This window comes from Streptomyces sp. NPDC059785, from assembly GCF_042732375.1.
Classification (GTDB): Bacteria; Actinomycetota; Actinomycetes; order Streptomycetales; family Streptomycetaceae; genus Streptomyces.
In genome coordinates, this window is the sequence record NZ_JBHWHV010000006.1 from 54,307 (window position 1) to 111,086 (window position 56,780).

Genomic DNA, 56,780 nt, shown 5'->3' on the forward strand with positions numbered 1-56,780 from the left:
TACGGGGCCGCTCAGCGCGGCGGCCTCGCCCGCCGCCGGTAGTGGTCGGCGACCACCCGGGCCATCGCGCCGATCCGGTCCTCGCCCACCTCCTTCGCCGAGAAGAAGACGTGCCCGCGCACCTGCGGCCAGTCCTTGGCGAAGGTGAGGTGCCGGGACAGCTCCGCGGGGTCCTGCCAGGCCGCGGGCTGCGCCGGGTCGCCGGCCTTGTACAGCGCCTCGCCGATGTAGAGGCGCACACCCGTCCCCCGGGCGGCCTCCGCCCACCACGGCACCAGCTTCGCGTAGTCGGCCGCCTCGAACCCGATGTTCCAGTACACCTGCGGGCAGATGTAGTCGACGGTCCGCTCCCGCACCCATTTCCGGGTGTCCGCGTACAGGTCGTCATAGGTCTGCACGCCGGCTCTGGTGTCCGAGCCGAGCGGGTCGGTCGCCTCGTTGCGCCACACGCCGAAGGGGCTTATCCCGAACTGGACGGAGGGGCGGATCCGCTTGACCCGGGCGGCCGTCTCCCGCACCAGCCGGTCGATGTTGTCGCGCCGCCAGGCCGCCCGGTCGGGGAAGCCGCCGCCGTGCGCCGCGTAGGCCGCGTCGTCGTCGAAGACCTGCCCCGCGACCGGATACGGATAGAAGTAGTCGTCCCAGTGCACGGCGTCGATCGGATACTTCCGTACGGCGTCGAGCATCGCGTCCTCGACGAAGGCGCGGACCTCGGGCAGGCCCGGGTTGTAGTAGAGCTTCCCGCCGTACGGCACGACCCACTCAGGATGCAGCCGCGCCGGATGGGAGGCGACGAGCCTGGTCGGGTCGGTGTGGTTGGCGATCCGGTACGGGTTGAACCAGGCGTGCAGTTCGAGCCCGCGGGCGTGCGCCTCGGCGACGGCCGTACCCAGCGGATCCCAGCCGGGGTCCTGGCCCTGGACACCGGTCAGGTACTGCGACCAGGGCTCGTACGGCGAGGGCCACAGCGCGTCCGCCGTGGGGCGCACCTGGAAGATCACCGTGTTGAGACGGCGGCGCACCGCCGTGTCCAGATGGGCGAGGAGTTCGGCCCGCTGCTCGGCGGCGGTCAGGCCCGGCCGTGACGGCCAGTCGCGGTTGGCGACCGTCGCCAGCCACATGCCGCGCAGCTCGCCGCTTCTTCGCCCCCGCCCCCCGGCGCTGCCGCCCGTACCCGGGGACGCCGCCGCGTCCCCCGCCATGGTGAGCCCCGACAGTGCCGCCGCGGCGGCCACCGCGAACGCCCGCCGTGTCATCCGTGTCATGCGTACACACCCCCACACCCTGCGGATCCGCCCGGTCACGGATCGTCCCTGCGCCACAGCATGCCCGACCCGGACGATCGATCGGGCGGACTTCCGGAGTAACGTGCTCGGTCGGAGCGGGCGCCGCGGGGCGGTCGCCCGCCGGGTCCGTGAACAGCGAAAGGGACGATGTGACCGACATCGAACGCGTCGGAGTGGTGGGCTGCGGCCAGATGGGAGCGGGCATCGCCGAGGTGTGCGCCCGCGCCGGTCTCGACGTCAGGGTCGCGGAGACCACCGGCGAGGCGCTGGAGATCGGCCGTACCCGCCTGTTCAACTCCCTCTCCAAGGCGGCCGAGCGCGGGAAGATCACCGCGGACGAGCTGACGGAGACCCAGGACCGGCTGAGCTTCACCACGGACCTCGGCGAGTTCGCCGACCGCGACCTGGTGATCGAGGCCGTGGTCGAGAACGAGCAGGTCAAGACCGAGATCTTCCAGGTCCTCGACCAGGTGATGGTCCGCCCGGACGCGATCCTCGCCTCCAACACCTCCTCGATCCCGCTGGTGAAGCTCGCCGTCGCCACGTCGCGCCCCGACCAGGTCATCGGCATCCACTTCTTCAACCCGGCGCCGGTGCAGCGGCTGGTCGAGCTGATCCCCGCGCTGACCACCTCCGAGGGCACCCTCAGCCGGGCCCAGGCGCTGGTCGAGAAGATCCTCGGCAAGCACGCGATCCGCGCCCAGGACCGCTCGGGCTTCGTGGTCAACGCGCTGCTGATCCCCTATCTCCTGTCGGCGATCCGGATGTTCGAGTCGGGCATCGCGGGCCGCGAGGACATCGACAACGGCATGGAGCTGGGCTGCGCCCACCCGATGGGCCCGCTCAAGCTGACCGACCTGATCGGCCTCGACACGGTCGCCTCGATCGCGCACTCGATGTACGAGGAGTACAAGGAGCCGCTGTACGCCGCTCCCCCGCTGCTCCAGCGCATGGTCGACGCGGGACGCCTCGGCCGCAAGACCGGGTCGGGCTTCTACACGTATGCCTGAGAACGGCTCCTCTCGTCACACTCCGTGAGATTCGGGCCCCGTGCGGGCTCCGTCGGCGTTGGCGTGCCGGGTTCGCGGTATTCACACACCGTGTGCGCGGCGGGCACGCATATGCCTTTCGCACACGCTCCCCACACGCCTACCAGGCCGGTTGACTTTCCGTGCGCATGCGAAGCATGCGACGACTACGGAAAGGAGCGGATACGTGACCGCCGACCCCGAGCATCGCGTGGTCCAAGGGGAACTCGCAGAGTTACGTCGCCGCCTCGACGTGGCGCATGCCCGCGTCGAGGGAGGACTGGCTCTGCTCAATCACCGGGCAGAAGAAACCGCGAAGGAAGTCGATGACCTCAGCTCACGCGTCATCGCGATGGAACACTCCCGCTGGCCCTTGCCGGCCGTCGCGGCCCTGACGGCCGTGGGCGCACTCGTCGTGGCGTTCTGGCAGGCCTTCGGCAACTAGGCCCGGGCCGCCGGACCGGCACCGGCCCGAGGGGCGACGACGCCGGTACGACGACACAGGGCCCGGGCCCGAGGACGCCGTGGGGGGAGATTCAGGGCTAGGCGTCCTGCCCGAGCCGCAGATGGTGCAGCAGGAGCAGTGCGGCCGCCATGTTGGCGGCCGGGACCTCACCGCGGGCGACCATGTCGGGAACAAGCTTCAAGGGAACCCATTCCCGGCGGTCGGACTCGAAGTCGTCCACGGGGTGTCCGATGTACGTGCCTTCGTCGGCCCAGTAGATGTGGTGCCGCGCGTCGGTGAGCCCGTTCGAGGGCTCAACGCTCATCAGATGGCGCAGAGGTCCCGGCCGCCAGCCGGTCTCCTCCTCCAGTTCGCGGGCCGCCGCGACGGCGATGTCCTCGCCGTCCTCGACGACGCCCGCCGGGAGCTCCCACCCCCAGCTGTCGGTGATGAAACGGTGCCGCCAGAGCAGCAGCACCTCGTTGGCCTCGTTCACCACGGTGGCCACGGCCACGGGCCGCAGCCGGATTAAGAAGTGATCGAGGTGCCGCCCGTCCGGCAGCTCCACATCCGCGAGATTGACGCTGAACCAGCGGTTTGCATACACAGTCTGTTCGTTCTGTTTCGTCCACTGCACGGTTCTGCCACCTTCCGCCGAGTAGATGGCAATATCGCAGTAGGAGCGACCTCACAGCAGGCTCACAGTGGTGCGCTCACGGCGCGGCGGCAGGCGCGAACGCGCGCGGGGACGGGCCCGGGGACCGGCACGGCCGGCCTGGTCACGGGGCGGATGACGAGCGCCTCTGGCTAGCGCGGACGACGGCCCGGGCGGGGCGTGCCCACGGATCCGTGCGTGGGGGGTGTCACAGCGGTACGCGCAGTGCCCCGTCGATGAGTTCGGCGGCCTCCGCGGTGCCGGCGCACCCGCTGGCCACCAGGTGCTCGCGCACCGCGCGCAATCTGTCGCGCAGCCGCTGGGACTCCATCCCGCGCGCCTGCTCGGCCATCTGCACGGCGGTCGCGACCGCCTTCTCCGCGTTGCCCTGGCGCAGCTCGATCTGGCTGAGCATGGCGAGCCGGTGCACCCGCCCCCGGTCGTGCGCCGGGGTGTCCACCGCGGCCACCGCGTGCTCCGCCGCGGCCCCCAGGTCACCGAGGCTCAACAGCGCCTCCGCCACCTGGACGTTGACCAGGCCTGGCTGGACATAGCCGGTCTCGTCCGGCTCGTAACCGCGCCGGATGCGCTCCGCGGCCTGCTCGGCCCGCCGGATGCAGGACAGCGCGCTGCTGCCGTCGCCGAGATGCGCGTACGCCTTGGCCTGCATCGCGTAGAGGTCGGAGGCGAGCGCGGGGGTGATGTGCCGGCCCGCGGCGCGCAGCGCTGCCTCGGCGAACGCGACGGCCTGCCGGTACTCCCGCATGAACAGCGACTGGTTGACCAGCAGGGCTATGACGTAGGCCCCGAGGCCCCGGTCCCCGCTGGCCTTGGCGAGCCGCAGCGCCTGGTGGAAGTAGCGCTGGGCGAGTCCGTGCGCGTCGGAGTCGTAGGCGCAGATACCGGCGACGGCGACCAGGCCGCCGGTGGCGCGGTGCAGTTGGCGCCCGGTGGCGTCGGTGTAGCCGCCGCGCAGCAGCGGCGCCGTCTCGGAGTTGAGGAAGCCGACGATCCGGGTGCGGGTCGCGATGCCGCCGGTCTTGCGGTACATCTGCTCGTAGTGGGCGCGGGCGGCGCGCAGCATCTCGATGTCGGCCTCGCTGACGTGGTGCCGGCCGCCGCGCGAGACGTCCACGTCCTCGGGCGGGTTCTCCCATTCCCAGACCGGCATCACGGCCGGCGTGCCCGTGACGGCCGGGGCGCCGAGGATGTGCGGGCGCTGCTGCTCGTCGGAGCGCCACAGGGCGGTGGCGCGCTCGACGAAGCCGGAGAGCGAGGTCCCGTGCGGCGCGGACGGTTCGCCCGGGACGCCGAGGCCGATGTCGTCGAGCGTGACGGGCCGGTGCAACCGGATGGCGAGCACCTCGCAGATCAGGTCGGGCACCTGGCCCCGGGGCCGCTGGCCTTTCAACCACCGCGCGACGGCGGTGTGTTCGTACCTCAGGGCGATGCCGCGTGCCCGGCCCGCCTGGTTGACGTGCGCCGCGAGTCCCGCGTGGGAGATCCCGGCCTCGTCGAGGATCGCGTCGAGCAGGGTGTTGGGCTGCATGACTGCCCTCCGGTGGCTCGGTGTAGCCAGCGTAATACGGACGGCTTCACACGGGGTGTGATCGGAATGCCCGAATCCCAGCAGTTCGCGCGCTGTTGCGCGGGGGTGCCGGTCGATTGACTGAAATGCCTCGCAAGAGGCCGGCCGGGCCGCCGGCTCCCCCTCGTACAGTGCGGCGGCCCGCCCCCGCGCCGTCCGCCCGGCCGCCTGCACTCCCTGGCGGGGCGGACGGCGCCGCCCGGCCCCGGACGCTCAGCGCGGCCGGACCTGATGTCCCACGGGTTCGCCGTGTCTGCGGCACGGGCGGTCGTTGCGCAGGATCAGCAGGGCCACGTCGTCGGTGGGGCGGCCGCGGGTGTGCCGCAGCAGTCCGGCGAAGACGGTGCTCAGCACGGCCTCGGCCGGGACCGGCGCGGCGCGCACGGCCTCACCGAGGGCGGCGGGCAGCGGGAAGAACCGGCCGTGCGCGTCGCGCGCGTCCTCGACGCCGTCGGTGTGCAGCACCAGCGCGTCGCCGGGCAGCAGCGGCCCGTACGCGGTGTCGGACAGCTCCGCCGGCAGCGGGAAAGGACCGAGCGGCGGCATCGGTTCGCCGGTGGACAGCGGCACCACCTCGCCGCGCTCCCCCACCGGTCCGATACCGCCGCGCAGCAGATAGGGCCAGGGGTGCGCACAGTTGAGGGCGCGCATCTCGCCGTCGGCACGGATCTCCAGGAGCAGCACGGTGACGAACTCCTCGGCGAACGGGCCCTCCGGGTCCGCGCCCTCCGCCGGATGCTCGGCCCTGGCGCGCTCGCGCAGGTGCCGGGCCAGCGCCCGCTCCAGGCGCAGCAGCACCCGGCCGAGGTCCGGTTCGTCGTGCACGGCCTCGCGGAAGCTGCCGAGCACGGCGGCGACCGTGCCGATGGCGCCGAGGCCGTGCCCGCGCACATCACCCATGATCACGCGGACGCCGTACTCGGTCGCGATCGCCTCGTACAGGTCGCCGCCGAGGATGGCGCCGCGGTCCGCGGAGAGCTGGGTCGCGGCGACGCTCAGCCCGTCGATCCACGGCGGCAGCGGGCGCAGTACGACGTCCTGCGCGGCGCCCGCGATCTTCCGGATCTGCCGCAGCTCCCGCAGCAGCGCGTGCCTGACCTGGAGGATCAGACCGGTGCCGACCACGAAGAACACGGCGCTGGTGACGACCCTGGCCTCGATCCCGTTCCGCTGCGCCAGCGGACAGGCCAGTTTGTACGTGATCGCGATCGCGCCCCACACGATCGGGAGTCCCGCCGCCACCACGCGCCGCAGGCTCTGCCGGTCGGCCCTGCGGACCGCCCGGACCAGACGGGCCCGCAGCTCCGCCGCGCTCGACCGGGCCGGGAACGCCGTCCGCCGCGTCCCTCGCCGTCGCGCCCGTGGCTCCGGCCCGTCGGTGCCCCTGGTCTTGGTAAGGATCATGCCGCCGGCCCCCCATCAGGCCCCGCCCGCGCAGAACGGCCCACGGGCGTCCGACGGACCCGGGACCGGTCCGATTCTGTCGGGGCCCGCCCCGGTCCCGGCCCGATCATCCGCAAGTGCCACCCGAACGAGTGAGGGGCCCCTCCGGTCACCCGGAGAAGCCCCTCACCGCGTCGAACACGTCAGGACGCTCAGGCCCCGCGCAGCACCGCCCCGGTGCGCTCGGCCGCCAGCGCGACGGCCGCGTCACGGGCCGCGGTGGCCTCGTCGACGGTCAGGGTGCGGTCGGACGCGCGGAACCGCAGCGCGTACGCCAGGGACTTCTTGCCCTCGCCGAGCTGCTCGCTGGCGTAGACGTCGAAGAGCCGGACGGACTCCAGGAGTTCACCGGCGCCCTCGCGCAGCGCCGCCTCGACGTCCGCGTGCGGGACGAACTTCTCGACGACCAGCGCGACGTCCTGCGTGGCCACCGGGAAGGCGGAGATCCGCGGGGCGACGGGCACTCCGGCGCTCGCCGCCTGGAGCGCGTCCAGGTCCAGCTCCATCGCGCAGGTGCGCGCAGGCAGGCCCAGGGTCTTCACGGCACCGGGGTGCAGCTCACCGGCGTACCCGATGACCCGCTCGGCGCCGTCGATCACCACGGACAGCTCGGCGCAGCGGCCCGGGTGCCAGGGCGCCTGCTGGCCGGTGCGCACGCGCAGTTCGGCGCCCGCCTCGCGGGCCAGGGTCCGCGCGGCCTCGATCGCGTCGGCCCAGTCCGCCGGGCGGCCCTTGCCCCACCAGCCGGCCTGCTCGCGGGCGCCCGCGAGGACGACGGCGGCGTGCCGGGGCTGGGCGGGGAGCGCGGCGGTCAGCGACGCGATCTCCTCCTCGGTGGGGCGGCGGTCGACGGGCAGCCGCCCGGCGACGCTCGACTCCTCACGCGGCTGGAAGACCAGGCCCGTCTCGAAGAGCGCGAGGTCGTGGCTGCCCCGGCCGTCGTTGCGGCGCAGCGCGCCGAGCAGGCCCGGCAGCAGCGTCGTACGGAGCGCGGGCTCCTCGTCGGAGAGCGGGTTGACCAGCTTGACCACGCGGCGCTGCGGGTCGTCGGCGGCAAGGCCGAACTGGTCGAAGACCTGCTCGCCGAGGAACGGGTAGTTCGGCGCCTCGACGTAGCCGGCGCCGGCCAGCACGCGGCCGGCGCGGCGGTGCAGCACCTGCCGGCCGGTCAGGCCCCGGCCGGCGGGCGGCCTGGGCAGCGTGGAGGGCAGGTTCTCGTAGCCCTCGAGCCGGATGACCTCCTCCGCGAGGTCGTTCGGGTCGCGCAGGTCCGGGCGCCAGGACGGGACGGTGACGATCAGCTCGTCCTGTCCGTACACGTCGCAGCCGACCTGCTGGAGACGGCGTACGACCGTCTCGCGGCCGTAGGCGACGCCCGCGACCTTGTCAGGGTGGTCGGCCGGGATGGTGAGGGTGTGCGGCGCGGACGGCGCGATGACCTCGGTGACCCCGGCGTCGGCGGTGCCGCCGGCGAGCAGGACCAGCAGGTCGACCGTGCGCTGCGCCGCGGCGGACGCGGCCTGCGGGTCGACGCCGCGCTCGAAGCGCCGGGACGCCTCGGAGGACAGCTTGTGCCGGCGGGCGGTGCGGGCGATCGAGATCTGGTCGAAGTGCGCGGCCTCGACGACGACCGAGGTGGTGGCCCCGTCCTCGGCGCCGTGGTCGGCGATCTCGGTGTCGGCGCCGCCCATGACGCCCGCGAGGCCGATGGGCCCGCGGTCGTCGGTGATCACCAGGTCCTCGGCGTCGAGCGTGCGCTCGGCACCGTCGAGGGTGGTCAGCTTCTCGCCCGGCTCGGCCCGGCGGACGCCGATCGGGCCCTGGATGCGGGCGCGGTCGTAGGCGTGCAGGGGCTGGCCCAGCTCGAGCATCACGTAGTTGGTGATGTCGACGGCGAGCGAGATCGGGCGCATGCCGGCCTTCTGGAGGCGGCGCTTGAGCCAGATCGGGGAGCGCGCGTCGGGGTCCAGCCCGGTGACGGTGCGCGCGGTGAACCGGTCGCAGCCCCGCGGCTCGGCGATCTTCACCGGGTAGCCGAAGGCGTTCGGCGCGGGGACGTCGAGCAGCGCCGGGTCGCGCAGCGGCAGGCCGTACGCGGTGGCGGTCTCGCGGGCGACACCGCGCAGCGACAGGGCGTAGCCCCGGTCGGGGGTGACGGCGATGTCGAGGACCTCGTCGACGAGCTGGAGCAGCTCGATGGCGTCGGTGCCCACCTCGTGCTCGGGCGGCAGCACGATGATGCCCTTGGTGCCGTCGTCGCCCATGCCCAGCTCGTCGGACGAGCAGATCATGCCGTGCGAGGTCTTGCCGTAGGTCTTGCGCGCGGCGATCGCGAAGTTGCCGGGCAGGACGGCGCCGGGCAGCACCACGACGACCTTGTCGCCGACGGCGAAGTTACGGGCGCCGCAGACGATCTCCTGCGGCTCGCCGGTGCCGTTGGCGGTGCCGACGTCGACGGTGCAGAAGCGGATCGGCTTCTTGAAGCCCTCCAGCTCCTCGATGGTCAGCACCTGGCCGACGACGAGCGGACCCTTGAGGTCGGCACCGAGCTGTTCGACGGTCTCGACCTCCAGGCCGGCCGAAATCAGCTTGGCCTGCACGTCACGGCCGGTCTCGGTGGCGGGGAGGTCGACGTACTCCCGCAGCCAGGAAAGCGGGACCCGCATCAGATCTCCATCCCGAACGGCCGGGTGAACCGGATGTCACCCTCGACCATGTCTCTCATGTCTTCGACGTTGTGGCGGAACATCAGCATCCGCTCGATGCCGAACCCGAAGGCGAATCCGCTGTACTTCTCCGGGTCCACGCCGCAGGCGACGAGGACGCGCGGGTTGACCATGCCGCAGCCGCCGAGCTCGATCCAGCCCTCGCTGGAGCAGGTGCGGCAGGGGCGGTCGGGGTTGCCGACGGACTCGCCCTTGCACACGTAGCAGAGCATGTCCATCTCGGCGGACGGCTCGGTGAAGGGGAAGTAGTTCGGCCTCAGCCGGGTCTTCATGTCCGCGCCGAAGAGAGCCTGGACCATGTGGTCGAGGGTGCCCTTCAGATCGGCCATGGTCAGGCCCTCGTCGATGGCCAGCAGCTCGATCTGGTGGAAGACCGGGGTGTGCGTGGCGTCCAGCTCGTCCGTGCGGTAGACGCGGCCGGGGGCCACGACGTAGACGGGCGGCTCGCGGTCGAGCATGGCGCGGGCCTGCACGGGCGAGGTGTGCGTACGCAGCACGACGCCGGACTCGCCGTCGCCCTCGGCGCCCCCCGGGCCCTGGACGAAGAAGGTGTCCTGCATCTGCCGGGCCGGGTGGTCGGGCGTGAAGTTCAGGGCGTCGAAGTTGAACCACTCCGCCTCGACCTCGGGACCCTCGGCGATCTCGTACCCCATGGACACGAAGACGTCGGCGACCCGCTCCATCATGGTGGTCAGCGGGTGCCGGGCGCCGGACGGCACCCGGTCGTACGGCAGGGTGACGTCCACCGCCTCCTCGACCAGCACCCGGGCGTCGCGCTCGGCCTCCAGCTCGGCCTGGCGGCCGGCGAACGCCTTGTTGACCGCGCCGCGGGCCTGGCCCACGCGCTTGCCGGCCTCGGCCTTGGCGTGCGGGGGCAGGGCGCCGATCTCGCGGTTGGCGAGCGCCAGCGGCGAGGTGCCGCCGGTGTGGGCGACCTTGGCCTCCTGGAGCGCGTCGAGGTCGCCGGCGGCCGCGAAGGCGGCGAGCGCCTCGTCCCGCATGCGCTCGATCTCTTCCGGTTTCAAGGCCTCGACCTCTACAGGGTCGTACGACTTATTCGGTGCCGACATCTCTTCCCGTGCTTCCGGTTGGCTGGCTGAGGGTCCCCGCGTTCGACTCGGGCCGACCCGGGGGCCGCGTCGTCCCTGAACGGGGACGCAAAGGTGCCAAAGACCGAGTCTAACGGGGGTGGGGGTGCGTCCCGGACGGGGCCGTCCGGGGGTGGTGTCCCGAGCAGGTGCGCCCGTGGGTCCTCTTCGGCGTTACTGGAGATACGCCGGGGTGCCCACGGGCAACGTAAATCGGAATTCGGCGCCGCCGCCGGGGGCGCGGCCGACCGTGATGGTGCCGCCGTGGGCCTCGACGATGCCCTTGACGATGTACAGCCCGAGGCCGGTGCCGCCGCGCTTGCTGCCCCGCCAGAAGCGGGTGAAGACGCGGTTCATGGACTCCTCCGGGATGCCGGGGCCCTCGTCGCTCACGGTGACCGACGTGGCGGGGTGCGCAGCGTTCGCGGCGCTCTCTGCTGGTTCGCGCTCGCGCGCGGACGGCGCGGGCGTGACGTCAATGGTGACGGTTCCCTCGCCGTGACGCACGGCGTTTTCCAGCAGGTTGCTGAGGACCTGGTCGACCTTGTCGGGGTCCGCCCACAGCGCGGGCAGCGGCTGCTGCATGCGCAGCAGGAAGCGGTCGGCGGGCTGGCCCGCGGCGACATAGGCCTGAATGTGCCGGCCGACGGCGGCGCCGATGTCGACCGGCTGGCGGCGCACCTCCAGGCGCCCCGAGTCGATGCGGGAGATGTCGAGCAGCTCGGCGATCAGCCGGGTGACCCGGTTGGCGTCGGCGTCCACCGTCTCCAGCATCAGCTTCTTCTGGTCGTCGGTGAACCGCTCCCACTTGGCCAGGAGGGTGGCGGTGAAGCCCTTGACGGAGGTGAGCGGGGAGCGCAGCTCGTGCGCGACCGTGGCGATCAGCTCGGCGTGGCTGCGCTCGGTGCGGCGGCGGGCCTCGGTGTCGCGCAGCGAGACGATCACGCGGCGGACCGGTCCCGTGGGGTGGCTGCGGAGGTAGCGCGCGGAGACCAGGACTTCGCGTCCGCCGGGGAGCAGCAGGTTCCGCTCCGGTTGTCCGACGCGGATGGCGAGGCCGCCGTAAGGGTCGGTGAGCTGCCACCAGCGCCGGCCTTCGAGATCCTCCAGGGGCAGGGCCGTCTCCAGGCGGCGCCCGAGCGCGTCGGCGGCGGGCACGGCGGTGATGCGGGCCGCGGCAGCGTTGAAGCAGATGACGCGGCCGCTCTCGTCGGCGACCACGAGGCCGTCGGGCAGGTCGTCGGGGTCGATGCCGAGCCCGGTCAGATCACCGCGCCGGGGCGCCGGCGCACCGCGCGCGTCCCGTGTCCCGAGTGTTCTGCTGGTGCCGACACCCATCCCCGCTCCCCACCTCTCCTTCGGCGCAGTGGGCCCCCGAGCCCGTCACCCTACTAGCTCTCGGTGACGGAACGGCACCCTCCGGAGGCGCGCTGTGCACGGGCCGACGCATACAGGCATACGGCCGCGGCGGTCGCGAGGTTCAGACTTTCGGCCCTCCCGTGGATCGGCACGCGCACGACGGCATCCGCCAGCGCGCGCGTCTCCTCCGGCAGCCCCCACGCCTCGTTGCCGAAGACCCAGGCGGTGGGCCCGCCCATGGTGCCCTTGTCTAGCTCGGCGTCGAGGTCGTCCGTGCCCGCGCCATCCGCCGCGAGGATCCGCACCCCGGCGTCCTTCAGCCCCCGTACGGCCGCTTCCACGGGTACGCCGACGGCGACCGGCAGATGGAACAGCGATCCCACGGACGCCCGTACCGCCTTGGGGTTGTACAGGTCGACGGACGCGTCGGTGAGCACCACGGCCTCGGCCCCCGCGGCGTCCGCGCAGCGCAGCACGGTTCCGGCGTTCCCCGGGTCCCGCACGTGCGCGAGGACGGCGACCAGCGCGGGCCGCGCCCGGACGATGTCGTCGAAGGGGGTGTCGAGGAACCGGCAGACGCCGACGAGGCCCTGGGGGGTGACGGTCGTGGAGATGTCGGCGATCACGGTGTCCGCGGCGAGGTGCACCCGGGCTCCGGCCGCGCGGGCGTCCTCGATGATGCCGGCGTACCGCTCGGCGGCGTCGGCGGTGGCGAAGAGCTCGACGAGGGTGGCGCCGTGCGCCCCGCGGTGCGCGGCCGCCTCGCGGACCGCCTGGGGCCCCTCGGCCAGGAACAGCCGGTCCTTCCCCCGGAAGTTCCGCTTCGCCAACCGCCGCGCGGCGGACACACGGGGCGAACGCGGAGAGATCAACTCAGGATCAGGAACGGCAACCATGGCAACGTACTTTCAGCCGGGGGCGCCCCTTGGGGGCGCGAGGAACTGCGCGACCAGCCACAACCGGCCCGCACACGCGATCCAACAGAAGAGGGCAGACGCGAGCGAGACGCAAACGGACCCGCAGGCTTTGCAACCTGCGGGTCCGGCAGTCACGTCGGCCAAAGCCAGCGCAGCGTCACGCGGCCTTCGGCGCGTTGACGTCCGACGGCAGCGCCTTCTGCGCGACCTCGACGAGGGCGGCGAACGCGCCCGCGTCGTTGACCGCCAGGTCGGCGAGGATCTTGCGGTCCACCTCGATGTTGGCGGCCTTCAGACCCTGGATGAAGCGGTTGTAGGTGATGCCGTTGGCGCGGGCAGCGGCGTTGATGCGCTGGATCCACAGCTGACGGAAGTCGCCCTTGCGCTTCTTGCGGTCGTTGTAGTTGTAGACCAGCGAGTGGGTGACCTGCTCCTTGGCCTTGCGGTACAGGCGCGAGCGCTGACCGCGGTAGCCGGAGGCCTGCTCGAGGATCGCCCGGCGCTTCTTGTGGGCGTTGACTGCCCGCTTGACGCGTGCCACTTGTTAACTCCTTGTAGCGGGGCCGTGGATGTCGTCACACGGCCCGAAATCGATTGGGTCCCGGTCCTGACGTACGGCGCTCGCGCGCCGTCGCGTCACTTGCCGAGAAGCTTCTTGATCTTCTTGGCGTCGCCCGGGGCCATCTCGGCGTTGCCGGTGAGGCGACGCGTCAGTCGGGACGACTTGTGCTCGAGCAGGTGGCGCTTGCCGGCGCGCTCACGGAGCACCTTGCCGGAGCCGGTGACCTTGAAGCGCTTGCTGGCACCGCTGTGCGACTTGTTCTTCGGCATAGCGCCGTTCTCTCCTCGTCAGTGGCGCTCCGGTGCCCGGTCGCGAAACCGGGCACGTCGGAACGTCATATGTATCGATTGACATCCCCGGACCGCCGTCCCGGGGTGTCCCCCCGAACGTCCGTCCTGGGTGATCCCGGGGCTCACGCCCTGGGATCAGGCCTCGGCGGAAGCCTCGGCGTCGGCCTCGACAGGGGCGTCGGCGTCCGCGGCGTTCTGCGAGCGGCCGGGGTTGGCCTTCGCATCCGCCTTACGGGCCGCCTGGGCCTCGCGGGCCTCGGCCATCGCCTCGGTCTTCTTCTTGTGCGGCCCGAGGACCATGATCATGTTCCGGCCGTCCTGCTTCGGGTTCGACTCCACGAAACCGAGGTCCTCGACGTCCGTCGCGAGACGCTGCAACAGCCGGTAGCCGAGCTCCGGCCGGGACTGCTCGCGACCACGGAACATGATCGTGATCTTGACCTTGTCGCCCTGCTTGAGGAACCGGACGACGTGACCCTTCTTCGTGTCATAGTCGTGCGGGTCGATCTTCGGCCGGAGCTTCATCTCCTTGATGACCGTGTGCGCCTGGTTCTTGCGCGCCTCACGGGCCTTCATGGCCGACTCGTACTTGAACTTGCCGTAGTCCATGAGCTTGCAGACGGGCGGGCGAGCGTTCGCCGCCACCTCGACCAGGTCGAGGTCGTACTCCTGAGCAAGCTCAAGGGCCTTGGCAAGCGGAACAATCCCGACCTGCTCGCCGCTGGGACCGACAAGTCGCACTTCGGGGACGCGAATCCGGTCGTTGATGCGGGGCTCGGTGCTGATGGATCCTCCTCGGTAGCACCACACGGCGGTCTGGCGGACAGCCGTGTACGTCTGGATGACACTTGGACCAACCACCGCGGGGCACGAAAAATGCCCCGGACGGGACACAGGCGGGGCTCCAAGGACTACCGGAGCACCGCCGCGTCGACCGCGGGGCGCGCTTCGGGCGACTCCATCGTCCGTACGGAACGATGGCGGCCGCCTGACCGGGTGACCCGCCTTCCCGGAGGATGGTCGGGTGGGAGATCGGAGCCTCCACTTGCGGGCCGGACAGGGATGTCCGACCGGTCGTTACACAAGGTTAGCAGGATCCGCAGGGAAACGGCCAATCGAGCGCCCCATCGAGCGGTCCCGCACCTGGCCGGGGCTGGGTCCTGAGCACGTCCGCGGTGGACCTATCGTGAGGGACATGAGTGACACCCCTCCCCAGAATGCCGACTTCACCGCCATGGCCCGCGACATCGCCGAGGTCCCCGCGGTCGAGGTGATCGTGACGGTCGCCGTCAATCTGATGAGCGCCGCCGCCGTGAAGCTCGGGCTCACGGAGGAGGGCGACGAGCACAAGGACCTCGACGAGGCGCGCAAGCTGGTGCACGCGCTCGCCGGGCTGCTCGACGCGAGCGCGACCGAGATCAGCTCCTTCCACGCGGCGCCGCTGCGCGACGGCCTGAAGTCGCTCCAGCTCGCGTTCCGCGAGGCGTCGATCGTCCCGGACGAGCCGGGTCAGGGCCCGGGCGAGAAGTACACGGGTCCGGTGTACGCCTGAGCCCGTACGCCCGAACCCGTACACCTCGTCCCGTACGTCTCACCCCGTACGCCCGAACCCGTAAACCTCGTCCGTACGGCTGAATCCGTACGGTCAGATCTCCCGCACGTACAAGGGCTCGCCCGGTGGCGTCGCCCCGGCCGGCAGCAGTGCCAGGTCGAGGCCGCGCACCAGGCGGGCCCGCAGTGTGTCGTCGGCGGCCAGCCGCGCGGCGACCGCGCGGGCGGCCTCGGCCGGGACCGCGGTCGGGTCGAGGACCAGGGCGAGGGTGCCGTCCGCCTGTCCGGGGCCGAGGTGGGCGGAGAGCACGCCGGGCTCGGCGGCGACCGCCGCGCGTATCGCCTCGGTGACGGCCGGGTCGGCCAGCGGATCGGTGCTGGTGCGGCCCTCGGCGAGGGCGAGCAGCGCCGGGCCGGTCAGCTCGTAGGTCACCGGGCCCGCCATGTCGAGCAGCAGCGTGTCCGCCTTCTCGTGCGCGGCGGCCTGGAGCGCCTGGTGCAGCGGTACGGCGACGGGGCGCGCCGCCGGGTCCCAGCGGGCCAGCGACTCGGTGGAGGTGAAGGCGGGCAGGGCCGTGCGGTGACCGGCCTTCAGGGTCGGTACCGCCATGTCGCTGGTCTTCTCGTGGCGCAGTCCCCGCTCGTCCGTCTCCACCTCGCCGAGGACGGCCACCACCGGGACGAGCAGCCGGGCCCCTTTGAGCGCTTCCAGGACCGGGGTCTCGGCGGTGCGGTCCGCGGCCCAGGCCTCGAGCGCCGCGCTGAGCCGGGGATCGGCGGAGCCGTCGTCGTCGGAGAAGCCGGGGTCGGGGATGTTCTTGTTCGCCACGGTCGTCGACCCTATCGGGGGCGGGCCGGCGACTCCGCCGGGGGCGGGCGCACGGGTCGTCGGGGGCGGGCGCACAGCTCGTCGGGGGCGAGCGCACGGATCGTCGGGGGCGAGCGCACGGATCGTCGGGTGCGGGTGCACGACTACGGCCGTCTCGCTCTCACGTGTTTCTCAGCTTTCCCTGACACGCCTCTAACTTTTGTCTAACGGCGTGCACAGGGGCGGCCCGCAGCATCGCCGTCATGGAGTCTCACAGAGGTCGTCGCAGGCGCGCCCGCAGGCCCGGGCGCCGGCCGTTCGTCTGGACGGCCCTGGCGGGTGCCGTACTCGTGGGCGGTACGGCGGCGGGCACCGCGTACGTGAAAACGCAGGCGCACGCCGACTCGGGCGCCGTATCGTCGTCGGCGTCGTCGGCGGCCGGTGAGGAGGCGTCCGTGGAGCCTGTGGCGGAGCCGTCGGTGGACCGGGACGCGGTGCTGGCCGAGGCCATGGAGTCGGTGACCCTGGAGGACGGTGCCGCGACGTCGGTGGCCGTGCTCGACCTGGCGTCCGGCGAGAGCGCGACGTCCGGGGACGAGTCCTTCGACACGGCGAGCATCGTCAAGGTCGACATCCTCGCGGCGCTGCTGCTCCAGGCGCAGGACGCGGACCGGGAGCTCACCGCGCAGGAGAAGACGTACGCCACCGCGATGATCGAGGACAGTGACAACGACTCGGCAACGGCGCTCTGGGACGCGATCGGCGGCACGACCGGGCTCGACGCGGCGAACAAGCGCTTCGGGCTGACCGCGACGGCGGGTGGGGCGGGGCCGTTGTGGGGGCTGACCCAGACGACGGCCGCCGACCAGCTCGTGCTGCTCCAGCAGGTGTTCGGCGACGACTCCGAGCTCAGCACGGACTCGCAGACGTACCTGCAGGGCCTGATGGGTGCCATAGCCGACGATCAGCACTGGGGGGTGTCGGCCGCCGCCACCGGGAGCGGCGACGGGGAAGGTTCGGCCTGGGCGCTGAAGAACGGCTGGCTGGCGCGCAGCACGACCGGGCTGTGGGACATCAACAGCATCGGCCGGATCACCGTCGACGGGGACGACTACCTCGTGGTGGCGCTGTCGAACGGCAACACCACGAAGGCGAAGGGCATCTCGCTGGTGGAGACGGTGGCGAAGACGGCGGTCACGGCGTTCCGCGACGCGGAGAGCTAGTGCCCCGGCAGGCAACGTTTGCCCGGCACGGAGCGGCGTTCGGTGCGTGCTCTCGGCGTGCCGGGCGCAAGCCCTCGTACTGGACGTACCTGGGTTTGTGCCCGGTGCGGCGAGAGTGCGTGCCGGGCGTCGCGACGGGGCGAACGTTGCCTGTTGGGCACTAGCGAGCCGGCCGGCCTCGCGCCGCTCGATGCGACCGGCGTCACCACGCGCACTGGTGATTTCGCCGATGGCGCCCGCGCTCCGCCCCACGACTCTGGTCGGGCCAGGCACCCGCATCCCCCGTCAGGAGGGCTCCATGGGCTCCACCCGTCGCCGTTCTCTGCGTCAGCTTCTCGGCGCGCTCGCCGCCACCACGACAGCGCTCACTCTCTTCGCCGCCGCCCCCACGGCAGGCGCCGCCGACACCACCGGCACCGCCACCGCCACCACGCGGTCGGCCGACACCGCCGTGCGCACGCTGTCCACCAGCACCCCGGTCGTCTTCGTCCACGGCTACACCGGCAACGCCTCCAACTGGGTCACCGCCATGAGCGTCTTCCGCGCCGACGGCTGGTCCAGCTCGAACCTGTTCGCCTACGAGTACGACTCGTACGGGAACAACATCACCAACGCCCAGGGCCTCGCCACGTTCGTGAACAGCGTCAAGGCGAAGACGGGTGCGAGCAAGGTGGCCATCGTCAACCACTCGATGGGCGGCCTTGTCAGCCAGTACTACCTGAAGGTGCTGGGCGGGAACACCAGCGTCAGCCACCTCGCCTCGATCGCCGGGGCCAACCACGGCACGACGTACGCGAGTGCCTGTCTGGTCTATACGACCTGCCAGCAGATGTACCCGGGGTCCTCGTTCATCTCGCAGATCACCTCGGGCGACGAGACGCCGGGCGACACCAGGTACGCCACCTGGTACTCGGCGTGCGACGGCGTCATCATCCCTTACACCAGCACGAAGCTGGACGGCGCGACCAACAACAACGTGGCGTGCCAGACCCACATCGGGTATCTGACGGACACGGTCGTGCTCGGCCAGATCGCCGACTTCGTCGGGTCCTGAGCGACCTGTCCCGTCAGCGGCCGAACCGGTGCGGGTCCCTGCGGTTGCGCCAGAGCAGCACGGCGGCGGCCAGCAGGACCGCGCCGAGGCCGCCGGCGAGCGGGCCCGCCCAGCCGGTGGAGTCGTCGTCCTCGGCGGCGTCGGGCCCTGAGCCGAAGTACTTCTGGCCGTACGCCGCCGAGCGCAGCCCTTCCGGTTCGAGCCTGCCGCCCTCCTCGATGGCGGCCGCGGGGTCGATGAAGCCGAAGCCGCGGGAGTCGTCACGGCCGCCGCTGGGCACCTCGCGGGCCGTGTCCTCCAAGAGCTGCTTGATCTGCGCCGGGGTCAGGCCCGGGTGGGCGGCCCTGATCAGGGCGACGGCGCCGGAGACGAACGCGGAGGCGGCGCTCGTGCCCCAGCCCTCGTAGTACTTGTCGTCCGGGTCGGCGATGACGACGTCGACGCCGGGCGCGCTGACGGTGGCGTACCAGCGGCGGGTGGAGAAGGAGGCGCGGGTGCCGTACTGGTCGACGGCGGTCGCGGCGATGACGCCCGGATAGGCGGCGGGGTACGAGATGTGGTCGCCCTTCTCGCCGCCGTTGCCGGCCGAGGCGACCACGACGGAGCCCTTCTTCAGGGCGTACTGGACCGCCTCGTCCTCGGCGGGCTCGGGGTGGGCGGACTTGGAGTCGTCGCCGAGGGAGAGGTTGATGACGTCGGCGCCCTGGTCGGCGGCCCAGCGGATGCCTTCGGCGAGGGCGTTGCCGCGGGTGTTGCGGGCCTTGGAGCGGGCGGAGTCGCCGTCCTCGAGGATCACGCGGACGGGGAGGATCTTCGCCTCGGGGGCGATGCCCAGGACGCCGTCGCCGTTGCCCGCGCCGTGTCCGTGGCCCGCGATGATCCCGGCCATGGCGGTGCCGTGCCTGGCCCAGGCCCGGTCGCCGCGGCCCGCGCCGAAGCCGACCATGTCCTTGCCGGTGAGGACGTTGCCCGCGAGGTCGGGGTGCTGGTCGTCGACGCCGGTGTCCAGGACGGCGACGGTGATGCCGGCGCCCTTGGTGGTGCGCCAGGCCTGCTGGGTGTGCATGGCGTCCAGGGCCCACTGCTTGTCCCGGATGGTGTCGCCGTGCGCGGTGCCGGCGGGCAGCAGGGCCAGGGAGCCGGCGAGCAGCAGGGTGAGCAGCCGGCCGCCGGACTTACGGGTCATGAGGGCTTCTCCGAGGCCGAGGTGGCGGTCTTGCGCAGGCCCCGTTCGACGCGGTCGGCGAGGCCCTTCGCCTCGTTGCCGAGCCCGGACTGGGCGGGGGCCGTGGTCGCGCCGGTCCTCACGGCTTCCGCGGCGGGCTGCGCGGCCGTGACCGTGCGGCCGTCGGCGAAACCGGAGACGGCGTAGACGACCACGGGGACGTCGGTGAGCACGGACACCGTCCAGGACGCGCGCTGTGCGTCGCCGAAGTCCGCCGCGACGGTGTCCTTCGCGGCGTACGGGCGGGGCATCAGGTCGCTGCGGCGGTCGAGGCCCTCTTTCCCGAATCGGTTCTTCAGCGAGGTCATGGCCGCCGCGTCCGCCTTGGTGAACAGCAGCCCCACGGTGGTGACGTGGCTGCGGGTCGCGTCGGTGTAGGTGGCGCGCAGCAGCCGGAGGCAGCCGACGGGGGCGAGGGCCTTGCGCAGCAGCGGGTCGAAGGCGTCCGCGCAGCCGCTGTCGGGGGCGACGGCGATCCGCGTCCAGGTGCGGTCGGCTCCGCCGGGGCCCGCGCCCTCGCCGTCCACCGTGGGCGGGAAGAGCCGGTCGACGGGAACGCTGTGCCACAGGCCCGCGGCCGCCGCGAAGTTACCGGCCGAACCGGCCTCCGTCGCGCTGTCGCCGGTCAGCCAGCTGCCCGTCACCGCGCCGCCGATGAGTCCGAGCCCGAGGACGACGCAGGCCGCGGCGGTGAGCGTCCGGGGCCGGGGCCGGCCGCGCCCGCCGACCGCCCGGAACCGCGCGGCCCCGTCGTCGTACACCTCGGGCTGCCCGAACGACACGAACGCGGCCGGCCGCGCCGCCCCGTCCCCAGGGGCCCCGTCACCGGGGACGGGCCGCAGCCGGGTGGTGGTCTCGGAGGGGTGCGCGGGGTGAGCGGCGTCGCTGACGACGGAGGCGGGCTTGCGGGCCGTGCCCGTCGGCGGGGCGTCGGGGAAGCGTGCCGAGGCGGGCGGGGGCGGGGGCGTGGGGCGACCGTGGGGCCGGTCACCGGACCGGCGCGGGACCGGTGCGGAGCCGGACACCGTGTCCCGCCCGACGCCGGACCCGCCCCGGGGCGGCCCCACAGGACGCGGCGGAACGGAAGCGCCGGCCGACGAGGGCGGCGTCCCGGGCCGCGGCGGAGGCGCAGTCGGCGTCCGCCCGGCCGCGGGGGGTCCCTGCGGGGGCGGGGGCGACGCGGCGGGGCGACGCGGCGGACCGCCCTCGGCGGACGCCACCGGGATACGGCCGGTGGGGGACGCCGGGGCGGACTCGGCGGAGGGCGAGGAGGGGCGGGGCCGGCTTCCCGGGCGGTGCGCGGGCGGAGCGGGCGTGCCCTCGGCGGGCCCCGCCGAGCCGAAGGCCGCGGACGGTGCGGGCGCGCCCCCGGCGGACGGTGTCGCAGGAGTGCGCGAGAACCCTGAGCCGTACGCAGCGGGAGCCGTGCCCTCGGCGGACGCCACCGGGATACGGCCGGTGGGGGACGCCGGGCCGCGCCAAGTTTCCGGGCGGTACGTCGGCCGGGCCGGAGTGCCGTCGGCGCGCGGGGCGGGAGCGGGCTCGTCGGCCGACGACGCGGGGCGGCGCGGGAGCCAGCGGCGGCGCGCGGGCCGGGCCGGGGCCGGGCGGGGCGCGGCGGACGGCGCCGGGCCTGGCGCGGCAAGCGGGGCCCGGGCGGGCGCGGCGGACGGAGGCGGGGGCACGTCAGGGGCCCCGGACGGAGGCGGGGGCGCGTCAAAGGACGCGAACGTGGGCGCGGGTGGGGCCGGGGACGCGAACGTGGGCGCGGGTGGGGCCGGGGTCGAGGGTGGGTTCGGGGCTGTGAAGTCTTCGCCCCTGATGGGGTGGGGCGGCGACGGTGGGCGCGGGGGGATGGAGGCGCTGCGCGCTTCCGTGCTCATGCACCCCCCGTTTCCTCGTCACCGGGCCACCGGCCCGCCGCCCAGACCGTGCGGGTCGCTACGTACGCGGGGCAGGGCGGCGCCACACCGTCCTGGGCAGACATACCCGTACGGACGTGCCGCCATCCGGTCGGAACCGGTCGGACAAGGGGCCGTCCGTTCCCGCGTGCGCGTCACTCTACGGGTTGACGCGGCCCCGGCGGGAACCAGTCCGCGGCGCCGGGGCATCTGCCCGGAACGTCCCCCTACCCTGCGGTAATCCTCTCTGGCAGGCTTCGTTCATGACTGCCTGCGCCGCGGACCGGGCCCGCTACGACCGGGCCACCGCTCATCTCGACGCCCCTCTCGCGATCGTGGACCTGGACGCCTTCGACGCCAACGCCGACGACCTCCTGCGCCGGGCCGCGGGGAAGCCGATCCGGGTGGCCAGCAAGTCCGTACGCTGTCGCGCACTGCTCGAACGGGTCCTGGCGCGGGACGGTTTCGCGGGCGTGATGTCCTTCACCCTTGCGGAGTCGCTGTGGCTGGCCCGCTCCGGCTTCGACGACGTCCTGCTCGCCTACCCCTCGGCCGACCGCGCCGCCTACGCCGAGCTGGCCGGCGACCCCAAGCTCGCCGCCGCCGTCACGGTCATGATCGACGACCCGGCCCAGCTCAGGCTGATCGACGACGCACGGCAGGGCGGCACCGAAGTCGTCCGGGTGTGTCTGGAGTTGGACACCTCCCTGCGCCTCCTCGGCGGACGGGTCCGGGTCGGGGCGCGGCGCTCGCCGCTGCACTCGGCCGCCCAGGTCGCCGAACTGGCCCGCGCGGTGGCCCGCAGGCCCGGCTTCCGGCTGGTGGGGATCATGGCGTACGAGGGGCACATCGCCGGTGTGGGCGACGCGGTCGCGGGCAGCCCCGTGCGCTCGCGGGCCGTCCGGCTGATGCAGTCGGCCGCCCGCCGGGAACTGGCGGCGCGCCGCGCGGAGGTGGTGCGCGCGGTACGGGCCCTCGTACCGGACCTGGAGTTCGTCAACGGCGGCGGCACAGGCAGCGTCCAGCACACGGCGGCCGAGGACGCGGTGACGGAGATAGCGGCGGGGTCGGGCCTGTACGTGCCGCGGCTCTTCGACAACTACACGTCGTTCAGCGGGCGTCCGGCCGCGCTCTTCGCCCAGCCGGTCGTGCGCAGGCCGGGCGTCGGCGTGGTGACGGTCCTGGGCGGCGGCTATCCGGCGTCGGGCGCGGCGGGCCGGGACCGGCTGCCGGTGCCGTACCTGCCGGAGGGGCTGCGGTACGACCCGCAGGAGGGTCCAGGCGAGGTGCAGACGCCGCTGCTGGGCTCGCCCGCCGACGATCTGCTCATCGGGGACAAGGTGTGGTTCCGGCACGCCAAGGCCGGAGAGCTGTGCGAGCGGTTCGAGGCGCTGCACCTGGTCACGGGCGAGACGGTGGCGGAGACCGTCCCGACCTACCGCGGGGAGGGTCACACCTTCCTGTGAGCCGGTCGGGCTGTCGGGCCGGTACGGGAGCGTCGGGCCGGTCGGGCCGGTACGGGAGCGTCGGCCCGTGCCCCGCGTGCCCCGGTGTCCGTCCCGCCGGTGGGGCCCGTGCTACCGGCCCGTGCCGATGCTGCTGCCCACTCCCCCGCTCGAACCGGCCGCGTCGCCGACCGGCTTGATGCCCTTGGTGATGCGGTCCATGTCGGAGACGGGCGGCCCGTCCGCACCGGCGTCGAAGGCGAAGCGGACGAGGATCATCGACTGGGAGCCGACGGTGGAGGCGAAGGCCAGCGACTCGACGTAGCCGCCGGGTCCCGCGCCGGTCGTGACCTGCCAGCGCACGAAGTACCCGGCCCGGCCTCCGACCGCCACCGAGCCGGACTTGACCACCTGGTGGGACTTGATGCCGGAGTAGGGGCGTTCGTCGAGCACGCCGCGGTCGTACGTGTCGTTCGCGGCGTCCTCGATGTCGTTCTCGGCGAGCGCCTTGGGCGACTTCTCGTCGTTGGAGGTGACCGTGCGGGAGAAGACCCGGCCCCGGCGGCACAGTCCGGGGTCGCCCGGGCAGTCGTAGGTGCCGGGGGTGATCATGACGAGGTCGTCCTCGGCGACGTTCTCGGGTCTGACCCAGCCGTCGGGCAGCGCCAGGGTGATGCCGTTGAGGTCGTCGACGACCGTGGACGGATCGTCCGCCTGCGCGGACTTGGAGGCGGAGGCCGACGGCGAGGGCGAGGCGTCCTTGCTGTCGGAGGCGGCGGCGGTGGTCGTCCTGGCCTCCGCGCCGCCGCCGTCGTCGTCGCGGCCGAGGACGACGGCGCCGGTGACGATGGCGGCGACCAGGACGACCGCCGCCGTGGCGAGGGCGACGGCCTTGGCCCGCTTCGGGCCGCCGGACCGCCGCGGCTCCGCTGCGGACTGCGGCGCGAGCTGCGGGTCCTGGCCGGCCGGCGACACCGGGATCGGTACCGGCTGCTCGGGCTGACGCCGGTGGTCGGTCCACGCGGCACCGTCCCACCAGCGCTCGACGAGCGGATAGGACGGGTCGCGGTACCAGCCGGGCGGAGGCGTCATGCTCATCCCGGCACTCTAGGACGTGCGGGTGATCGATGTGACCGGAGTTCCGGGTCCTCGGTCAGTGCTCCTCGGTCAGTACACGGTGTCCTCCTGGTCCGGTACGACCGAGCCGTCCCGGCGCAGGACCGGTCCCTTGCCGCCGTCCGGTTCGTTGTAGGCGCTGGTGGAGCACGGGTAGGGGTCGGTCTTCTGGGGCAGCGGCTCGATGAACATCGGGTTGATCACCCAGCGCCCGTCGGCGTCGTCGTAGGCCCGGCACATGATCTCGCTCTTGTTGCGGTTCAGGACGAGGTGGGCGCCGGTGGCGTCGTCGACGAAGGTGACGTCGGTGTCGGCGTCGCCGCCGCCGACGGTGATGCGGTGGGACCGGTCCTGCCGCTGCCAGGCCGCGGCGCCCTCCACTCCGTAGATCTCCTGGTTGATCCAGCAGCGCTTGCCGTCGATGTACGGGATGGCCTCGCCCTGGCTCGCCGGTACGTTTCCGCAGCCCTCGTTCCAGGTGGTGATCCGGCCGCGGCGGTCCAGGACCGAGCGGATCGCGATGGTGTGCGCGCGGTCCACGCCGACGCCGCGCGACCACTCCTCGGTGACCGGTTCGGAGCCCGCCGAGACGATGTAGACGTCGAACCCGGCCCGTTGCAGCGTGCGGATGAGGTCGCGCTGCTGGTCGTAGTAGCGCACGTACGCCGGGACGGTGTGGGTGCCGAGGGTGCGGGTCGAGCCGACGGGGGCGGCGAGCGCCTCGGTACGGGCCTTGCGGGCGTAGGAGCGGAGTTCGGCGACGGTGTGCCCGGCGAAGAGCTGGGGGACCCAGGCGTACTGGGGGACGGTGCGCCGGTGGTTCCACTCCCCCGCGAAGGCGGCGGCGCCGCTCATCGTCTTCCCGTCCTCGCGGATCTCGAAGATCTCGTCGGTGCAGCGGGTGTTGGTGGAGGTGGGCAGCGGTGCGCCCACGGGGACGTCCGTGCCGCACGCCTTGGTCAGGGCGGTGTCCGCCTCCTTGGTCAGCCACTTGCTGGTGTCGCGCCAGCGGGCGGGCCGCAGGATCTTGTCGTGCCGCAGGGACCAGGAGATCGTGGCATCGGTGACGTCGTTCTTGGTGACCGTGTTGTCCCAGTCGAAGGCGGCGACGGGAACCTGCCCGTGCTGCCCGTGCCCGGAGCAGCTGCCCCGCTCGTCGATCACCTGCTGGAGGTGGGCGCGGTTGTCCCCGTACCAGTCGAGCTTCGTCGACAGCCGGGGACAGTTCGTACGGGCGGCCGTGGCGGCGGCCGCCGAGGGTGGCGCGGCCGCCAGGGCGGCGGCCGCCGCCAGGGTCCACGCGAGAACTCGTCGGTATCGCATGGAACGTGGACCGTACACCTGTTGGCCACCTGCGCTTAAGAGGTACGACACGGACACGCGGCGGCGGGACGCGGGTGACGTCCCGCCGCCCGGTGTCCCGCGGCCGTGTGTCCCACGGCCGCGCGTCCTACAGCGGCGTGACGTAGGCCCCCGAGATGCCGCCGTCCACGAGGAAGTCGGTGGCGTTCACGAAGGAGGAGTCGTCGCTGGCCAGGAAGGCGACCGCGGCGGCGATCTCCCCGGCCTCGGCGAACCGCCCGGCCGGGATGTGCACCAGGCGGCGCGCGGCCCGCTCGGGGTCCTTGGCGAACAGCTCCTGGAGCAGCGGGGTGTTCACGGGACCCGGGCACAGGGCGTTGACGCGGATGCCCTCGCGCGCGAACTGCACGCCCAGTTCCCGGGACATGGCGAGGACGCCGCCCTTGGAGGCGGTGTACGAGATCTGCGAGGTGGCGGCGCCCATCCGGGCCACGAACGACGCGGTGTTGATGATGGAGCCCTTGCGCTGGCGCCGCATGTAGGGGAGGGCGGCCTTGCAGCAGAGGTAGACGGAGGTGAGGTTGACCTCCTGGACCCGCTTCCAGGCGTCGAGCCCGGTCTCCAGGATGGAGTCGTCGTCGGGCGGTGAGATCCCGGCGTTGTTGAAGGCGACGTCGACCGAGCCGTAGGTGTCGTACGCCGCCTTGAACAGCGCCTCTACCTGGCCGGGGTCGGTGACGTCGACCTTCACGAAGAGCCCGCCGGTCTCCTCGGCGGCGGCCCGGCCCCGCTCCTCGTCGATGTCGCCGCAGACCACGTGGGCGCCCTCGGCGGCGAGCCGGCGCGCGGTGGCGAGGCCGATGCCGCTGCCGGCCCCGGTGACGACGGCGGTGCGGCCGGCCAGCCGGCGGCACACCGGGTTCCGCGTGCTGTCCTGCGTCCCGCTGTCCTGCGTCGCGTCCTGTGTGCTGTCGTCGGTCATGTGCGGTTCAGGCCTCCGTGCTGATGAAGACGTTCTTGGTCTCGGTGAACGCGGTGAGGGCGTCGGGTCCCAGTTCGCGACCGATGCCCGACTGCTTGTAGCCGCCGAACGGGGTCCAGTAGCGGACGCTGGAATGGGAGTTGACGGAGAGGTTCCCGGCGCGGACGGCCCCCGAGACGCGCAGCGCGCGGCCGACGTCCCGGGTCCAGATCGAGCCGGACAGGCCGTAGTCGGTGGCGTTGGCGAGGCGGACGGCGTCGTCCTCGTCCTCGAAGGGCAGCACGACGGCGACCGGGCCGAAGACCTCCTCGACGGCCACGCGCGCGTGGGGGTCGGCTCCGGTGACGACGGTGGGCGGGAACCAGAAGCCGGGTCCCTGGGGTGCCGTGCCGCGGATGCCGGGGGTGCCGTCGGGGACGTAGGACCGTACGCGGTCGAGCTGGACGCGGGAGATCAGCGGGCCCATCGCGGCGCTCTCGTCGGCCGGGTCGCCGACGGTCACGGACTCGACGGCCGGGGCGAGCAGTTCGAGGAAGCGGTCGTGGACGGAGCGCTGGACGAGGATGCGGGTGCGGGCACAGCAGTCCTGGCCCGAGTTGTCGAGGAAGGACATGGGGGCCGCCGCGGCGGCGGCCTCGAGGTCGGCGTCGGCGAAGACGATGTTCGGGCTCTTGCCGCCGAGTTCGAGCGTGACGCGCTTGAGATGCGCCGCACCCTTGGCCCACACCTGTTTGCCCACAGTCGTTGACCCGGTGAAGACGATCTTCGCCACGCCCGGGTGCTCGACCAGCGCGGCGCCCGTGACGGGCCCGTGCCCCGGCAGCACCTGGAAGAGGTGTTCCGGAAGACCTGCCTCCAGGGCGAGTTCGGCCAGCCTCAGCGCGGTCAATGGCGTGGTCTCGGCGGGCTTCAGCAACACCGCGTTCCCGGCCGCGAGCGCCGGTGCCGTCCCCCAGGCCGCGATCGGCATCGGGAAGTTCCACGGCGCGATGACCCCGACGACGCCCAGCGGTTCGAGGATGGTGACGTCGAGGCCGCCGGGCACCGGGATCTGCCGGCCGGTCAGCCGCTCGACCCCGCCGGCCGCGTAGTCGAGCAGGTCCCGGACGTTGCCCGCCTCCCAGCGGGCGTTGCCGATGACGTGCCCGGCCTCGCGCACCTCCAGGCGGGCCAGTTCCTCCAGGTGGTCGTCGACGGCCACGGCGAAGCGGCGCAGCAGCCGGGCCCGGTCGCCGGGCGCGAGGGCGGCCCAGCGCCGCTGCGCGGCGGCGGCGCGTACGACGGCGGCGTCCACGTCCTCGCGGGAGGCCGCCGGGACGGTGGCGACGACCTCTTCGGTCGCCGGGTTGACCACGGCGAGTTCGTGCGGCAAGGCAGCACCTTTCACATGCGTTCGAAGGAGCGGCGCAGCTCCCAGTCGGTCACCGCGGCGTCAAAGGCGGCCAGCTCGACGCGCGCCATGTTGCGGTAGTGCGCGACCACCTCGTCGCCGAAGGCGGCCTTGGCGATGGGGCTGTTCTCCCAGAGCTCGGCGGCCTCGCGCAGCGTGGTGGGGACGTGCTCGTACTCGGCCGTGTAGGCGTTGCCCGCGCAGGGTTCGGGCAGCTCCAGCTCGTGCTCGATGCCGTACAGGCCGGCCGCGACCAGTCCGGCGACGGCCAGGTGCGGGTTGACGTCGCCGCCGGGCAGCCGGTTCTCGAAGCGCAGCGAGCGGCCGTGGCCGACCACGCGCAGCGCGCAGGTGCGGTTGTCGTGGCCCCAGGCGACGGCGGTCGGCGCGAAGGAACCGGGCTGGAACCGTTTGTAGGAGTTGATGTTCGGCGCGTAGAGCAGCGAGAAGTCGCGCAGCGCGGCGAGTTGTCCGGCGAGGAAGTGCCGCATGACGTCCGACATGCCGCCGGGTCCGTCGCCCGCCATGACGCTGTCGCCGTCCGCGTCGGCGAGCGAGAGGTGGATGTGGCAGGAGTTGCCCTCGCGCTCGTTGTACTTGGCCATGAAGGTGAGGGAGACGCCCTCCTGGGCGGCGATCTCCTTGGCGCCGGTCTTGTAGACGGCGTGCTGGTCGCAGGTGACCAGCGCCTCGTCGTACTTGAAGGCGATCTCGTGCTGGCCGGGGTTGCACTCGCCTTTCGCGGACTCGACGGTCAGGCCCGCGGCCTGCATCTCGTTGCGGATGCGGCGCAGCAGGGGTTCGATGCGGCCGGTGCCGAGGACGGAGTAGTCGATGTTGTACTGGTTCGCGGGCGTGAGGCCGCGGTAGTGCGCGTCCCACGCCTGCTCGTAGGTGTCCTTGAAGACGATGAACTCCAGCTCCGTGCCGACCCGGGCGGTGTGGCCGAGGGCGGCGAGGCGGTCGAGCTGGCGGCGCAGGATCTGGCGGGGCGCGGCCACGACCGGGGAGCCGTCGTCCCAGACGAGGTCGGCGATGAGCAGGGCGGTGCCCTCGTTCCAGGGCACGCGGCGCAGGGTGGCGGGGTCCGGGCGCATGGCGAAGTCGCCGTAACCGCGGTCCCAGGAGGACATGTCGTAGCCGTCGACGGTGTTCATCTCGGTGTCGACGGCGAGCAGGTAGTTGCAGCCCTCCGTGCCGTGCTCCAGGACCTCGTCGAGGAAGAAACGGGCGGCGAAACGCTTGCCCTGGAGGCGCCCCTGCATGTCGGGGAAGGCGAGGACCACCGTGTCGATCTCACCGCCCGCGACGAGGGCGTGCAGCTCCTCGACGGCGAGCGGGGGTGTGCGGTCTGCCACGGGAAGTGCCTCCTTCGGTCAGCCGGGAGCCATAAGGTATTGCCGAGAACCTTTGCTTGGGAAGGGGGCGCGGCCTCATGTCGCAGGCGGAAGCACATCCGGACGACGGCACGGCGGACGACCGGCTGACGCCGGTGCTGCGGCCGGTGCGGGCGGGCAACGGCTTCGAGGAGGCGCTGGAGCAGATCCTCCAGGTGGTCCGGCTGGGCCTCGTGCCGGACGGCGGACGGCTGCCCGCGGAACGCGCGCTGGCCGGGCGCCTCGGGATCAGCCGGGTGACCCTGCGCGAGGTGCTGAAGGTGCTCCAGGACGAGGGGCTGGTGGAGTCACGGCGCGGGCGGTACGGGGGCACGTTCGTCCTCGCCCCGCGGGCCGGCGCGCGGGGCGAGGACGAACTGCGCCGCCGCGTCGAGAGCGTGGACCTGGAGGACGTACTGCGTTTCCGCGAGGTCCTGGAGGTGGGCGCGGCCGGGCTGTGCGCGGCGCACGGCCTGCCTCCCGCCTCGGCGGCGCGACTGCGTGAGGCGCTGGCCCGTACGCACGAGGCGCCGCTGCCGGAGTACCGCCGGCACGACACGCTGCTCCACCTCACGCTCGCCGAGCTGTGCGGCTCGCCCTCGCTCACCGCCCAGTACGCGGCCGTACGCGCCCAGCTCAACGAACTGCTGGACTGCATACCCCTGCTGGTACGGAACCTGGAGCACTCCCAGCGGCAGCACGTGGCGCTGGTCGAGGCGGTGCTCGCCGGGGACGCGGGCGGCGCGCGGGAGGCGATGCGCGAGCACTGCGCGGGGACGGCGGCGCTGCTGCGGGGGTTCCTGGCGTGAGACGGGGCCGTGTGGGACGGGGTCGCGTGAGACGGGGCCGCGAGGGGCGCGACTTTCGGGTTTCCGCGCCGGTGGCCGCGTAAAGGTATGCAGGCGTTCCATTGTGCCGGACGCCCGGTGACGGACCAGGACCAGGACGGGGAGATGGACGAGAGATGGGGATGCACGGTGTGGGCAGGCCGCTGATCGGGGTCAGTACGTATCTGGAGCCGGGGGTGCGCTGGGGCGTCTGGCAACTGGACGCGGCGCTGGTGCCGGCCGGTTACCCGCGGCTCGTACGGCGGGCGGGCGGGCTCGCGGCGCTGCTGCCGCCGGACGATCCCGCGTACGCCGCCGAGGCCGTGGCGCGCGTCGACGGGCTGGTCGTCGCGGGCGGCCCGGACATCGACCCGGCCCGCTACGGCGCGGAGCGCTCGCCGCGCACCGGGCCGCCCGCGCCGGAGCGGGACGCGTGGGAGAGCGCCCTGATCGAGGCGGCGCTGGCCTCGGGGACGCCGCTGCTCGGGATCTGCCGCGGCATGCAGCTCCTGAACGTCGTCCGCGGCGGGACCCTCGTACAGCATCTCGACGGGCATCTCAAGGACGTCGGCGTCTTCGGACGGCACGAGGTGGTGCCGGTGCCCGGGACCCGGTACGCCGCCGCCGTCCCGGAGCCCACCACCGTGCCGATGTACCACCACCAGGCGGTGCGGCGGCTCGGCGAGGGGCTCGTCGCCTCGGCGCACACGGCGGACGGGACGGTCGAGGCCCTGGAACTGCCGGGGCCCGCCTGGGTGCTGGGCGTGCAGTGGCATCCGGAGGCGGGCGACGACCCGCGCGTCATGCGGGCCTTGGTGGAGGCAGCGGCCGCGGGGGCTGCGGGGTGCGCGGGGTCCGTCGGGGCGGAGGGCTCCGGGGCCGTCGGGGCCGTCGGGGCGGAGCGCGTCGGGTCCGTCGGGTCCGTCGGAACGGTGCGCGCCGGGTCCGTCGAGGCCCCGGCCGCCGACGCCCCGGCCGTCAGCAACCCGTCCGCCCCCGGAGCCGCGTCCTGAGCCATTCCAGGGCCGCCTCGCCCTGTGCCCGCTGGAAGGCGCGCAGGGTCGGCAGTCCCGGGGGCGGCGGCTGCCGGGAGCCGTGGATGAAGTAACCGGCCAGGCCCGCGAGGGTGGCGGTGACGCCGTCGGGGTCGGCGCCCTGGCCCAGCGGATGGGCGGCGAACACCTCCTCGGGGTCGGGACCGCCCTGCGCACGGACGCACGGCAGCATGACCAGCAGGTCGAACCAGGGCGCGGCCCGTCTGGCGTGCGGCCAGTCGACGAGGACGACGCGGCCGTCCGGGGTGAGCAGCACGTTGTCGGCGCGCAGGTCGGAGTGGACGAGGGTGTCGCCGTCGGCGGCGCCGGTCCAGCGGTCGGCGAGGTCGGCCAGCAGGGGCAGCCGGTCCCTGGTCCAAGGATCGAGGCCATCGCCGGTGTCGCCCGCGTCGAGGAGGTGCCGCCAGCCGCGGAAGTCGTCGGCGAGGTCGTCCACGGCGCCCGGGACGTCCACGGGGGACGGCGTGAGTATCCGCCCCAGCTCCCCGACCGCATCGAAGACGAGCCTCAACTCGTCGCGTAACCACGGTACTCGGGGCTGGCGCCCGTCGATGTCCTCGAAGACCAGGGCGACCCAGGTGCCGTCGTCGTGGCTGCCGAGCAGGCGGGGCGCGGGGACCTCCGGGGGCAGTGCGGCGGAGACGCGGGCCTCGGCGCGGTGCAGCCCCGGGCTCTGGGGGTTGGCGTCGGCGCTCACCGCCTTGACGAAGGCGCGGCGGCCGTCGGCCGTGCCGACGCGGGCCGCGACGCCGGGCGAGAAACCACCCGTCTGGGTGACCGCCGAGACCACCGGAGCGCCGAGCACCCCGGCGACGGCGTCCTTGACGGACTCGGGCAGGGCTTCCCAAGGGGTACGCAGGCCCGTGGCGGGCGGGGCGGTAACGGTGACCATGCCCCATCGTGCGGAACGGAGCGACTCCCGCGCCAGGCATTTTCGCCGGACCGGAGGGACACGCCGCCGGACCGGAGGGGCGCCCCGGCGGACCGGAGGAGCGCCTCGGCGGACCGAACAGAACGCACCGCAGCCGCCCCGCCCCTGTCCTCGCCTACACCCCCCGACTCCGCGTAAGTGCCAACAGCTCCCTCGCCGGTCCCGTCGGGCGGTGGCCCGTGGGCCAGACCGCGCGCAGGGAGCGGTGCAGGCGGACGTCCGCCAGCGGGACGCGGAGCAGGCGGCGGGCGGAGAGTTCCTCGCCCAGGGCCAGTTCGCTGAGGACGGCGGGACCCGCGCCGCTGACCGCCGCCGCCTTCACGGCCGTCGTGGAGGAGAACTCGAGGAGCGGCGCCGCCAGGCCGCCCAGGGCCGCGTCGAGGACCTGGCGGGTGCCCGAGCCCTCCTCCCGCAGGACGAGCGGGGTCGCGGCCAGCTCGGCCGCGGCGAGCGGACGGCGCCTGCGGACCCACGGGTGGCCGGGCGCCACCACCACGATCAGGTCGTCGTGCGCGATGACCGCCGAGTCGAGGCCCGTCGGCACCGACAACCCCTCGACGAAGCCGAGGTCGGCCTCGTCCGCGAGGAGCCGCTCCGCGACCGCCGCCGAGTTGCCCGCGAGCAGGGACACCGCGGTACCGGGGCGCTCCGCGCGCAACGCGATCAGCCAGCCGGGCAGCAGGTACTCGGCGATCGTCATGCTCGCCGCGACCCGCAGCCGCGAGTCGCGCCGGTCGCGCAGCGCCTGCGCCCCCGCGTCGAACGCCTCCGCCGCCTCGACGATCCGCCGCGCCCAGTCGGTGACGAGCACCCCGGCGTCGGTCAGGCGCGAGCCGCGCGGCGAACGGTCCACCAGCGCCACGCCGAGCTGCCGTTCCATGGAGCGGATCCGGCTGCTCGCGGCGGGCTGGGTGATGCCGAGTTCGCGGGCGGCCCGGCCGAGGCTCCCCGTGCGGGCGACGGCGAGCAGCAGCTCCAGCGCACCGAGATCCGGCACCCGCCGCGCCACCCCGGCCGTATGCCCCGCCATCCCGGCCGTGTGACCCGCCGCCCCGGCCGCGTGACCTACGACCCCAGCCGCGTGACCCGCCACCCCAGCCGTATGCCCCGCCATCCCGGCCGTGTGACCCGCCGCCCCGGCCGCGTGACCTACGACCCCAGCCGCGTGACCCGTCACCGCTGCCGTATGCCCCGCCCCGCCAGCCGCCGTCTCCGGCCCCTCACTCATGCGACCCCTCACTCACTTGGAGCCTCCTCACGCCCTCGCCCCATAAACCCAGCTTATGCCGTCATAGGTGCCTACTCCCTGGTGGGGAGGCCCACCGCGCGACACCGTGGACGGCATGGTGACCGCAGCCCAGCCCCTCCCGTCCTCCCCCACCGTCCCCACCGCTCCTTCCGCCACACCCGCCCCCTCCGCCGCACCGCGCCCCCGGCGCTTCCGTGTCGCCGCCGTCCGGCACCTCGGGCCGAACTGGTACGCCGCCGTGATGGGCACGGCCATCGTGGGCACCGCCGGTGCCGGGCTCCCCGCCGAAGCCGCGGGAGCCGCCGCCCTGCCGGGGCTCCGGGTCTTCTGCGCCACCGTGTGGGCGCTGTCGCTCGTGCTGCTCGTCGTGCTGCTGGCCGCCCGGGCCGTGCACTGGGCCCACCACCGCGACCAGGCCCGCGCCCATCTCCTCGACCCGGCCGTGGCCCCGTTCTACGGGTGTCTCGCCATGGCCCTGCTCGCCGTCGGCGGCGGCGCCCTTGTCGTGGGCGAGGACTGGACGGGCGAGCGGGCCGCCGTCGTCCTGGCCGCCGTGCTGTTCGCCGCCGGTACGGCGGTGGCGCTCGCGGCGGCCGTGGCGGTGCCGTACCTCATGGTGGTCCGGCACCGGATCACGTTCGACCGCGCGACGCCCGTGTGGCTGCTGCCGCTGGTGGCGCCGATGGTGTCCGCCGCCGTCGGCCCGCTGCTCGTCCCGCACCTGCCGCCCGGTCAGGCGCGGGAGACCCTGCTCCTCGGCTGCTGCGCGCTGTTCGGGACGAGCCTGCTGGCCACGCTCGCGCTGCTCCCGGTGATCGTCACCCGGCTGATCACCGCGGGCCCGCTGCCCGTCGCCCTGACCCCGGCCCTGTTCCTGGTGCTCGGCCCGCTCGGGCAGTCCACGACCGCCGCCGACAAGTTCGCCCGGTACGCCCCGGAGGTGGTGCCCGCCCCGTACGACGCGGGCTTCGCCGTGTTCGCCGTGCTGTACGGCGTGCCGGTGCTGGGCTTCGCGCTGCTCTGGCTGGCGCTGTCCGCCGCGCTGGTGGTGCGGGCCCGGCGCCGGGGCATGACGTTCACGCTGACCTGGTGGGCCTTCACCTTCCCGGTGGGCACCTGTGTCACCGCCGCCGAGGGCCTGGCCCGGCGCACCGGCCTCGTCGCGTTCGGGGCACTCGCCTTCGGCCTGTACGCGCTGCTCCTCGCGGCCTGGGCCGTCGCCCTCGTCCGCACGGTCCGCGGCACCGTCAGCGGCGAGCTGCTCGCAGCGCCGCGCCGATGACCTCGGGGGCCCGCGCGAGCGACGGCCCGTACCAGGTGAGGTGGCGGCCGGAGACCAGCGCGCAGGGTGTCCCCGTGAACGCTTCGGGCCCGTCGTCGGCGGTGAAGCGGTACGGCTCGTCGGGCAGGACGACCAGGGCGGGCGCGGCGGCGCGCAGTTCGTCCAGGGGTACGCGCGGATAGCGGTCCGCGTGGGCGGCGTACAGGTTGTCCACGCCGAGCCGGGTCAGTACGTCCCCGGCGAAGGTGTCCCGGCCGGCCACCATCCAGGGGCGCCGCCACACGGGTACGACGGCGGTGGTCCGGCGCTCCGGCGGCGGCAGGTCCGTCCACACCGCCTCGGCCTGGTCCAGCCAGCGGGGCCGGGACCGCGCTCCGCACCCGGCCAGCACCCGGTCCAGCTCGCGGAAGGCGCCGGGCACGTCCCGTACCTCGGTGAGCAGGACCTCGATGCCCGCCGCGCGCAGCGCCGCCAGGTCGGGGGCGCGGTTCTCCTCCTCGTTGGCGACGACCAGGTCGGGGGCGAGGGCGACGATTTTCGCGACGTCCGGGTTCTTGGTGCCGCCGATCCGGACGGCGTCGAGGTCCGCGGGCTCACTGCACCAGTCGGTGACGCCGACGAGGGAGCCGGGCAGCGAGACGGCGACGGCCTCGGTCAGTGACGGCACCAGGGAGACCACCCGCGGTGGCGGCACCTCAGCGGGCCCCGAAGGCGCGCCGGTCCTCCACCGCGTCGATGTGCTCGGCGACGGCGACCACGATCACCCGGGTGTCCCGGACGGTCGCCCGCCAGCGGTGGCGCACCCCGCCGGTCAGATAGAGGGTGTCGCCGCGGCCGAGCCGGTGTGCGCGGCCCTCCGCCTCGACCTCGACGGCGCCGTCCGCGACGTACATCAACTGGTCGTTGCGGCACTGGAGTTCACGGCCCGGGTCGTGGTCGCCGGTGAACTCCGTGGCGTGCAGCTGGTGGTGGCCGCGGACCAGGGGACGCACCCGGGCCTCCGCGGCGAAGTCGGTGCCGTCGGGGGTCTCGGCGCGCACGACGTCGACGCTGCACGCCGGGTCGGCCGCGGCGAGCAGCTCACCGGCGCTGGTACCGAGGGCGTCGGCGAGCCGCTCCAGGGAACGCCTGCTGGGCCGGGCCCGTTCGTTCTCCACCTGGCTGAGGAAGGGCACGGACAGGCCGCTGCGCTCGGCGACGACGGCGAGGGTGAGCTCCAGTGCCCGGCGCCGCCGCCGGACGGCCGCGCCCACCCGAAGGGGCTGTTCTTTGTGGTCGCCCATCGCTCCGGCTCCCTCCTTCACTCGTCGGTCCGCTGCCTGTGACTACTTCTTTACCGCACCGCTTCTGATGAGTTCTCTGCACCCTACGCATGTTCGGCAAACCGTTTCATGCGCCCGTCACATCGCTGTCACATCGGATGACACCGGGCCCGACACTTCGCGCCACGGGAGGGCCGTCCCCGGCCGGGCGGTGCCCGCCGGGCCCGGGTGCGCGAAGGGGCAGGCCAACGCCGCCGCGGGCGCGCGCAGTCGGCGGCCGGCGGTGTCACGGGCGCGCTCGGCCGGACCCCGCGGCGGCCTGGTACGGGCCCCGGCGTCGTACCCGGTCGGAGACGGCGCGCGGCGTACCGCCCCGATGGCCGCATCCGCCGGTAGGGGCACCGGGCACCGCCGTCCCGGCCGGCCGCGGACGGCGGCCGCGGTTGGCCGGAATGCGCTGGTGCACAAGGAGGACGAGCAGCTCGTACGCGCCCCCGTGCGCCCCCGGTATGCCGTCGGACGCACCACGTGCCCCGGGTACGACACGCGGCGGACGCCCCCCGTCCGGGTGCCGCCGCCCGGACACACCGCGAGGGGCGGGCCTTCGCCGCACGGAGGCTCCGTGCGGGAAGACCCGCCCCTCGACGCGGCCGGCCGGGGCCGGACCGCGGGTGACTACTGCGGGGTCATCCGGTCCACCATGTCCGGGTGCTCCTTCAGCCACGCGGAGACGGCGTCCTCCTCGTGCCCCTTGCCGCGCTTGTTGATCTCGGCCTCCAGGCTGCCGAGTTCGTCCTCGCTCATCTTGAAGTTCTTGATCCACTTCGTGAGCTGCGGGTACTGCGAGGTGAAGTCCTTGCTGGCGATGGTCCGGATGGTGTTGCCCTCGCCGAACAGCTTCTTGCCGTCCGCCAGCTTGGTCAGGTCGTACTCGCTGTAGGCCCAGTGCGGGGACCACAGGGTCACCGCGACCGGCTCCTTCTTGGCGAGGGCCCGCTTGAGCTCGGCGAGCATCGCGGGCGTGGAGCCGTCGACGACCTTGTACTCCTTGTCCAGGCCGTAGCCCGGCAGCACCTTGTCCTTGAGCAGGCTCATCTCACCGGTGCCCGGCTCGATGCCGATGATCTTCCCGTCGAAGGTGTCGGCCTTGCCCTTCAGGTCCGCCAGGGACTTGACGCCCTTGACGTAGGACGGGACCGCGATCTCCAGGGACGTCGGCTCGTACCAGGTGCCGAGGTCGGTCAGGTTGTCCTTGTTCTTCTCCCAGTAGTTCGACTGGGCGTAGGGCAGCCACGCGTCGAAGTTGAGGTCGATGTCGCCGCCGGCCAGGCCGGTGTAGACCGGGCCGACGTCCATCTGCTTCAGGTTCAGCTTGTAGCCGCGCCGGGCCAGGACGTCCTTCCACAGGTAGGTGACGGCGATGTCCTCGTCCCAGGGGAACCAGGCGACGTTCACGGTCCGCTTGGCCTCGGCCGGGGTGCCGGACGACTTCTCGACCGGGGCGAGCTTGTCGACGACGTCGGGGTTCTGCTTCAGCCAGGTGCGCACCGCGTCCTGCTGCTTGCCCTTGCCCGCCTTGTTGATCTCCGCTTCGAGGCCGGTGAGCTGCTTCTCCGTCATCTTGAAGTTCTTCAGCCACTTCGCGACGGTCGGATTGTCGTCGGCGAAGCCCTTGCGGGCGACCGCGTGCACACCGTCGCCCTGGCCCCAGGCGCCCTTGGGGTCCTCGAGCTTCTTCAGGTCGTAGTCGTTGTACGCCCAGTGCGGCGACCACAGCGTGACGACGATCGGCTTCTTCTTGGCGATCGCGCTCTTGAGCTCGGCCAGCATGGCGGGCGTGGAGCTGTCGACGACCTTGAAGTCCTTCTCCAGGCCGTACGCCTTGAGGATCTTGCTCTTGACCATGCTCATCTCACCGGCGCTGGACTCGATGCCGGTGATCTTGCCGCCGAATTCGTCGGCGTGGTCCTTGAGATCCGCGAGGGAGTCGACGTCGTCCATGTACGCCGGGACGGTCAGCTCCAGGGACGTCTCGTCGTACCAGGAGCCCAGGTCGTCGAGCTGCTTGCCGTACTTCTTCCAGTACTGCTCGTGCGTGGTCGGCAGCCAGGCGTTGGTGTCGAAGTCGACGTTGCCCTGGGCGAGCGAGGTGTAGAGCGGTCCGGCGTCGAACTGCTTGGCGTCGACCTTGAATCCGCGCTGTTCCAGGATCTCCTTCCACAGGTACGTGGAAGCGACGCCCTCGTCCCAGGGGACGTAGCCGATGGTCACCTTCTTGCCCTGGCCGACGTTCTCGCCGTCGGCGGCGGTGGACGTGCCGCCCGTGGAGGAGCCGAAGATGCCCATGCCGCCCGCGACCAGCGCGAGCACGACCACGCCGACCACGGCCACGGCGGGCCGGGGCCGGTAGGACCAGATCTTCAGGCCCTGGGCGGCGCGCAGCTTCGCCGCGGCCCGGCGGCCGAGCGGCGACACCTGGGTGCCGAGCGCGCTGGTCATGCGGTCCAGGTAGATCGCCAGGATGACGATGGCGACACCGGCCTCGGAGCCGAGGCCCACGTTGAGCTGGCCGATGGCCTCGTTGACGTCGCCGCCGAGGCCGCCGGTGCCGACCATGCCGGCGATCGCGGCCATGGACAGGCCCAGCATGATGACCTGGTTGACACCGGCCATGACGGTGGGCAGGGCCAGCGGGAGCTGGATGCGCAGCAGGGTGCTGCGGGGCGTGGTACCGAACGCGTCGGCGGCCTCGACCAGTTCCTCGTCGACCTGGCGGATGCCGAGTTCGGTCATCCGGACGCCCGGAGCGAGGGCGAAGATCAGGGTGGCGACGATGCCCGCGGGGGCGCCGGTGCCGAAGAACAGGATCGCCGGGATGAGGTAGATCATCGCCGGGAGCGTCTGCATGAAGTCGAGGATCGGCCGGACCACTCCGCTGACCCGGCTGGAGCGGGCCGCCCAGATGCCCACGGGCACGGATATGACCAGCGCGATGATGGTCGCCACGAGGACGAGCGAGAGGGTCACCATCGCGTCCTCCCACAGTTCGAGGGAGTCGATGAAGGCGAAGCCCACGAACGCGAGGACACCGGCGGAGACGCCGCGCAGCCAGAAGGCGATGACAGCGAAGATACCGGCGAGGAGCAGCGGTTCCGGGGCCTGGAGGACGGCGTTGATGCCGTCGTAGGCGCCCAGGAAGACGGTCTTGAAGAAGTCGAAGAGCCACGCCATGTGGTTCAGCAGCCAGTCGACCGCGTCGTTGACCCAGTCGCCGAAGGGGATCCTAGGCACTGGCCTTCACCGCCTCGGCGCCGTTGTCGCGCGGGGAGTCGCAGGCGGCGGGCTCGCCCTGCTGGTCGCCGAGGAAGCCGATCAGCCGTTGCCGGGGCACGACCCCGACGAGTCTGCGTTTACCGTCCAGGACCGCGACCGGGTGCGTCAGCCGGGCGCTGATGGCGCACAGCTCGGTGAAGGGCGTGTCGAGGCCGGCGGTCTCGCAGCCGCAGTCGGCCTCGTCGCCGCGCAGGCCCTCGGTCTCCATGACGGACTCCGCGGTCAGGACGCGGGAGCGGTCGACGTCCTGGGTGAAGGAGGCGACGTAGTCGTTGGCGGGGCGCACCAGGATGTCCTCGGCGCTGCCGATCTGGACGATGCGGCCGTCGCGCATCACGGCGATCCGGTCGCCCAGGCGCATGGCCTCGTTGAGGTCGTGCGTGATGAAGACGATGGTTTTCTTGAGCTTCTTCTGCAACTCGATGAGCTGGTCCTGCATGTCGCGGCGGATCAGCGGGTCGAGCGCGCTGAAGGACTCGTCCATCAGCAGCAGGTCGGCATCGGTGGCCAGGGCGCGGGCCAGGCCCACGCGCTGCTGCATGCCGCCGGAGAGCTCGTCCGGCCAGGACTTCTCCCAGCCACCGAGTCCGACCAGCTCCAGGGCCTCCTCGGCCCGCTTCCTGCGCTCGGCCGCGGGCACGCCCTGCACTTCCAGGCCGTAGGCGGCGTTCTCACGGACGCTGCGGTGCGGGAAGAGCGCGAAGTGCTGGAAGACCATGCTGATCTTGTTGGAGCGGACCTCGCGCAGGTCCCGGGCGCTCAGTCCGGTCAGGTCCTGTCCGGCGAACCGCACCTTGCCCGCGGTCGGCTCAAGGAGACCGTTGAGCATGCGCAACAGGGTCGACTTGCCCGATCCGGACAGGCCCATGACCACGAAGATCTGGCCGGGCTCCACCGTGAACGAGGCGTCGATCACCGCGGCGGTGGTGCCGTCGGCGCGCAGTTCGTCTCGGTCGGCTCCTTCGCGGAGCTTCTCCACCGCGTCTTCGGGTCGTCTGCCGAACACCTTGTACAGATGTTCCGCCTCTAGCGTGGCTGCCACGGGCGCCTCTCATCTCGAACCACGACGGCCCGCCTCCCCCGTCGGCGGGCCGTGGAGCGAGGCGGGTTCCGCCCGCACAACCGGGTGGCATTTGTCAGGTGTGGTTGAAAATGCGATCGGCTTCGCTCCGGCAGCGCGCCTGCCCCCACTTGTCCGTACCAAACTCTTGAGTGATCCACTTCACAATATGTTTACGTTTAGCGTGTACATGCTCGTCACAGCCCCTCCACAGGCCGCGACCCGGCGCCCACGGCACCGACCGGTGACTGTCGGTGTCGTACGGCATGATGCGAAGGGTGACCAGACGCCTCATGCTGCTCGACACCGCATCCCTGTACTTCCGGGCCTACTTCGGCGTGCCCGAATCGGTGAAGGCCCCCGACGGCACACCCGTCAACGCCGTGCGCGGACTGCTCGATTTCATCGACCGCCTGGTCAAGGACCACCGCCCCGACTCCCTCGTGGCCTGCATGGACGCGGACTGGCGCCCGCAGTGGCGCGTCGACCTGATCCCCTCCTACAAGGCGCACCGCGTCGCCGAGGAGCGCCCGCAGGGCCCCGACCGGGAAGAGGTGCCGGACACCCTGTCGCCCCAGGTCCCGGTCATCGAGCAGGTCCTCGACGCCCTCGGCATCGCCCGCGTCGGCGTCGCGGGCTACGAGGCCGACGACGTCATCGGCACCTTCACCGCCCGCGCCGGCGGCCCCGTCGACATCGTCACCGGCGACCGCGACCTCTACCAACTGGTCGACGACGAGCGGCACATCCGCGTGCTCTACCCCCTCAAGGGCGTCGGCACCCTCCAGCTCACCGACGAGACCTGGCTGCGCGAGAAGTACGGCGTCGACGGCCGCGGCTACGCGGATCTGGCCCTGCTGCGCGGCGACCCGAGCGACGGCCTGCCGGGCGTCCCGGGAATCGGCGAGAAAACGGCGGCCAGACTGCTCGCCGAATTCGGCGACCTCGCCGGGATCATGGCCGCGGTGGACGACCCGAAGGCCAGGCTGACCCCGTCGCAGCGCAGACGCCTCGACGAGTCGCGCCCGTACGTGTCCGTGGCACCGAAGGTGGTGAGGGTGGCCGACGACGTACCGCTGCCGCAGACCGGTACGGCGCTGCCCCGGGAGCCCCGCGACCCGGCCGTCCTGGAGGAACTGGCTGCTCGCTGGGGACTCGGTGGTTCGTTGACCCGGTTGCGGTCGACTCTTCAGGTATGACGTGTTAACTGGAGGGAGGTGCTAACTTAGGTAAGCCTAAGCAAGTGAACTTGGAGGCCGTCATGGCAGAGCGTCCGGCACGCAAAACCCCGAAGCCCCACTCCGCGCGGGTCGTGCGCACGGAGCGGCTGACCCCGCACATGCAGCGGATCGTCTTCGGCGGCGACGGGCTCGCCGAGTTCACCGCGGGCACCTGCACCGACCACTACGTGAAGCTGCTCTTCGGCGCGGAGGGCGTCAGCTACCCCGAGCCGTTCGACATCCAGCGGATCCGCGAGGAGTTCCCGCGCGAGCAGTGGCCCGTGACCCGCACCTACACGGTGCGGCACTGGAACGCCGAACTGCGCGAGCTCACCATCGACTTCGTGGTGCACGGCGACGAGGGCCTGGCCGGGCCGTGGGCCGCCCGCGTCCAGCCGGGCGAGCTGGTCCGCTTCCTCGGCCCGGGCGGCGCGTACGCACCCGACGAGAGCGCCGACTGGCATCTGCTGGCCGGTGACGAGAGCGCCCTGCCCGCCATCGCGGCCGCCCTGGAGGCGCTGCCCGCCGGTGCCGACGTCCGCGCGTTCATCGAGATCTCCGGACCCGAGGAGGAGCAGAAGATCGACTCCGACGCGGAGATCGTCTGGCTGCACCGCGGGGACCGCCCGGCCGGCCAGGCCCTGCTGGAGGCCGTGCGCGCGCTGGACTGGCCCGAGGGCCGGCTGCACGCCTTCGTGCACGGCGAGGCGGGCTTCGTGAAGGAGCTGCGCCGCCTGCTGCGCGTCGAGCGCGAGATCCCGCGCGAGGACCTGTCGATCTCCGGCTACTGGCGCCTCGGCCACAACGAGGACGGCTGGCAGGCCTCCAAGCGCGAGTGGAACGCCCAGGTGGAGGCGGAGCAGGAGACTCCCGCGTAGCCTTCGCGGCCCGTGGTCCGGGTCACCTCCGTGGCCCACGATCCGGGTGACCTCCGCGACCGCGCCATCTCCGAGTCCCGCGATCCGCGTGACCTCCGCTCCCCGCGGTGCGCCTGACCTCCGCGACCGCGTGACCTCAGCGTCCCGCGATCCGCGTTGTTTTCACGGCCCACTGTCCGCGTAACCTGCGCGGCACGCTGTCCGCGTGACCTCCGCGACCCGGAGTCCGCCTGACCTTCACGGCCCGCAGTGCCTGCGAACAGCCCCCGGCCGGGTGCCCTGACCCCGCACCCGCCCGCACCGCACCGCCGCACGGGACCGGTCATGCCGGCCGGCCCGCGCCCTGCCCCGGGACCGCCGTACCGCACTCCCCGTCACCCCCCGTAATCTTGCCCGGGATGAGACGCAAGACCCGGATCCCGCCCTCTCCCCTGCCGCAGCGTGACGGGGTCGATCCCGTGCGGATCAAACTGCCGCAGGACACGGCCGTGGCCACCGTGCGCGCGTACCTGGTGGCGCGGCTCAAGCCCGGACCCGGGGTGATCGACGAGATGCTCGGGGCGGGGCTGTTCGTCGGCGCGGACGGGCAGCCCGTACGGGCCGACACCCCCTATGTGCCCGGCATGTTCGTGTGGTTCCACCGGGACCTGCCCGACGAGGAACGGGTGCCGTTCCCGCTGGACGTCGTCTACCGCGACGACCACATCGTCGTCGCCGACAAACCGCACTTCCTCGCCACCACCCCGCGCGGCAGCCACGTCACCGAGACCGCGCTCGCCCGGCTGCGCCGGGAGCTGGACATCCCGGCGCTGGGCGCCGCGCACCGCCTGGACCGGCTCACCGCCGGACTCGTGCTGTTCACCGTCGAGCCGCGGGAACGCGGCGCGTACCAGGCGCTGTTCCGCGACCGGCGGGTGACGAAGGAGTACGAGGCCGTGGCCCCGTACGACCCGGGGCTCGGGCTGCCGCGCACCGTGCGCAGCCGGATCCTGAAGGAGCGCGGGATCCTGGCCGCACGGGAGGTCGAGGGCGAGCCGAACGCCGTCAGCCGTGTCGAGCTGATCGAGCACCGGGCCGGTCTCGGCCGCTACCGGCTGACCCCGGCCACCGGACAGACCCACCAGCTCCGGGTGCATCTGAGCGCCCTGGGCATCCCGATCCTCGGCGACCCGCTCTATCCGCTGGTGACCGGCCCCGTGCCGGCCGGTGACTTCCGGCGTCCGCTGCAACTGCTCGCGCGGTCACTGGAGTTCACCGACCCGGTCACGGGGCTCGAGCACCGGTTCCGCTCCGCCCGGACCCTGGGCGCCTGGTCGGACCACGCCGGCTGGGCCGGGTGACACCGGGCCGGTGTGTCCGCCGGCTCAGTAGCCGCGCCACCAGCGCAGGAAGCGCTGCCAGGCGCCGAGCCGGGCGGTGGGCTCCGCCGCCGGGCGCGCGGGCTCGGGGTCCAGCGGCCGGGCGGGCGGCACCAGCGGCTCGGGCCGGGCCGTCGTGACCTGCCAGCCCGGCCGCGGCCGCGGCACCGGATGCACGCCGGGCCGCTGGCTGACGTCCTGCGGCGGCTTCGGCGCGAACCGCACGGGCAGCTGCACCAGGTGGCGCGAAGCGATCGAGGACCGCCAGCGCAGCTCGTGCTCCGCGCAGTCGAGCTGCACGTCAGGCAGCCGCATCAGCAGCGCGTCGACACCGGTGTCCGCGATGGCACGGCCGATGTCCTGGCCCGGGCACTCGTGCGGGCCGCCGCCGAAGGCGAGGTGCGAACGGTTGCCCTGCATGTTCGCGGCCAGATCGGGGCGCACGCGCGGATCGACGTTGCCCGGCGCCATGCCGAGGAGCAGCCCGTCGCCCCGGCGGATGCGCCGGCCGCCCAGCTCCGTGTCCTGCTTGGCGAAGTAGCCGAGGACGGTGCTGAACGGCGGCTCGTCCCACAGGGACTGCTCGACCGCCTCCGGCACCGTCATCTGCCCGCCGCTGAGCTGGGCGCGGAAGCGCGGATCGGTGAGGACCATCCGCAGCACGTTCGCGATGAGGTTGGCGGTCGCCTCGTAGGCGGCGATGAGGACGAGCCGCAGGTGCTCGGCGACCTCGTCGTCGGTGAACCGCGCCGGGTGGCCGATGAGGTGGCTGGTGAAGTCCTCCTCGGGCTGGGCCCGGCGGCGCGCGGTGAGCCGGGTCAGCGCCCCCATGACGTACTCGTTGCTGGCGATGGCCGTCTCGCTGCCCCTGAGCATGTCGCGGGCCGCCTGCACCATGCGCTCGTTGTACTCCTCCGGCATGCCGAGGATCTCGCACATCACCGCCATCGGCAGATGCTCGGCGAACTGGCTGACCAGGTCGGCGGTGCCGCGCTCGCAGAACGCGTTGACGAGCTCCTGGGTCGCCCGGTTGATGTGCCGGCGGGTGCCGCGGTGGTCGATGGTCGACATGGCGCCGGTGACCGCGCCGCGCTGCCGCAGATGCTCGTCGCCCTCCGCGAACGCGCAGATGGGCTGCCACATGATGTGCGGCAGCAGCGGGTGGGTGGGGGCGATCGTGCCGTCCTGCACGGCGGTCCACAGCCGGCTGTCGCGGCAGAACTGCGAGGGGGTGCGCACCATGTGCAGGTTCTCGCTGTGGCCGAGGACCACCCAGACGGGCACGTCCTCGTGGATCAGCGCGGGCGCGACCGGCCCGTGCTCGGCGCGGAGCTTCTCGTACAGGGCGGACAGGTCCTCCGCCTCGGGGCCGTGGAGCCGGCGCAGCCCGCCGGGCCCCGTGCCCGCGTCGTGGGCGGGGCAGCCGGGCGGCGGGCCGAGGGTGAGGTCGTCCATGCCGGTCGGGAGGTGGTGTTCAGGCGTCACGGTGGTCGCTCCGAAACTGAAGTGGATCCGGTGTCATGGCAAGGGGAATGGCTCGTACGACGCGGGACCGGCCGTACGCGGGACGGATCGTGCGCGGGACGGTTCGTACTCGGGACGGATCGTGCGCGGGACAGTCGTGCGCGGGCGCCGGTGCGGCGCCGAGGGGCGCGGGCCCCGGTGCCCGTACGTGGGACGCGTACGGGCACCGGGAGGCGGGCGCCGGGAGACCGCGGGCTACGCGGGCCTGGACGTCATCGCGAGGGAGTGCAGGAAGCGCATCAGCGTCATCAGCACGTCCCGGCTGGAGGCCCGGCGCCGCGCGTCGCACTTGATGATGGGGATCTCCGGGGGCAGGTCGAGCGCCGTCCGCAGGTCCTCCACCGGATAGCCGGGCGCGTCCGGGAAGTCGTTCACGGCGACGACGAACGGGACACCCTTCTCCTCCAGACGCCCTATGACGTCGAAGCTGACCTCGAGGCGGCGGGTGTCGATGAGGACGACCGCGCCGAGAGCGCCTTCGAACAGCCCGTTCCACAGGAACCAGAAGCGTTCCTGGCCGGGTGTGCCGAACAGGTACAGCACCAGCTGGTCCGTGATGCTGATGCGGCCGAAGTCCATGGCGACCGTGGTGGCCGTCTTGCTCTCCGAGCCGTAGTTGTCGTCGACCCCGACGCCGGCCTGCGTCATGGTCTCCTCGGTGGTCAGCGGCCTGATCTCGCTGACCGAGCCGACCATGGTCGTCTTGCCGACCCCGAAACCGCCCACGATCACGACCTTCACGGCGGCCTGCGCCGTGTGCGGCAGATGGTCCTCGACACGAGGGCCCGTGACGGTGTCAGAGCTTTTGAAGTCCATGCATCACCGCTTCGAGGAGGGAACGGTCGGGGAGCGCCGAGCGGACGATCGGGGCGCGTGCCTGTACCAGTTCGGCCGCCAGCAACTCGGTGAGCAGGACGGTCACCACGCTGAACGGCAGATTCAGATAGGCCGAGAGTTCGGCCACGGACAGAGGGGCGGTGCAGAGCCGGAGTACGGCGGCCTGCTCCGGCTGGGCGTTGGCGGGGGGTTCGTCGGCGCGCGTCACGATCAGGGTGACCAGGTCGAGCGGGGCGCGCGCGTCGCCCTCGCCCCCTCCCGTGAGGATGTACAGCCGCTCCGGGGCCTTTTTCTCCCGTTCCGGCGCGGCGGGCTCGGGAGGCTCCGTCTTCTTCGGCAGGCGCCGCTGGCGTTGGGGAGGAGTCATACGGTCTGCCCGTTGCGCCGGGGCGGACTCGTCAGGTGGGCGCCGATCCGGACGACGAGGTCGCGCATCCGGTTGCTCATCAGCCCGGCGTCCGCGGTCTGGTCGGCGAGCACCGCGAGGTAGGCGTTGGCGCCCGCCGACATCAGATAGAAGTAGCCGCCGTCGATCTCGATGATGACCATGCGCATCCGGCCGTCGCTGCGGGGGATCTCGCCGGCCACGGCACCGGCGAGGCTCTGCAGGCCCGCGCAGGCCGCGGCGAGGCGGTCGGCGGCGTCGGGGTCGCCGCCGTGGCGGGCGATGCGCAGTCCGTCGGCGGAGAGCACCACGATCTGGTGGATGCCCGGCACGCCGTCGGCGAGTTCCTTGAGCATCCAGTCGAAGTTGGCTCGCTGCTGGATCACTTGAGGTCCCCCTCGTCGTCGGCCTCGACGCGGTCCTGCCGGTCGGTCGTGCCCGCGGCGGCCGGATCGGGGTCGCCCTTCAGGCCGTTCATGAACGCCTCGACCCACAGCCCCGGTTCGGGCTCCTTCTCCTCGGGGGCGGGCTCCCAGGACGACGCCGCCCGTGCCTGCTCCGCGGCCTCGGCGGCCTCCTGCTGGGCCCGGGTCTCGGCGATCCGCTGGCTGAGCGGGATCTTCACCCGGCTGCGGCGCTGCGGCAGTCCGTTGGCCGTCCACTCGGTGACCTCGGGGACGTCGTCCTCGCGCGGGTCGAGCTGGCCGGGGATGCGCGGGCCGGTGGTGGGGCGGCGCGTCTTGGGCTTGCGGGCGGGGCCCTCGACGCCGTCGGTGTCCATCGTCGGCACGGAGTTGACGCCGATGCCGTGGGCGAGCCCGGGGGCGGCCTCGGTGGTGAGCATGGTGTGCGGCACGACGAGCACGGCCCGCACGCCGCCGTAGGCGGAGTGGCGCAGCGAGATCCCCATGTCGTACATCTGCGAGAGGCGTCCGACGACGGCGAGGCCGAGGCGCGGGGTGTCGCTGATCTCGTTGAGGTCGAGTCCGGCCTGTGCCTGGCGGAGCATGTTCTCGGCCCGGCCGCGGGCCTCCTCGCTGAGGCTGACGCCGCCGTCCTCGATCTCGATGGCGATGCCGGTCTGCACCTCGATGGCGGTGACGTGCACCCGGGTCTGCGGGGGCGAGTACCGGGTGGCGTTGTCGAGCAGTTCGGCGCAGGCGTGGATGAGCGGCTCGACGGAGTAGCCGTTGACGGCGACCTCCGCGACCGAGTGCAGCTCGATGCGGCGGTACTCCAGGATCCGGGACATCGCGCCGCGCAGCACGCTGAACATCGGTACGGGCTCGGGCCACTGGCGTCCGGGACGGCCGCCGCCGAGCACCGCGATGGAGTCGGCGAGCCGGCCGATCAGCGCGGTGCCGTGGTCGATGCGCAGCAGGTCGTCGAAGACCTCGGGGTTGCGGCCGTGGTCCTCCTCCATCTCGCGCAGTTCCTTGTTCTGCTGGTGGACGATCGCCTGGACGCGCCGCGCGATGTTGACGAAGGCACGCTGGGAGGAGTCGCGCAGCGCGGTCTCGCGGTCGACGATGCCCAGCACGGCCCGGATCAGGTCCCGCTGGGACTTGGGGATGTCCCGGTAGGCGGGGTCGGCGTCGATGACGGTCCGCACCACTTCCGCGGGGGAGACGCCGGCGCGGAGCTGGTGCAGTGTGGCCGGCAGGAGTTCCGCGCCCAGGTGCGCGATCTGCTGGTCGTGGCCGGCGATGCGCTGTTCCAGATGCGTGGTGCGGTGCGCGGCATCGGCGCGCAGCGCGCGTACGGCGCGACCGCGGCGCACGGCCTCGGCGGCGGTCGCGATCACCAGGACCGTGGCCACGGCGCCGCACCAGCCGACGGCGGTCCGGGCCGGTCCCGTCACCAGGGCGACGGCGGTTCCGGACACCGCGGCCATCAGTATGGCCGGCAGCAACAGCACGCGCGCGTACGGCAGTTCGCGGCCACCGGGAGGCGCTTGAACACTCACCATGTATGCCCTCTGAGACAAATCGGCTGGGGGGTGGGATTTTCTGGGGGAAAGCGGGGTAAAGGTCATGGAGCGGTCGGGGTTCTCCACAGTCGTGCGGTCGGCTGGATCAGGACCTTCGTCACCTTGGGGAACAAGCGCACGAATTCAGCCCAACTCGGTGCGCTGCGGGCGAGCTTAATCCGACCGGATCAACGCCGTGTCACATTCGGCGACCCTCTGAAATCCCCCGCGCGACAGGAGTACCGTCGACCACACTCCTACGGCGCGAATACGTTCGAACGCGGTGCGTAATGTCGTATGGGCATACGAAAACCCCGCGCCCTGAAGGGGCGCGGGGCTGTGATGACATGCGGCTCCGCCGCGTGGGCGCGACTAGGGCGTGTTGCGAAAGTCCCGTCGTTCGCCCGAAGGGCGGGCCGCGCGGCGTCAGGTGCGTGCTCTCGGCGTGCCGGGCGGAAGCCCTCGTACTGGACGTACTCGGGCTTTCGCCCGGTGCGGCGAGAGGGCGTGCATGGCGTCGCGCGGCAGGCGGGACTTTCGCCACACGCCCTAGCCCACGGACGAGTACGCCACGACTCCCCGCAACAGGCCGTCCACGGCCTTACGCGCGTTCTTCGCCACCGTCGAGCCGCCCTCCGTGGCCGGCGCCGCCGCCGCGATCTGGCCGAGCACGTCGATGACCTGCTTGCACCACCGCACGAAGTCACCGGCCGGCATCTCCGCCTCGCGCAGCACCTCGTCCAGGCCCTTGCCCGACGCCCACTGGTGGGCCGCCCAGGCGAAGCCGAGATCCGGCTCGCGCTGCCCGACGCCCTCCGTCTGGTTGATCCGGAAGTCCTCCTCCAGCGCGTCGAGACGGCCCCAGATGCGGACCATCTCGCCGAGCGCGGCCTTGGCCTTGCCGGACGGCACCTTCGGCGCCATGGCATCGTCGCCGGACCGGGACTCGTACACCAGCGCCGAGACGCAGGCGGCGAGTTCCGCGGGGGCGAGGCCCTCCCAGATGCCCGCGCGCAGGCATTCACTGGCCAGCAGGTCGAGCTCGCCGTAGAGCCGGGCGAGGCGCTTGCCGTGCTCGGTGACCTCGTTGCCCCGCAGGTAGTCCAGCTCGGTCAGGAGCGCCACGATGCGGTCGAAGGTGCGGGCGATGGTGTTCGTCCGGCCCTCGATACGGCGCTCCAGCTGCGAGGTGTCGCGCAGCAGCCGGTGGTAGCGCTCGGCCCAGCGGGCGTGGTCCTCCCGCTCGTCGCACCCGTGACAGGGGTGGGCGCGCAGGGCGGTGCGCAGCCGGGCGATCTCGCGGTCGTCGGCCGCCGCGGACCGCTTCTTGCGCATCCGGTCCGGCACGATGTGCCCGGCCTTGGTGCGCAGCGCGGAGGCGAGGTCACGGCGGGACTGCGGCGAGCGCGGGTTGAAGGACTTCGGGATCCGCATCCGCTCCAGCGCCTCCACGGGCACCGGGAAGTCCATCGACGCGAGCCGCTTGACCTGCCGCTCGGCGGTGAGCACCAGCGGGCGCGGCCCGTCGACGTGCTCGAAGCCGCGGTGACCGTTGGAGCGGCCCGCGGGCAGCCCCGGGTCCAGAACCAGCGCGAGCCCCGCGTACTTGCCCGTCGGGACGTGGATGACGTCGCCCGGCTTGAGCTTCTCCAGGGCGACGGCGGCCTCCGCGCGGCGCTGCGCCGCGCCCTGCTTGGCCAGCTCGGTCTCGCGGTCCTTGAGCTCGCGGCGCAGCCGCGCGTACTCCTCGAAGTCCCCGAGGTGGCAGGTCATGGACTCCTTGTAGCCGTCCAGGCCCTCCTCGTTGCGCTGGACCTGGCGGGAGATGCCGACGACCGACTTGTCCGCCTGGAACTGCGCGAAGGACGTCTCCAGCAGCTCGCGCGAGCGGTGCCGCCCGAACTGCTCCACCAGGTTCACCGCCATGTTGTACGACGGCTTGAAGCTGGAGCGCAGCGGGTACGTGCGGGTGCCCGCGAGCCCGGCCAGGTGGTCGGGGTTCATGCCGCGCTGCCACAGCACGACCGCATGGCCCTCGACGTCGATGCCGCGGCGGCCGGCCCGGCCGGTGAGCTGGGTGTACTCGCCGGGGGTGATGTCGGCGTGCTGCTCGCCGTTCCACTTGACGAGCTTTTCCAGGACGACGGAGCGGGCGGGCATGTTGATGCCGAGGGCGAGGGTCTCGGTGGCGAAGACGGCCTTGACCAGGCCGCGCACGAACAGTTCCTCGACGACCTCCTTGAACGTCGGCAGCATGCCCGCGTGGTGGGCGGCGATGCCGCGCTCCAGGCCCTCCAGCCACTCGTAGTAGCCGAGGACGTGCAGGTCCTCGGGCGGGATGGAGGCCGTGCGCTCCTCGACCAGCTCGCGCACTCTCGCCCGCGCCTCGTCGTCGTTCAGTCTGAGGCCCGCGTACAGGCACTGCTGGACGGCGGCCTCACAGGCCGCGCGGCTGAAGATGAACGTGATCGCGGGCAGCAGCCCCTCGGCGTCGAGCCGCTCTATGACCTCGGGGCGGCCCGGCGTCCACACGCGCGAGCGCTGCCGCCGCTCCCGCTCGCGGTCCGCCTCGCGCATCGACCGGCCGCGTCTGCGGTCCTGGTACGACGGGCGGCTCGCCTCCATCCGGGCCAGCCGGGTGAGGTCGGGGTTGACGGCCTTCTTGTGGCCCTCGCCCTCCTCGAACAGGTCGTACATCCGGCGTCCGGCGAGCACGTGCTGGAAGAGCGGCACGGGCCGGTGCTCGGAGACGATCACCTGGGTGTCGCCGCGGACGGTGTCCAGCCAGTCGCCGAACTCCTCGGCGTTCGACACCGTCGCCGAGAGCGACACCAGGGTCACCGACTCCGGGAGGTGGATGATCACCTCTTCCCAGACGGCGCCGCGGAAGCGGTCGGAGAGGTAGTGCACCTCGTCCATCACCACGTGGCCGAGGCCGACCAGGGTCTGCGAGCCCGCGTACAGCATGTTCCGCAGGACCTCGGTGGTCATGACGACCACCGGTGCCTCGGAGTTGACGCTGTTGTCGCCCGTGAGCAGGCCGACCCTGTCCGCGCCGTAGCGGCGGGCGAGGTCGGCGTACTTCTGGTTGGAGAGCGCCTTGATGGGGGTGGTGTAGAAGCACTTCTTGCCCTGCTGGAGGGCGAGGTGGACGGCGAACTCCCCGACGATCGTCTTGCCCGAACCCGTGGGTGCGGCCACGAGAACGCCCTTGCCCGCTTCGAGCGCCTGGCAGGCCTCGATCTGGAAGGGGTCGAGGCCGAAGTCGTACATCTCGCGGAAGGACGCGAGTGCGGTGGCCTGCTCGACAGCGCGCTTCCGTGCTGCCGCGTACCGCTCGGCCGGTGAAAGGTCCTCTGTCATCGTACTTTCGAGACTACCGGCAGCCACCGACAACGGGACGATCATTATCCGGATCCGGTCCCGCGGTCTTCCGGGTTCCCGCAGCTCAGGGCACGGCGACCCGGACCGCCGCGGGGACGCACTCGGCGGCCAGCGGAAGCGGACCGAGCGGTTCCCCGTCCGCGTACCCGGTGACGCCCGGGGCCGCGAGCTCCACCCGGACCGCCCGGTGGACGCTTACCTTCGGATGGCCGAGATGGGTGCCCCGGTAGACCTTCGGGAACACCGTGAGCAGCGTCGTACGGCTGCACGGGCCGACGACCGTGATGTCGAACAGCCCGTCGCCCAGGTCCGCGTCCGCGCAGATACGCATGCCGCCGCCGTACGACGTCCCGTTGCCGACGGCGACGAGGGTGGCCTCGACCTCGCGGACCTCGCCGCCGTCGAGCGTGATCCGGTACGGCACGGGCCCCAGGGCGGCGAGTTCGGCGAGGATCGCCAGGTCGTACCTGGCCCGTCCGGTGGGCCAGCGCATGCGGTTGCCTCGGTCGTTGACCCGGGAGTCGAAGCCGGAGGCCAGCACGGTGCCGAACCAGGTGCCGCCGACCCGCCCGAGGTCAACGTCCCGCAGCCGCGCCCCCTTGTCCTTGAGGGCTGCGGCGATCTGCCGTCCGGAGGCTTCCGGGTCGCGCACCGGCAGTCCCAGGGTCCGCGCGAAGTCGTTGCCGGTACCGACGGCGACCAGGCCGAGCGGGGTGCGGGTCCCGGCGACGGCCTGGAGGGCGAGGTGCGCCATGCCGTCGCCGCCCACGGCGACCAGGGCGCCGGTGCCGCCCGCGACGGCTTCCCTCGCGCGCGTGAGGGCGTCCTGGGCGCTGCGGCCGATGACGGTCCGGACCGAGAAGCCCGCCGCCCGCAACGCCGAAGCGGCCGACAGCGCCGCGCGGGCGCCCCGGCCGCGGCCCGCGGTGGGGTTGACGAAGAGGGTGATCTCGCTGGTCACGGCCCGACCCTACGAGGCCGGGCGGCCGCTCAGGTCACGTCGTCATAACCGTTGACCCGGTCCTTGCCCGCCTGCTCCGGCAGCGCCCGCCCCGCCGGGACGGCTTCCACCTCGCCGATGTCCTCCGGCGTCAGGTCGAGGTCGGACGCCTCGTCGTCGGCCGGGCCCGCGGCGTCACGCAGCCGCTTGCGGCGGTCGTTGAGCAGCGAGAAGGCGACGGCCCCGAAGTACAGGATCCAGATCGGACCGGCCAGCGCCAGCATGGTCAGCGGGTCCGTGCTGGGCGTGGCGACGGCCGCGAAGACCGTGATGCCCATGATCATGCCGCGCCACCAGCCGAGCATCCGCCGGCCCGTCAGGATGCCGGTCAGATTGAGCATGACCAGCAGCAGCGGCAGCTCGAAGGAGAGCCCGAAGACGACCACCATGCGCGTCACGAGGTCGAGCAGGTCGTCCAGCGGCAGCAGGTTGTCCACGCCGAAGGGCGTGAACTCGATCAGCACCTTCGCGGTGGTGGGCAGCACCTTGTACGCGAAGAAGCCGCCGCCGAGGAAGAGCGGGACGCCGGTCGCGACGAAGGCGTACGCGTACTTCTTCTCGCTCCTGTGCAGTCCCGGCGCGACGAACGCCCAGAGCTGGTACAGCCAGACCGGCGAGGCGAGGACGACGCCCGCCATCAGGGAGACCTTCAGGGCCAGCGTGAACGGCGCGAGCAGACCGTTGATGGTGATCTGCGCGCAGGTCGCGTCCTTGGGCTGCTTGGCCAGTTCCGCGAAGGACTGCGGACAGCCCACCGAGTCCAGCACGGGCTTGGTGAAGAAGTTGATGATGTCGTTGTAGAAGAAGGCGGCGACGATCGTGACGGCGACGATGGCCAGCATCGCCTTCGCGAGCCGGTTGCGGAGCTCACGAAGGTGTTCCGCGAGGGGCATCCGGCCCTCGGGATCCTTCTCCTTCTTGCGGGCAGACTTGAGCAACCCACGTCCTCATCTCGTGCGGCGGGCCGGGGTCGCCCGGCCCTCGGTCAGCGCTTGGTGGTGTCCGTCGGCTCGGCGACCGGACGCGAGCTGGTCACGTCACCGGGCGCGGCCTGGATGGTGCGCTGGGCCGGGGGCTGCTCGTCGGTGTTCGGCGGACCGGCCGGGGCGGAGGAGGAGTCCGACCCCTCGGACTTCATCGCCTTGGCCTCGCTCTTGAGGATGCGCGCGGACTTGCCGAGCGAACGGGCCATGTCCGGAAGCTTCTTCGCGCCGAACAGCAGGATGATGACGACGAGGATGAGAATGATCTCGGGAGCGCCGAGCCTTCCGAACATAATTCTTTACCTTCTCACCGAGGCGACGGGGGTGGGGTGCTGTCCGATCGGCCGGACACCCGTCCGACCATCGCGCTGACAGCGATCGTAACGCTCAGGGGTGAACGCGAGGCAATCCCTGTGCGTACTCCCGGTTCGCGGCCAGGGCCTCGTATTTCCGGGCCGCGACCATGAGCGTACCCGCCCGTCCGGCCAAGTTGACAGGGTGGAACGCCGTCGCGTCGCCGCGCGGGCACGACTCACAGGGCTCGCACAGGCCCGGTCACAGGGCGTCCACAGACCTCGCGGTGATCACCGCGGACCGCTCCAGGTCCTCGGCCGCCCTGTTGATGCGGTGCGCGGACTCCGTCACCTGTTTCCCCAGACGCTCGGCTTCCACGAAGACACGGACGGCGAGCACACCGAGGACGGAGATTCCCAGGAATCCCACAGCGATCGCGAACATCGGCCAGAACATGCGTCGACCCTAGCCCTCCGCGCCGCTACGCGTGCAGGCGCAGCGTGCGGACGCCTCCCCCGGTGAGCAGCTCGACGATGCGCTCGCCCGCGGGCTTGCGCACGCCCTCGCCGCACTCGGGACAGGTGAAGGAGTAGAAGGTGGTTCTGCTGGACGCGCCGATGGCCAGGCGCAGGTCGGCCGCGGACAGCTCGAAGTGGGCCTTGCAGTCGGGGCAGGCGGCTCTGAACAGCACCGTGGCCACTCTGGTCATCCCCGCGAAGGCGGCGGCCACCGTCATCTGCGGTGCGTCGGACGTCCCGGACACGGTCGGCGTGCTCACAGCGCCTGCTCCTGCCTGTCGTACGGCTCGTCTCGTACTTCCTGGGGTCCGTCGTACGCCGCCAGCGCCTCGCGGGCGGCCCGGCGGGCACTCTCCGCGAGGTCGTGCGGCGCCACCATGCGGCCGTCGCGGCCGAGGCGCAGCGCGAGCCGGCGCAGCGAGGCCGGGTCGGGGGCGCGCAGCGTGATCCGCAGCCCGCCGTCGGGCAGCTCCTCGGCGCTGTCGTGCGGGTAGTACTCGGCGACCCAGCGCCCGCCCGGACCGACCTCGACGACCACCTCGGGGTCCTCCGCGGCGGGCTGCACCAGCCCCTCGGAGAGGTCCCGCAGCTCGATCTCGGGCGGCGCGGACGGCTCGTCGAGGATGCGGATCTCGGCGACCCGGTCCAGGCGGAAGGTGCGGCGCGCCTCGGAGCGGCGGCACCACGCCTCCACGTAGGTGTGCCCGACGCTGACCAGGCGGATCGGGTCGATCTCGCGCTCGGTCAGCTCGTCGCGGGCGGGCGAGTAGTAGCGGATCCACAGTCGGCGCCGCTCGGAGATGGCCCGGTCGACGTCGGCGAAGACGCCGCCCTCGGACTCGAAGGTGACCGAGAGCCGGGAGCTGGCGCCCGCCGCCTCGCCCGCTGCGCCCTCCACCTTGGCGGTGGCCCGCAGCAGCGCCTGCCGGTCGCCCTCGCGCAGGCCCGGCAGGGTGGCGACGGCACGCGCGGCCACCAGGAGCGCGGTCGCCTCGTCGGCGGCGAGCCGCAGCGGCTCGGCGGCGTCGGCGCCGAGGGCTGCCGGGTTGTGCCACCAGATGCGGTCGCCGTCGGTGTCGATGTCGAGCAGATCGCCGCCGCGGAAGCTGGTCCCGCACAGCGGCAGCACGTCGAGGTCGGAGATCAGCTCGTCCTCGCTGATCCCGAAGGCCCGGGCGACGTCGCTGACGCGTGCGCCGTTGCGCTCGCGCAGATACGTCACCAGGGACAGCATCCGCCGGGTCTGGTCGATGGCGTTCGCGGGCTTCGCCGGTCTCCCCGCTGCCTTGCCTGTCACGGCCTCGTGTCCCCCCTCAGCCCTTGGCCACGGCGCGCAGCCGGTCCACCACGTCGGCCCGCAGCTCCGCGGGTTCCAGCACCACCACATCGGGCCCGAACTCCACCAGCCAGGCATCCAGCCCGTGCCCGTACGGGATCTCCAGCTCGTCCCAGCCGTCGCCCAGCTCCCGTACGGAGACGGCCTTGGCGCGCAGCGGGTAGCCGGCGCCCGAGCGCAGCTTTATCAGCGCGGAGCGGTCGGCGTTCTCCCCCGCCCAGCTCGCGACGGTCTCCCGGACCGTGACGACGTCCGGGACCCCCGCGGTGAACTTCCCGGAACGGGTGCGGACCTTGCCGGTGATCCGCGAGAGCCGGAAGACGCGCTCGGCGCCGCGGTCGCGGTCGAAGCCCGCCAGGTACCAGTGGCCGCGCCAGCACTCCAGCGCCCACGGCTCCACGGTGCGCGGCTCGGGCCGGGCGGCGTTCGCCTTGCGGTAGTCGAAGGCGACCGGACGGCGGTCCCGGCAGGCCAGCATCAGCGGCTCGAAGGCGGCCTCGTGCACGGGGATGTGCGGCTCCAGGGCGCCGTGCGCCTCGTAGGGGTCGACGCCCTCGGGCAGCCCCGCCGCGCGCAGCTTCTGCAGGGCGCCGCTGGCCGCGCCGGCCAGCCTGGCCTGCTGCCAGACCTTGGCGACCAGGCCGAGCGCCGCGGCCTCCTCGGCGTCCAGGGTGATGGGCGGCAGCCGGTTGCTGTCGCGGCGGGCCAGATAGCCGACCTCGCCGTCCAGGTTCTCCACCGTCTCGATGACCAGTCCGAGTTCGCGCAGGTCGTCCTTGTCGCGCTCGAACATGCGGTTGAAGGAGTCGTCGGCGCCGGGCGTGCCCTTCTCCGGGCCGAACGCCTCGACGTAGGCCTCGATGGACTCGCGCAGCTCGCGCTTGCTGAGCGGCCGCCGCGTCCCGAGCAGACACAGCGCCAGGTTCATCAGCCGCTCGGCCTTGGCAATGGCCATCGACGCCCTTCCCTATGATGCTTCCGACCGATGACCGTACCGCTCCACGGTGGCGCGGCAAAAGCCGAGGGCCCATGCCCGGACAGGCATGAGCCCCAGGTGATCGGGTCCGGTCGACCCTGATCACAGCGTACTCAGGTTACGAGGCCCGGACCGCGGCCCGGTCGCCGTGACGACCCGGCCGGAGCCCGGCTCCCCGGTCCCTCAGACCGCCACCAGATCGCAGACGAAGATCAGCGTCTCGCCGGGAGCGATCCGGCCGCCGCCCGCGCCCCGGTCGCCGTAGGCGAGGTGCGCCGGGATGGTGAGCTGACGGCGCCCGCCGACCTTCATGCCCTGCACGCCCTGGTCCCAGCCCGCGATGACCTGGCCGGCACCGA

The 56,780-nt window shown here is 72.6% G+C and carries 50 protein-coding genes and 1 pseudogene (1 of these 51 running past the window's edge); 12 read left to right on the plus strand and 39 right to left on the minus strand.

Annotated features, from left to right (window positions below; all coding sequences use genetic code 11):
- Positions 1–11: 11 nt before the first annotated feature.
- Complete coding sequence (locus ACFV6E_RS06325; protein WP_385459667.1) at positions 12–1,265, minus strand: glycoside hydrolase family 10 protein; 1,254 nt, start codon at positions 1,263–1,265, stop codon at positions 12–14.
- A gap of 170 nt (positions 1,266–1,435) precedes the next feature.
- Between ACFV6E_RS06325 and ACFV6E_RS06330 the strand changes: the two genes are divergently transcribed.
- Positions 1,436–2,296, plus strand: a complete 861-nt coding sequence (locus ACFV6E_RS06330) for a 3-hydroxybutyryl-CoA dehydrogenase (RefSeq protein ID WP_385459669.1) — start codon at positions 1,436–1,438, stop codon at positions 2,294–2,296.
- A 205-nt stretch (positions 2,297–2,501) separates the two neighbouring features.
- Positions 2,502–2,759: a hypothetical protein gene (locus ACFV6E_RS06335; RefSeq protein ID WP_385167478.1), complete on the plus strand. Its 258-nt coding sequence runs from the start codon at positions 2,502–2,504 to the stop codon at positions 2,757–2,759.
- A 97-nt stretch (positions 2,760–2,856) separates the two neighbouring features.
- Here the strand turns inward: ACFV6E_RS06335 and ACFV6E_RS06340 are convergent, their stop codons facing one another.
- The 10 genes from ACFV6E_RS06340 to infC form a co-directional block, all read right to left on the minus strand.
- Entirely contained in the window at positions 2,857–3,396 is a 540-nt protein-coding gene (locus tag ACFV6E_RS06340) for an NUDIX hydrolase (protein WP_385167480.1), read from the minus strand.
- 226 nt (positions 3,397–3,622) lie between these two features.
- On the minus strand, positions 3,623–4,963 hold the full coding sequence (locus tag ACFV6E_RS06345) for a transcriptional regulator (protein ID WP_385167481.1): 1,341 nt from the start codon (positions 4,961–4,963) through the stop codon (positions 3,623–3,625).
- 252 nt (positions 4,964–5,215) lie between these two features.
- Positions 5,216–6,406, minus strand: a complete 1,191-nt coding sequence (locus ACFV6E_RS06350; protein ID WP_385167482.1) for a PP2C family protein-serine/threonine phosphatase — start codon at positions 6,404–6,406, stop codon at positions 5,216–5,218.
- Positions 6,407–6,597: 191 nt separating this feature from the next.
- Positions 6,598–9,111, minus strand: coding sequence for a phenylalanine--tRNA ligase subunit beta (pheT, locus tag ACFV6E_RS06355; RefSeq protein ID WP_385167483.1), 2,514 nt, complete (start codon positions 9,109–9,111; stop codon positions 6,598–6,600).
- Positions 9,111–10,241, minus strand: a complete 1,131-nt coding sequence (gene pheS / locus ACFV6E_RS06360; protein ID WP_385167485.1) for a phenylalanine--tRNA ligase subunit alpha — start codon at positions 10,239–10,241, stop codon at positions 9,111–9,113. Before pheS ends, pheT begins: the two co-directional genes overlap by 1 nt.
- Before the next feature lie 192 nt (positions 10,242–10,433).
- Positions 10,434–11,597, minus strand: a complete 1,164-nt coding sequence (locus ACFV6E_RS06365) for an ATP-binding protein (protein WP_385459671.1) — start codon at positions 11,595–11,597, stop codon at positions 10,434–10,436.
- Positions 11,598–11,650: 53 nt separating this feature from the next.
- Positions 11,651–12,514: a TrmH family RNA methyltransferase gene (locus tag ACFV6E_RS06370; RefSeq protein ID WP_385167489.1), complete on the minus strand. Its 864-nt coding sequence runs from the start codon at positions 12,512–12,514 to the stop codon at positions 11,651–11,653.
- Positions 12,515–12,692: 178 nt separating this feature from the next.
- A complete protein-coding gene (gene rplT, locus ACFV6E_RS06375) occupies positions 12,693–13,076 on the minus strand; it encodes a 50S ribosomal protein L20 (protein WP_385167491.1) in 384 nt (127 codons plus the stop codon).
- Between the two features lie 95 nt (positions 13,077–13,171).
- Positions 13,172–13,366 carry a 50S ribosomal protein L35 gene (gene rpmI / locus ACFV6E_RS06380; RefSeq protein ID WP_007829094.1) on the minus strand — a complete coding sequence of 65 codons (195 nt, stop codon included), beginning with the start codon at positions 13,364–13,366 and terminating at the stop codon, positions 13,172–13,174.
- A gap of 156 nt (positions 13,367–13,522) precedes the next feature.
- A complete protein-coding gene (gene infC / locus ACFV6E_RS06385; protein ID WP_385167511.1) occupies positions 13,523–14,197 on the minus strand; it encodes a translation initiation factor IF-3 in 675 nt (224 codons plus the stop codon).
- A 385-nt stretch (positions 14,198–14,582) separates the two neighbouring features.
- Here infC and ACFV6E_RS06390 point away from each other — a divergent pair, with 385 nt between their 5' ends.
- Positions 14,583–14,939: a DUF1844 domain-containing protein gene (locus tag ACFV6E_RS06390; protein ID WP_385167493.1), complete on the plus strand. Its 357-nt coding sequence runs from the start codon at positions 14,583–14,585 to the stop codon at positions 14,937–14,939.
- A gap of 93 nt (positions 14,940–15,032) precedes the next feature.
- On the opposite strand, the gene ACFV6E_RS06395 is transcribed toward ACFV6E_RS06390, so the two are convergent.
- On the minus strand, positions 15,033–15,767 hold the full coding sequence (locus tag ACFV6E_RS06395) for an SseB family protein (protein ID WP_385459673.1): 735 nt from the start codon (positions 15,765–15,767) through the stop codon (positions 15,033–15,035).
- A 242-nt stretch (positions 15,768–16,009) separates the two neighbouring features.
- On the opposite strand from ACFV6E_RS06395, the gene ACFV6E_RS06400 reads away from it, so the two are divergent.
- Complete coding sequence (locus ACFV6E_RS06400) at positions 16,010–16,969, plus strand: hypothetical protein (RefSeq protein WP_385459675.1); 960 nt, start codon at positions 16,010–16,012, stop codon at positions 16,967–16,969.
- A gap of 298 nt (positions 16,970–17,267) precedes the next feature.
- Complete coding sequence (locus ACFV6E_RS06405) at positions 17,268–18,023, plus strand: esterase/lipase family protein (protein WP_385167499.1); 756 nt, start codon at positions 17,268–17,270, stop codon at positions 18,021–18,023.
- 13 nt (positions 18,024–18,036) lie between these two features.
- Here the strand turns inward: ACFV6E_RS06405 and mycP are convergent, their stop codons facing one another.
- Together mycP and ACFV6E_RS06415 are read right to left on the minus strand one after the other, a co-directional pair.
- The gene (gene mycP / locus ACFV6E_RS06410) at positions 18,037–19,209 is read right to left on the minus strand and encodes a type VII secretion-associated serine protease mycosin (protein WP_385167501.1); all 1,173 of its coding nucleotides are present in this window, start codon (positions 19,207–19,209) and stop codon (positions 18,037–18,039) included.
- On the minus strand, positions 19,206–20,273 hold the full coding sequence (locus ACFV6E_RS06415) for a hypothetical protein (protein ID WP_385459677.1): 1,068 nt from the start codon (positions 20,271–20,273) through the stop codon (positions 19,206–19,208). The genes mycP and ACFV6E_RS06415 overlap by 4 nt, the downstream gene beginning before the upstream one ends.
- Positions 20,274–21,412: 1,139 nt before the next feature.
- Between ACFV6E_RS06415 and ACFV6E_RS06420 the strand changes: the two genes are divergently transcribed.
- Entirely contained in the window at positions 21,413–22,615 is a 1,203-nt protein-coding gene (locus ACFV6E_RS06420) for an amino acid deaminase/aldolase (protein WP_385459679.1), read from the plus strand.
- 111 nt (positions 22,616–22,726) lie between these two features.
- Here ACFV6E_RS06420 and ACFV6E_RS06425 read toward each other — a convergent pair whose 3' ends face one another.
- The 5 genes from ACFV6E_RS06425 to ACFV6E_RS06445 all read right to left on the minus strand — a co-directional run bounded on the left by ACFV6E_RS06425 (position 22,727) and on the right by ACFV6E_RS06445 (position 28,742).
- Positions 22,727–23,692, minus strand: coding sequence for a DUF2510 domain-containing protein (locus tag ACFV6E_RS06425; RefSeq protein ID WP_385459681.1), 966 nt, complete (start codon positions 23,690–23,692; stop codon positions 22,727–22,729).
- A 69-nt stretch (positions 23,693–23,761) separates the two neighbouring features.
- Complete coding sequence (locus ACFV6E_RS06430) at positions 23,762–25,033, minus strand: haloacid dehalogenase-like hydrolase (protein WP_385459682.1); 1,272 nt, start codon at positions 25,031–25,033, stop codon at positions 23,762–23,764.
- A gap of 127 nt (positions 25,034–25,160) precedes the next feature.
- Positions 25,161–25,994, minus strand: a complete 834-nt coding sequence (locus ACFV6E_RS06435) for a 3-oxoacyl-ACP reductase (protein WP_385171213.1) — start codon at positions 25,992–25,994, stop codon at positions 25,161–25,163.
- A gap of 7 nt (positions 25,995–26,001) precedes the next feature.
- Entirely contained in the window at positions 26,002–27,366 is a 1,365-nt protein-coding gene (locus ACFV6E_RS06440) for an aldehyde dehydrogenase family protein (RefSeq protein ID WP_385171216.1), read from the minus strand.
- An 11-nt stretch (positions 27,367–27,377) separates the two neighbouring features.
- A complete protein-coding gene (locus tag ACFV6E_RS06445; RefSeq protein ID WP_385171219.1) occupies positions 27,378–28,742 on the minus strand; it encodes a glutamine synthetase family protein in 1,365 nt (454 codons plus the stop codon).
- A gap of 77 nt (positions 28,743–28,819) precedes the next feature.
- On the opposite strand from ACFV6E_RS06445, the gene ACFV6E_RS06450 reads away from it, so the two are divergent.
- On the plus strand, positions 28,820–29,569 hold the full coding sequence (locus ACFV6E_RS06450) for a FadR/GntR family transcriptional regulator (RefSeq protein ID WP_385459684.1): 750 nt from the start codon (positions 28,820–28,822) through the stop codon (positions 29,567–29,569).
- 161 nt (positions 29,570–29,730) lie between these two features.
- Positions 29,731–30,420 (plus strand): annotated as a pseudogene (locus tag ACFV6E_RS06455) (gamma-glutamyl-gamma-aminobutyrate hydrolase family protein); the annotation flags it as partial.
- 145 nt (positions 30,421–30,565) lie between these two features.
- On the opposite strand, the gene ACFV6E_RS06460 reads toward ACFV6E_RS06455, so the two are convergent.
- Complete coding sequence (locus ACFV6E_RS06460; protein ID WP_385459686.1) at positions 30,566–31,534, minus strand: aminoglycoside phosphotransferase family protein; 969 nt, start codon at positions 31,532–31,534, stop codon at positions 30,566–30,568.
- 154 nt (positions 31,535–31,688) lie between these two features.
- On the minus strand, positions 31,689–32,603 hold the full coding sequence (locus tag ACFV6E_RS06465) for a LysR family transcriptional regulator (protein WP_385459688.1): 915 nt from the start codon (positions 32,601–32,603) through the stop codon (positions 31,689–31,691).
- Between the two features lie 313 nt (positions 32,604–32,916).
- Between ACFV6E_RS06465 and ACFV6E_RS06470 the strand changes: the two genes are divergently transcribed.
- Entirely contained in the window at positions 32,917–34,104 is a 1,188-nt protein-coding gene (locus ACFV6E_RS06470) for a TDT family transporter (RefSeq protein ID WP_385171231.1), read from the plus strand.
- Here ACFV6E_RS06470 and ACFV6E_RS06475 read toward each other — a convergent pair.
- The 4 genes from ACFV6E_RS06475 to ACFV6E_RS06490 all read right to left on the minus strand — a co-directional run bounded on the left by ACFV6E_RS06475 (position 34,070) and on the right by ACFV6E_RS06490 (position 39,741).
- Complete coding sequence (locus ACFV6E_RS06475) at positions 34,070–34,771, minus strand: helical backbone metal receptor (protein ID WP_385171233.1); 702 nt, start codon at positions 34,769–34,771, stop codon at positions 34,070–34,072. The genes ACFV6E_RS06470 and ACFV6E_RS06475 overlap by 35 nt on opposite strands.
- A gap of 28 nt (positions 34,772–34,799) precedes the next feature.
- Positions 34,800–35,387 (minus strand): helix-turn-helix domain-containing protein, encoded by a 588-nt coding sequence (locus ACFV6E_RS06480; RefSeq protein ID WP_385171236.1) that lies wholly within the window; start codon positions 35,385–35,387, stop codon positions 34,800–34,802.
- A 654-nt stretch (positions 35,388–36,041) separates the two neighbouring features.
- Positions 36,042–38,657, minus strand: coding sequence for an ABC transporter permease/substrate binding protein (locus ACFV6E_RS06485; RefSeq protein ID WP_385171239.1), 2,616 nt, complete (start codon positions 38,655–38,657; stop codon positions 36,042–36,044).
- Complete coding sequence (locus tag ACFV6E_RS06490; protein WP_385171241.1) at positions 38,650–39,741, minus strand: glycine betaine/L-proline ABC transporter ATP-binding protein; 1,092 nt, start codon at positions 39,739–39,741, stop codon at positions 38,650–38,652. Before ACFV6E_RS06490 ends, ACFV6E_RS06485 begins: the two co-directional genes overlap by 8 nt.
- 287 nt (positions 39,742–40,028) lie before the next feature.
- Between ACFV6E_RS06490 and ACFV6E_RS06495 the strand changes: the two genes are divergently transcribed.
- The 3 genes from ACFV6E_RS06495 (at position 40,029) to ACFV6E_RS06505 (ending at position 43,197) form a co-directional block, all read left to right on the plus strand.
- Entirely contained in the window at positions 40,029–40,958 is a 930-nt protein-coding gene (locus tag ACFV6E_RS06495; protein WP_385171261.1) for a 5'-3' exonuclease H3TH domain-containing protein, read from the plus strand.
- Between the two features lie 62 nt (positions 40,959–41,020).
- The gene (locus ACFV6E_RS06500) at positions 41,021–41,857 is read left to right on the plus strand and encodes a siderophore-interacting protein (RefSeq protein WP_385171244.1); all 837 of its coding nucleotides are present in this window, start codon (positions 41,021–41,023) and stop codon (positions 41,855–41,857) included.
- 398 nt (positions 41,858–42,255) lie between these two features.
- Complete coding sequence (locus tag ACFV6E_RS06505; RefSeq protein ID WP_385171247.1) at positions 42,256–43,197, plus strand: RluA family pseudouridine synthase; 942 nt, start codon at positions 42,256–42,258, stop codon at positions 43,195–43,197.
- Between the two features lie 24 nt (positions 43,198–43,221).
- Here the strand turns inward: ACFV6E_RS06505 and ACFV6E_RS06510 are convergent, their stop codons facing one another.
- From ACFV6E_RS06510 to ACFV6E_RS06575, 14 genes are all read right to left on the minus strand, one after another.
- On the minus strand, positions 43,222–44,700 hold the full coding sequence (locus ACFV6E_RS06510) for a cytochrome P450 (RefSeq protein WP_385171249.1): 1,479 nt from the start codon (positions 44,698–44,700) through the stop codon (positions 43,222–43,224).
- A gap of 234 nt (positions 44,701–44,934) precedes the next feature.
- On the minus strand, positions 44,935–45,555 hold the full coding sequence (locus tag ACFV6E_RS06515; protein ID WP_385171252.1) for an ATP/GTP-binding protein: 621 nt from the start codon (positions 45,553–45,555) through the stop codon (positions 44,935–44,937).
- Positions 45,536–45,943 (minus strand): DUF742 domain-containing protein, encoded by a 408-nt coding sequence (locus ACFV6E_RS06520; protein ID WP_385171255.1) that lies wholly within the window; start codon positions 45,941–45,943, stop codon positions 45,536–45,538. Before ACFV6E_RS06520 ends, ACFV6E_RS06515 begins: the two co-directional genes overlap by 20 nt.
- Entirely contained in the window at positions 45,940–46,347 is a 408-nt protein-coding gene (locus tag ACFV6E_RS06525) for a roadblock/LC7 domain-containing protein (RefSeq protein WP_385171257.1), read from the minus strand. The genes ACFV6E_RS06520 and ACFV6E_RS06525 overlap by 4 nt, the downstream gene beginning before the upstream one ends.
- Positions 46,344–47,930, minus strand: coding sequence for an ATP-binding protein (locus tag ACFV6E_RS06530; protein ID WP_385171259.1), 1,587 nt, complete (start codon positions 47,928–47,930; stop codon positions 46,344–46,346). Before ACFV6E_RS06530 ends, ACFV6E_RS06525 begins: the two co-directional genes overlap by 4 nt.
- A 549-nt stretch (positions 47,931–48,479) precedes the next feature.
- Entirely contained in the window at positions 48,480–51,338 is a 2,859-nt protein-coding gene (locus tag ACFV6E_RS06535; RefSeq protein WP_385459690.1) for a DEAD/DEAH box helicase, read from the minus strand.
- A 40-nt stretch (positions 51,339–51,378) separates the two neighbouring features.
- The gene (locus tag ACFV6E_RS06540; protein ID WP_385459692.1) at positions 51,379–52,275 is read right to left on the minus strand and encodes a diacylglycerol kinase; all 897 of its coding nucleotides are present in this window, start codon (positions 52,273–52,275) and stop codon (positions 51,379–51,381) included.
- 29 nt (positions 52,276–52,304) lie between these two features.
- Positions 52,305–53,252, minus strand: a complete 948-nt coding sequence (gene tatC, locus ACFV6E_RS06545; RefSeq protein ID WP_385172114.1) for a twin-arginine translocase subunit TatC — start codon at positions 53,250–53,252, stop codon at positions 52,305–52,307.
- Positions 53,253–53,299: 47 nt separating this feature from the next.
- Positions 53,300–53,590, minus strand: a complete 291-nt coding sequence (gene tatA, locus ACFV6E_RS06550) for a Sec-independent protein translocase subunit TatA (protein WP_385172116.1) — start codon at positions 53,588–53,590, stop codon at positions 53,300–53,302.
- Positions 53,591–53,852: 262 nt separating this feature from the next.
- The gene (locus tag ACFV6E_RS06555; protein WP_385172118.1) at positions 53,853–54,047 is read right to left on the minus strand and encodes a hypothetical protein; all 195 of its coding nucleotides are present in this window, start codon (positions 54,045–54,047) and stop codon (positions 53,853–53,855) included.
- 25 nt (positions 54,048–54,072) lie between these two features.
- A complete protein-coding gene (locus ACFV6E_RS06560) occupies positions 54,073–54,327 on the minus strand; it encodes a hypothetical protein (RefSeq protein WP_385172152.1) in 255 nt (84 codons plus the stop codon).
- A 38-nt stretch (positions 54,328–54,365) separates the two neighbouring features.
- Positions 54,366–55,343: a helix-turn-helix transcriptional regulator gene (locus tag ACFV6E_RS06565; RefSeq protein WP_385172155.1), complete on the minus strand. Its 978-nt coding sequence runs from the start codon at positions 55,341–55,343 to the stop codon at positions 54,366–54,368.
- A 79-nt stretch (positions 55,344–55,422) separates the two neighbouring features.
- Entirely contained in the window at positions 55,423–56,400 is a 978-nt protein-coding gene (locus ACFV6E_RS06570) for a helix-turn-helix transcriptional regulator (RefSeq protein ID WP_385459694.1), read from the minus strand.
- A gap of 204 nt (positions 56,401–56,604) precedes the next feature.
- Positions 56,605–56,780: the 3' end of an FKBP-type peptidyl-prolyl cis-trans isomerase gene (locus tag ACFV6E_RS06575; RefSeq protein ID WP_385172124.1), read on the minus strand. 199 nt of this gene lie beyond the right edge of the window; only the last 176 of its 375 coding nucleotides appear in the window; the start codon falls outside the window, past its right edge — the gene reads right to left on this strand; its stop codon occupies positions 56,605–56,607.

Coding starts and splice junctions, on each gene's coding strand:
- ACFV6E_RS06370 (WP_385167489.1), bottom strand. CDS start 12,514: ATGGTTGCCGTTCCTGATCCTGAGTTGATCTCTCCGCGTTCGCCCCGT.
- ACFV6E_RS06505 (WP_385171247.1), top strand. CDS start 42,256: ATGAGACGCAAGACCCGGATCCCGCCCTCTCCCCTGCCGCAGCGTGAC.
- ACFV6E_RS06325 (WP_385459667.1), bottom strand. CDS start 1,265: ATGACACGGATGACACGGCGGGCGTTCGCGGTGGCCGCCGCGGCGGCA.
- ACFV6E_RS06530 (WP_385171259.1), bottom strand. CDS start 47,930: ATGGTGAGTGTTCAAGCGCCTCCCGGTGGCCGCGAACTGCCGTACGCG.
- ACFV6E_RS06570 (WP_385459694.1), bottom strand. CDS start 56,400: ATGGCCATTGCCAAGGCCGAGCGGCTGATGAACCTGGCGCTGTGTCTG.
- ACFV6E_RS06515 (WP_385171252.1), bottom strand. CDS start 45,555: ATGGACTTCAAAAGCTCTGACACCGTCACGGGCCCTCGTGTCGAGGAC.
- ACFV6E_RS06350 (WP_385167482.1), bottom strand. CDS start 6,406: ATGATCCTTACCAAGACCAGGGGCACCGACGGGCCGGAGCCACGGGCG.
- ACFV6E_RS06400 (WP_385459675.1), top strand. CDS start 16,010: ATGGAGTCTCACAGAGGTCGTCGCAGGCGCGCCCGCAGGCCCGGGCGC.
- ACFV6E_RS06500 (WP_385171244.1), top strand. CDS start 41,021: ATGGCAGAGCGTCCGGCACGCAAAACCCCGAAGCCCCACTCCGCGCGG.
- pheS (WP_385167485.1), bottom strand. CDS start 10,241: ATGTCGGCACCGAATAAGTCGTACGACCCTGTAGAGGTCGAGGCCTTG.
- ACFV6E_RS06365 (WP_385459671.1), bottom strand. CDS start 11,597: ATGGGTGTCGGCACCAGCAGAACACTCGGGACACGGGACGCGCGCGGT.
- ACFV6E_RS06565 (WP_385172155.1), bottom strand. CDS start 55,343: ATGCTGTCCCTGGTGACGTATCTGCGCGAGCGCAACGGCGCACGCGTC.
- ACFV6E_RS06420 (WP_385459679.1), top strand. CDS start 21,413: ATGACTGCCTGCGCCGCGGACCGGGCCCGCTACGACCGGGCCACCGCT.
- mycP (WP_385167501.1), bottom strand. CDS start 19,209: ATGACCCGTAAGTCCGGCGGCCGGCTGCTCACCCTGCTGCTCGCCGGC.
- pheT (WP_385167483.1), bottom strand. CDS start 9,111: ATGCGGGTCCCGCTTTCCTGGCTGCGGGAGTACGTCGACCTCCCCGCC.
- ACFV6E_RS06480 (WP_385171236.1), bottom strand. CDS start 35,387: ATGGGCGACCACAAAGAACAGCCCCTTCGGGTGGGCGCGGCCGTCCGG.
- ACFV6E_RS06495 (WP_385171261.1), top strand. CDS start 40,029: ATGCGAAGGGTGACCAGACGCCTCATGCTGCTCGACACCGCATCCCTG.
- ACFV6E_RS06535 (WP_385459690.1), bottom strand. CDS start 51,338: ATGATCGTCCCGTTGTCGGTGGCTGCCGGTAGTCTCGAAAGTACGATG.
- ACFV6E_RS06450 (WP_385459684.1), top strand. CDS start 28,820: ATGTCGCAGGCGGAAGCACATCCGGACGACGGCACGGCGGACGACCGG.
- ACFV6E_RS06465 (WP_385459688.1), bottom strand. CDS start 32,603: ATGGCGGGGCATACGGCCGGGGTGGCGCGGCGGGTGCCGGATCTCGGT.
- ACFV6E_RS06390 (WP_385167493.1), top strand. CDS start 14,583: ATGAGTGACACCCCTCCCCAGAATGCCGACTTCACCGCCATGGCCCGC.
- ACFV6E_RS06460 (WP_385459686.1), bottom strand. CDS start 31,534: ATGGTCACCGTTACCGCCCCGCCCGCCACGGGCCTGCGTACCCCTTGG.
- tatA (WP_385172116.1), bottom strand. CDS start 53,590: ATGTTCGGAAGGCTCGGCGCTCCCGAGATCATTCTCATCCTCGTCGTC.
- ACFV6E_RS06405 (WP_385167499.1), top strand. CDS start 17,268: ATGGGCTCCACCCGTCGCCGTTCTCTGCGTCAGCTTCTCGGCGCGCTC.
- ACFV6E_RS06560 (WP_385172152.1), bottom strand. CDS start 54,327: ATGACGGTGGCCGCCGCCTTCGCGGGGATGACCAGAGTGGCCACGGTG.
- ACFV6E_RS06470 (WP_385171231.1), top strand. CDS start 32,917: ATGGTGACCGCAGCCCAGCCCCTCCCGTCCTCCCCCACCGTCCCCACC.
- ACFV6E_RS06520 (WP_385171255.1), bottom strand. CDS start 45,943: ATGACTCCTCCCCAACGCCAGCGGCGCCTGCCGAAGAAGACGGAGCCT.
- ACFV6E_RS06425 (WP_385459681.1), bottom strand. CDS start 23,692: ATGAGCATGACGCCTCCGCCCGGCTGGTACCGCGACCCGTCCTATCCG.
- ACFV6E_RS06345 (WP_385167481.1), bottom strand. CDS start 4,963: ATGCAGCCCAACACCCTGCTCGACGCGATCCTCGACGAGGCCGGGATC.
- ACFV6E_RS06435 (WP_385171213.1), bottom strand. CDS start 25,994: ATGACCGACGACAGCACACAGGACGCGACGCAGGACAGCGGGACGCAG.
- rpmI (WP_007829094.1), bottom strand. CDS start 13,366: ATGCCGAAGAACAAGTCGCACAGCGGTGCCAGCAAGCGCTTCAAGGTC.
- ACFV6E_RS06555 (WP_385172118.1), bottom strand. CDS start 54,047: ATGTTCTGGCCGATGTTCGCGATCGCTGTGGGATTCCTGGGAATCTCC.
- ACFV6E_RS06430 (WP_385459682.1), bottom strand. CDS start 25,033: ATGCGATACCGACGAGTTCTCGCGTGGACCCTGGCGGCGGCCGCCGCC.